Here is a 57,671-nt window from a genome sequence, read left to right on the forward strand (position 1 = left end):
TCGATAAGTCCATCAATCAGTTCAGCGGGTTGTCCTGCGGTGCCGAAGCCACCAATCATGATGGTTGCTCCATCCTTGATCTGTGACAGTGCCTCGGTCAATGAGAGCTTACTTTTATCAATCATAAGGCCAACCTTTGATACATGTTTTTAAATTTCTATACATGCCTGTTTTCATCAAAACTTTCATCACACGCGATGCATAGAAATTTAAAAACCGTGAGCTAATGAATAGCTCACAGTCATTTTTAGGGGATTAAGCACCAACGCGACGACGTTCAACTTCTGAACTCGGCGCACCTGCATGTTCTTTAACCAATTCGACATTAAAAGTAATGTGCTTGAATGGTTTGTTGAGACCACGACGAGCAATTTCTGCTTCATCTGTTACATCAACAGCAGTTGCGATAAGGCCTTCACGTGTTGCAAATGCGAAGTCATCCCAAAGGTATTGATCGCCTTCAATATTGAACTGTGTGGTTAATTTGCGATAGCCCGGCGCAGAGACAAAATAATGGACGTGAGAAGGGCGGTTACCATGACGACCTAATAGGTTCAGTACCGCTTGCGTAGTACCTTCTGGTGGGCAACCATAGCCTACAGGCATGGTGGTTTGTGCAACATAGTGACCATTTGCATCAGAAAGAATAGTACGGCGTAAATTGAAGTCTGACTGCGATTTATCAAAGAATGAATAGTTACCTAAGCTATTGGCATGCCACACTTCGACTTTAGCACCTTCGATAATATTGCCTTCAGGATCTGTCACTGTGCCTTCAATAAATAAGGTATCCACTTTGTCTGATTCAGAGCCATCATCCATACGGGCAAAACCAACGGATTCAGGTGCACCTGCGACATAAAGTGGGCCTTCAATGGTACGTGGTGTGCCACCCGTAATGCCTGCTTTGGCATCTGCTTCATCGGCACGTAAATCAAGATAATGCTCTAAACCTAAGCCAGCAGCCAGTAATCCAAGTTCATTGGCCTGACCTGCATCGGTAAAATACTCAAGACCTTTCCATAGTTCACTTTGCGAGATGTCCAGATCTTCAATCGCCTGAAAAAGATCACCGAGCAGACGAACTACAATTTGTTGTACACGTGGATTGACTTCACCTGTCGCGGTATCCACATTCATTTTTTTAACCAGTGCATCGATTTCTTGACGGTTCATACATATTCTCCTGAAGTATGATAATTTTTGGTGGCTAGCGAACTGGCTATTTTTGCTGGTTCCTTGGCTCGCCACATTCCTTGTTCAAATTCTGTTTTAACTTTGCCTGCTATGCGCGTTTAGCTGTCATCTTCACGAATGGCAGAGGGATGGCGATTTAAAGCCATCACTTCAATATTCATGTAGGGATATAAAGGCAGTCCCTGCAAAATAGTGTGTAATTCCTCATTACTTTCCACATCAAAAATACTGATGTTTGAGTATTGTCCCGTGATGCGCCAGATATGACGCCATTTACCTTGACGCTGTAAGTCTTGTGAATAAGCCTTTTCCACGGCTTTAATTTCATTGGCTTTTTCAGCTGGCATATCGAGGGGGATCTTTACATCCATTCGTACTTGGAAAAGCATGTCAACTCCTTGAATTATTGACGACGCAGGTTGTCGATTTTGTCTTGATCCAGTTCAATGCCGAGGCCAGGACCTGTTGGAATCTTGAGTTCAAAATTGCCATATTGAAGTGGTGTTTTTAAAATTTCTTCCGTGAGTAGCAGTGGGCCAAACAGTTCCGTGCCAGCGGCTAAATTGCTAAAGGTAGAGAATGCATGTGCAGAGGCAATGGTACCAACAGGCCCTTCAAGCATGGTGCCGCCATAGAGGTCAATCCCTGCCAGATTGGCGACTTTTGCAACGTCGCAGGCTTCGATCAGACCGCCAGATTGTGCAATTTTTACCGCAAACACTGAGGCTGCATTCGTCTTTGCCAGACAATAAGCACTTTGCGGCCCTGTTAACGATTCATCGGCCATAATGGCAATATCAAACTTACGGGTCAGACGTTGCATGGCATCAATATTATGAATTGCACACGGTTGCTCGATCAGATCAACACCGCCATCCTGAAGCATTTGAATCCCTTTAATCGCATTCAGTTCAGACCAGGCACGATTGACATCAACACGAATTGAAACATCCTTACCTAATGCCTTTTTAATGGCCAGAACATGTTCAACATCTTGTTCCACCGGACGTGAACCAATTTTTAATTTGAAAATATTATGGCGCTTTAGCTCAACCATTTTTTGTGCTTCAGCAATATCTTTTTCGGTATTGCCAGAAGCAAGTACCCAAAGTACAGGCACGCTATCACGTAAGCGTCCACCGAGGACTTCACTGAGTGGCAGCCCTAAACGTTGTGCCTGAATATCCAGCAAGGCTGTCTGGATGGCGCATTTGGCAAAACGGTTACCATTGATATTTTGTTGAATAATTTTTAGGGTTTGTGCCACATTAAAACCATCCAGCGTTTTTAACAATGGCGAAAAGTACTGCTCAATATTGGTTTTGACACTTTCAGGACTTTCTTCCCCATAACCCAAACCACCAATGGTCGTCGCTTCACCCCAACCAATAAAACCATCTGCTGTCGTGATTTTAATCAGTACTAAGGTTTGGGTTTGCATGGTTGCAACCGCCATCTTATGTGGACGGATGGTTGGAATCTCGACAAGTAAGGTTTCTATGGATTTATACATCTTTGGTATTTCTTCAATCTTTGCCTATTTACATACCCTAAATTAATGTAATATTTAGAACTAGGCTGAATTTGGTATTTTTAGATACTTAAAAGGTATATTAAATGGAATTAAGACATCTTCGTTATTTCGTGACGGTGGTAGAGGAACAGAGCATTACCAAAGCGGCGGAAAAGTTATGTATTGCGCAGCCACCTTTAAGTCGGCAGATTCAAAAACTGGAAGAAGAACTGGGTATTTTGTTATTTGAACGTGGTTCGCGACCTGTGAAAACGACAGAAGCAGGTCAGTTCTTTTATCAGCATGCGGTACAGATTTTGACGCATACCGCCCAAGCAGCCTCTATGGCAAAACGCATTAGTACGGTCAATAAGATCGTCCGTATTGGCTATGTCAGCTCATTGCTATATGCATTGTTGCCACAGGTGATTTATTTATTCCGCCAAAATCATTCCGAGATTCAGGTCGAGTTGATTGAACATGGCACTAAAGACCAGATTGAAGCATTAAAACTGGGCAAAATCGATTTGGGATTTGGGCGATTACGAATTAGTGATCCTGCAATTAAACGGATTTTATTGCGCAAAGAAAAACTCAAATTGGCCATTCATAAAAATCACCATTTAACCCGTTTCATCGATCAGGGCATTTATCTGTCCCAGATTATTGATGAGCCTATTTTTTCTTATCCAGCCACGCAAAAGCCAAACTTTTCAACTCTGATTCAGTCGATTTTCACGGATTTGGGACTGGTACCTAAAGATATGGTTGAGGTTCGTGAAATTCATATGGCTTTAGGTCTGGTCTCCTCTGGTGAAGGTATTTGTATTATTCCTGAGAGTGCCAGTGACATTGGCATGAAGAATCTGGTCTATATTCCTATTCTGGATTTGGAGGCATACACTCCAATTTCATTGGCGGTACGCAATATGGATCAAAGTCCCTATCTCCCTCAGATTCTGGAATGTATTAAACAGGTATTTGAAGAAGAAGGAATTCCGATACAACTTGATGGTGATTGATGCAATCTCAAAAAAACAATTATTCAGGAGCGGTCATAAGGACCGCTTTTTTGATGCAATATGATGATGAGCACAATAAAACCAGACTTAAAAGGTATAACTATATACTTCACTATGCATAGAAAAATCACATTAATTATTCAAATAATAAAATTAAGTCAACTACTCGTATTTTAATATTTCAAACAAGTCATTTGTATTTGATATACAGAACAATAGCTTTGGGTTGGTAGCGCTCTATTTAACTTAGAAAATGATGTTGCTCTTATATTAATCATAAAAATGAATGAGTTGTGAAGTTTAACCAGCCACAATTAAATGATGACGATGTTTTTGAATAGATCAATTGAATAGAAATAAGAATGAAATATTTTCTATTCTTTAATCCATATTTAAATTTCAAGTAACTAATTTTAAAAACATTTTTTTAATGTGTCTGCAAACCAACCAATGATAACCGTTTTATAGGAAGATCACGGACGACAATGTTGTGGCGAATGGTTGAGTCAATTAACTAAAAATCTACTAAGGGAAAATGGAGATGAAAATCGCAAAAATTAGTTTACTGTTGGGCGGTATGATCGCCAGCAGTATCACATGTGCGGAATATAGTTGTCAGCAGCTTGGACTAAAAGATTGTCCTACGACAGTCGATCAGGAATTACCTAACCCACATGAAATGCTCACATGGACACAAAAACAGCGGGTGATTGGTTTCCGAAATACCTTCCGCATTTATGATGGCAGTGTTTTTCATCCAGATCAGAAAAATGTACTGGCGTTACCAAAGTTAAAGAGTGGAATAACAAATAACGATATCCATTATTCTGTCGACGGTAAAAATTACCGTTTAAATGATTATCTAAAAAATCAAAATGTTGCAGGTTTAATTATTTTAAAAGATGGCAAGATTGCCTATGAATATTATGCACATGGCAATGATGAGACAACGCTATGGACTTCACGTTCAGTCGCGAAATCTATAGTCGCAACATTGATTGGCGTTGCCATTCAACAAGGAAAAATCAAATCAGTAAATGATCCAATCATTCAATATTTACCTGATTTAAAAGGAACGGCATGGGAAAAAGTGACACTGAAACAATTAATGCAACATACCTCCGGCGTTGAATGGAATGAAAACTATAAAGATCCAAATTCAGATTTTGCAAAGATGACCTATTGTGAGGCTGTAAAAGATCCTGAAGCATGCGTATATAAAAATGTGAAACATCTGAAAGCTAAATATAAGCCGGGAACGGTTTGGTCATATAATACGGGGGGCGCATATCTTGTTGGTAAAGTATTAGAAGCTGCAACTCATGAAAATATTGCTAAATATCTAGAAAATAATGTCTGGAAGCGTGTCGGTATGGAGCGAGAAGGCGTATGGCAATCTTATGAACGCAATAAGATTGATATGGGCGGGCATGGTTTTAATGCAACTTTGCGTGATTATGCACGTTTTGGGCAATTTATCTTAAATGAAGGTCGTGTTTCTAATGGAGATAAAATGTTGCCTGAAAATTGGACGGCAATAGCGACTCAATGGAATCAGGCCAAAGGTTCAGTTACTAAAAATTATCCAAAGGGAACGTATGGTTTTCAGTGGTGGAATTCACAAGCCAAGCGAGGTTCACCTTTGACGACTCCGCATGCTGACTCAACATTCTGGGGCCTTGGAATCTTTGGACAAATGTTAGGAATTAACCCGAAAGACAAGATTGTCATGATACAATGGAGCACATGGGAAACAGCACTACCATCAGCCCAATTAGATAATGAAAAAAGTTTATTCTTCAATGCCGTAAGCAAGCATCTGACAGAGAAAAAATAACAGAGAATAAAGGCTATTCTTTATTGGGATAGTCTTTTAATTTCTATTGTTTCAAAGACTAAGCATTGTTGCAGTATTTAAATACCTTGTATGCATGACGTGGAGTCGATATGACTTAAAAGGTATAACTATATACTTCATTATCTATGGAAAATTACATTAATTATTCAAATAATAAATGCAGCTTAGACTTTTCTTTAAATATATTTTATTGGATTTTGGATATTTAAAGGAAATGGGAGTTTGGTTTAAATAACAAGGCAAGTAGCAAGACTTTACTTGCAGTAACAAGAATTTTAAATACTCAGGAAAGGATTTCCCATGTTAAAACTGAATACGCTGTATAAAGCACAGCGCGTTGCTTTATATACTCTTTTTGGCTGTCTCAATGTCAATGCCGCTTATGCTGATTTCTTGGAAGATAGTGAAAAGAGTATTTATTTACGTAATTTCTATGTCGAGCGTGATTTTAAAGGTACCAATCAAGACTTGGGCAGCTGGTCACAAGGTGTGTCAGGACGTTTCGTATCAGGTTATACCGACACACCGATACAAGTCGGTTTGGATTTAGGCTTTCAATATGCGCTGCGTTTAAATGACCGTTATGATGAACGGTTAGATACGGTGTTTAAATATGATCAGCATGAGCGACGCCAAGAACGTGATTACTTAAAGCTCGGTGCGACCTTAAAACTAAAATATCAAAATACAGAGCTGAAAGTGGGGGAGCTTTTTCCTAAAACATCTGTTTTATTTATTGATGACTCACGACAACTGGTTACGACCTATGCGGGGGCAATGTTAGAAAATAAAGATGTGAAGAATCTAAAAATATCTGCGGGACGTTTTACTCATGTCAATGCACGCGATGATGATGAGTATAGAAAATTCACATTAGGTAACTCGACAGATCCAGCGAAAAGAAGCGATGGACTCAATTTTCTAGGGCTAGACTATAATTTTACGCCGAATTTATCTGGGGCTTACTGGTTTGGCCAGCTCGAGGATATTTACCAACAACATTATGTCAATGCTGCCTATACAGAGCAGGTTAAAAACAGCAAGTTAAAAGTTGATGCGCGCTATTTTAATTATAAAGAGGACGGCGACGCTTACTTTGGTGATATTGATACTCAATCAATTGGCTTGCAAGCCAGTGTCCAGAATGGGCCACATACCATTGTGACAGGTCTGCAAAAGCATATGGGAGAGGACAATATTCCACTGTTAAATGGTTACGTTCCTCAAGCCTATTTACAGAGTTGGTCTACTATTGCTTTTTACAAAGCAAAAGAATTGACGTGGCATATCTTATATAGTTATGACTTTAAGGATCATGGCGTACCTGGGCTAAAACTGACCTTACGTTATCTGAATGGTAGTGAAATTTATCGGGAAGGTTTTGAGGACAATAAAGAAACCGAGAAAAATGTCATTATCAATTACACCGTACCTGAAGGAAAATTCAAAGGTCTTGGTTTCGAATGGCGACATATTCGTGCTGATATTAAATATGGTGCAGGAAATAATCCGGGAACTGATTTTGTAGAAAATCGAATTTTGTCGACTTATACCTTTAAGTTTTAATTGAAATGATATTCTGCTTTATTGAGGGATATTATTTTATTCACTATTATTCTAATGGTTAAATAGAGAGCTAATATTTTAGTCATATAACTGTTAAATTAATTTCTAGTTGAAGAATCTCTTTTCATTTGCGCTGATCTGAGAAAGTTTAACAATTAATCTTCAACTAGAAATTTGAATAGTGAATCATGTTTTCACTATATTCTCTAAGGAATTCTCAAGCGTTATTGGTCTCTCCTTTTTAATTTCTAGTTAAAAAACGAAGCTCAATATAACATTAAAAAAACAGGGGTATTTTTGAAATAAATTCACTTAATTGTTTCCCATATGGAATCAATAATGAGAATTTATCTTATTTTGTAGTGTTTTTAAGACTGTTTGTTGAGTAAATGTAAACATAAGGTGGTTTCTATTTATCTGGATGAGCTTATTAAACATTAAAGTTTAGTTTTTTCATCACTTTAAATTTTTAATTAAAAAATTCAACCAATCATGAGTTAATAATAAAACCCTATTTTTTTAATTGTTGTTCCATATAATTCACAAAATTTAATTTGTGGTTTTTTTATGATCAGTGCAAGAGAGTTGGAAATTTTTGTTTATTCCGCTGAAAATTTAAACCTTAAAATCGTTGCTGAGAATCTCGGAGTAAGTCAGTCAGTCATTTCTAAAAATATTAGCAGACTCGAGGAAAAAATTGGATTTATGCTATTTGATAGAAAAGCAAGACCTTTACAGCTGACACCATTAGGACATAAATTTTATTTTAAAGCATTTCATGTATTGGCTGAATTGAAACAGCTCAGTAATTTTCAGTTTTTGAATGAAAATATACAGGAAGTAAAAACAGATTTTGACTTAAGAGTGGGCATTCCACATACATTAAATAGTAGTTTATCTCCATACATTGTCGATGCTTTTGAGCAAGTTGAAATTGTGAATGGATGGGGGAAAAGCTTAATTCTATTATTGAATGACCATGAAATTGATACAGTAGTCATTTTATTGCCTACGAGCCAGATACCAGACAGTAAAGAGAACTGGTCTTTGTTGGGAACCGTGCCGCTGGTGATTATTGGGCGTAAAGAAATGGTGCGAGAGTATAAGAGTCTAGATGACTGTAATCGTACGGGCTGGGTGTTAAATCCAGAAGGATGTGGTTTCAGAGTAGATTTAAATAATCGACTGATGAGCCAAGGGAAAAAGCTACATATCAGACATGAAATTTTTGGCACCAAATCACAGTTAGATTTTGTAGAGAAATATGAAGGCATTGGCTTGGTTCCACAGCCGTTTTTTGAATATTACAATGAACTGAATAACACCTTGGCGGTACTGGATATTCAGGATTTCAGGTCGGAAATGTATGTGTTTTTAGTGGCTAGGCCAAATGTACCGCAAGATAAGTTAAGCAAAGTGATGGAAATCATTAAGCATCGATTTAAGTTTGATTGAGGGAAGGCCATTCATGAATAGATGTATGGATGAGCTCTTCAATTGTTAACTGACAGAATAAGTTCCTTTTGATCCATGTAGTAAATAAAATTTTATACGGTTCACTCCATTTTATTAATTAAAACAAATAACTATATATTTAAAAAATAGTTTTTAGACAATTTTTTCTCACTGTTCAAAGCTTAAACATCAGCATTTTTATAAAATAATGATAATTATTATCATTATTGTTCTTTTTGTTGATTTTGTGTATTATTCGTTGAATTTTTTAAGGATAAATTAAGATTGATCTAAATTTATTCTCATTTTTACCTGAGAAAAGGATGTGCAGGCAATTGCCTACCTTAAGTTACGAAAGGTAGAAATTTAGAATGAGATGAGCGGTGACACAACATTGGCATTGTCCATGCGTGGATCTGTGATTTCTCAAATGATTTAAATCTTAATTTTTCTTATAGACCGCTCTCCTGAATATAGAAGTGTTGTTGATTTCAAACGATCAGCAGTTTTCTTGGTATCTCTTATGACTATTGAAGCCTCGATTCCTTTGGTTTCCACAAAACGGACGACTAAAAAACAAGTTGAACAATCATCATTGATTCAATATCGATTGATGATTTTTTCACGTTTTGTACTCGCAATTTTTGGGGGATATTACTTTGCCGCGATTGCAACGATGTTGAGTGGTTATTTATTTTCATCGGAACCCCTCAAAGCCAGTGCCGTATTTAGCGCGACCATGCTGGCTTTTGTGATCCATTGCGCCATATTCATCTGGGTGTTTATGGTCAATTCAACCCTGAAAGTGTGGTTGGGTGTGGTGATACCGAGCCTGGCGATGACAGTGTTGTATTGGTTTTTAAAAGGGTAAGGTCATGCGTGTAGATGGTAAAAATGAAGGTCCACGCCAATCAATGTCATGGTTACATACCTGGACCAGTCTTTTACTGGGATGGTTGCTCTATGCTGTTTTTCTTACGGGAACACTGAGTTTCTTCCAAAATGAAATTACAGTCTGGATGAAGCCAGAACTGCATCAATCCGTGAATACTACTTCACAGCAACAACAATTAACTTATGCACTGCAATATTTAAATCAAAAAGGACAAAGTGCCGAGAGCTGGAATATCCGTTTTGCCAATGAAAGACAGCCAGCCATTATGCTGAATGTCCGTCAGCCAGGTGAAGGGCGACGTCGTGGTGGTGAAATTTATCTGGATGCACAAACTGGTCATGAAATTAAAGCCAGAGAAACGCGTGGCGGTGGTTTCCTTTATCGCTTTCATTTTGAGCTTTATGGTATGCCGCGAATTTGGGGGCGCTGGATTGTGGGTATTGCGACACTGTTGATGTTTGTTGCGATTATCAGTGGCATTATTACCCATAAAAAAATCTTCAAGGATTTCTTTACTTTCCGTCCTGCCAAAGGCCAGCGTTCATGGCTGGATGCCCACAATGCAACGGCTGTGTTTGCCTTGCCATTTCATATCATGATTACCTTTAGTGGTTTGTTGCTCTTGATGCATTTATTTATGCCGTGGGCAATGAACACGCACTATGGCAATGTTCGAAATTTTTATCAGATTTTAAATGAACCCGTTGCCCAAACACCTGAACAAGCACGTTTACTGGCAGAGCAAAAGCAGAAAGAAGCAGCTGAAGAAGGACGTGGCAATCGAGGTGGTGGCCGTCGAGGTGAGGCCGAACAGGCAGCGCCAGTACTTGCCGCAGCACCGATGGTGAATTTGACAACATTGAGCCAAAGCGTGCAGCAGGGTTGGGGCGATAATCCGATTTCCTCTATTCGAGTGAATCAACCGAATACTATTGAAGCTGATGTGCAATTTAATGCCACGCGTACCACCACATTGCTGGATCGGGAAAGTGTTCCTTCACTCAAGTTTAATGCGGTAACTGGGCAACCAATTGATGAAGCCAAGCCCGTAAATTCAGCATCAAAAGCTATATACACGTTGGTGACATGGTTGCATATGGCACGTGGTGTGGATTCTGTCTTGCGCTGGTTATTATTTTTATCAGGTGTCTTAGGCACGATGATGATCGCTTCCGGTTTGATTTTGTGGGTTGTGAAGCGCATTCCAGATGTACAAAAGCTTGGTTATAAACCCTTTGGACATCGTGTGGTTGAAGTTCTGAATATTACAGCGATTACAGGTTTACCAATTGCCTGTGCAGCTTATTTCTTTGCTAATCGGGTTATACCTGCACAACTGGCAGAGCGCTCACCCTTAGAAATTAATGTGTTCTTTATTGTCTGGTTATTGTGCTTGGTTCATGCTGCTGTACGGGCACATCGTCCAGCTTGGCTAGAGCAACTGGCTTTGGCTGCTGCGATGTTCCTGTTTATCCCAATTCTGAATTTTGTTACAGGCGGGCAGGCCTTATGGATGAGTATCTATCATGGACAATGGATGATCGCCAGTTTTGATCTGGTCTGCATTATTTTAGGGCTGATCTTTATCTATTCTTATTACAAATTAAAGCGTTATCAAGGTCTACCGGTTAAGCAGAAAAAACAGCCTAAGGCTCAGTCGGCACAGGAGCAAGCATAATGGCAGCATGGATGTTGTGGTGCGTTGCCGTGGTGGCGCTATCGAGTCTGGCGTGCGGAATGAGTAAGCATCAACGCGATATTTTTACATCCCCAATCTCGGCTCAAAATAGCAGACGTTTTGAAATTGTAGGGTGGAGTGTTTTGTTGCTCTCTGCTGTCGCTGCAATATATTTAAAAGGTGCTTCGATCGGTTTGTCAGAATGGTTGGGTTGTATCAGCTTTGCTGCTTTGGCGGTAGGGCTGTTATTGACTTATCACCCTAAAAAATTATTACAGGCCAATGTGATCGCGGCTGCTTTATTCGGACTGCTGCTGATTGTGAGTTTGATTTAAGATTTGGCTGCATTGTAGTTAAATAAAAAGAGGAAACTAAAGTTTCCTCTTTTTATTTGTGCATGAGATATAGGGCTAGCTTGGCTTACCAGTCATATTTCAAGCCCACACGGAAATTGGTCGGTGCACCATAATAGCTATTGGTGGTCGCCAAGTGGTATTTTTCATTAAATAGGTTATTCAAATTGAAATTCACCACAAGCTGATCATTGACTTTATAACGTGCCATCAAATCAACTAAAGCATAGCTGTCTTGGGTAAAACGAGCACCATTTGGTCCACCAGTTTGATAAATTTCACTTTGCCAGCGCACACCACCGCCCACAGTGATTGCTTCATCCAGATAAGGCAGGGTATAGGTGCTAAACAGTTTGGCAGTATTATTCGGAATAGTGGTATCTAGGTTATTGCCTTGATTATTTTTAGACAGGTTACGGGTAAAACTGGTTGAGATTTGCCAGACATCTGTGATCTTACCTGTGGCTTCAAGTTCAAAACCACGACTTTCGGTTCCCGATTCAGCTCTATAAGCTTGAGAACCATCAGGTGCTTTTGCACCCGTGATTTCTACAGCTTTATTATCTTCCTTAACCTGATAAATGGCTGCGCCAATATTTAACTGATTATCGAAGAATTCACCTTTAATTCCCAATTCGGTACTATTACCGATGACGGGTTCGATATAACTGCCAGTCATGGTTTTCTTATCTTGGGGTGAGAAAATATTGGTATAGCTGGCGTAACCTGTCCAATGCTCTGTGAAATCATAGGTTAGGCCAATATAAGGAATAACTTTTCCTTTTTCTTCCTGCTTGGTGTATTCCGTAGAATTCTTTTCATTATTATGATCACCCGTAACACGTTCCCAGTCTTCAACACGTGTCCCCAAAATGACTGCCAGATCATCACTTGCTTTTAAACGTACTGCACCAAAAATGGATTTGCTACGATCATCTCCGCTATACCAACCATCGATTTGAGTGGGTGGACGGCTTGGAGTATGACCATCCCATGTAAAAATATTATCAAGCTTGCCTTCCCATGACATGCCATTGTTCCAGCCAGAATAGGTTGGGCGTTTGTTTTTACTTTGAGTATAGGTTGTACCAAGAACCACATCGTGAGTTTGATTTAACAAATCAAATGAACCATTCAAGGTTAAATTAAACAAATCCTGAGTCGGTCGATAGTCCCAGCGGGTTGCATAGAGCATGGCACCACTACCTGTCGCTTTATCAATTCCTGTATTTGAAAAGGTATAGCCAACAATTTCATCTGAATCGGTAATGGTGCGTGATACCACGCCTTTTAATTTCCAGCGGTCATTCAGTTGATGCTCTAAATCTGCAAAGAAAGCAGTTGTAGTGCGGTCAGAACCTGTCCAGCTTGCTGCTGCTGAATCTGAGCGCGACCAGTCAATCAGAGAACCATCGGTATAAAAACTTGGTAAACCCCCACGTGCCACACCAGAAAGGTTCATTTGTTGGTAACTAACACCAAGGCTACCTTTGGTTTTTTCACTGAGGTCTGCTTCTACGACAGCATAAGCAACTTTGCGCTCTTCATTATAGCGGTCAATATAAGAGTCTGAATTTTGGTAGGCAAATAGGGTACGTCCACGGACACTACCAGAAGCATTTAAAGGGCTGGATACATCAATATCGGTACGGTAATAATCCCAAGAACCTAAATCTACACTGACAGAGGCTTTAAAATCCTGCAAAGGCTTTTTACGAACCATGTTAATACTGGCACTTGCGGTACCTGAGCCTGTCATCAAGCCGTTGGCACCACGAACTACTTCAACCCGATCAAACAGCGCCATATCCTGACTCTGGAAAATAGCCTGATAAGAACTCATGAGTTTGACACCATCCAGAAGATAGTTATCCACTTGTTGACCGCGCGCATAAATCGGGGAGTTATCACTGCCGATACTTCCACCTTGTTTAATCGAAAGGCCTGCTGCCTGACTGACCACATCCGTCAGCTGGGTCAGGTTCTGATCTTTCATTTGTTGGTTGGTAATCACACTAACCAATTGGGGTGTTTCTTTGAGTGTCAGAGCCAAACCCGTCGAGGCTGTTGTTGCCTTGGCTGTATATGACCCAGAACCTTCAGTGGTGAGATTCTGACCTTTATCCGCACTCAAGTGAATCGTTGCTAATTGCACCGCACCAGTTTCGCCCCTAGTTTGATTCATATCATTCGCATTTGCTTTGGTACGAATTGCTTCTAATTGAACGACTTTAGGTTCAACCGCTGCTACAGTTGTTTTGGGTTGAATGCTATATCCCGCATTGGCAACTTTGACTGCTTCAAATGCATGTGGTTTGAGCAAAACGTCTAAAGCTGTTTCTACTGAATAATTTCCTTTGAGTGAAGCGTTTTTTATTTTAGAGAGTGTGGTCGAATCATAGCTGATGGTGGTACCTGTTTGAATCGCGAGCTGTTTAAGTGCTTGATCGAGTGTAGTTGAGCTAATTGAAATCTGATAAACATTTGCAGCATAAGCAGAGGTTGTTGCCATACTGACAACGCTAAGCGGCATGCCCCATAATATTGCGCGTACAGCCAATGCCAAGGTATTTTTCGCCTGATAATCCTTCATGTGGTCTTCTCGACTGGGAGTGTATTTCTCTATAAGTCGGATCAGATCAAAAAAAGTGTCAAATTTTTATCTTTTTTTTATTTTTAATAAGTACGGACTGTAATAGCTGAGCTCTAGTTGATGGGTGTAGGCTAGTGTATCGAGACTCTGTTGAGGATTTTGCAATGAAAATACCCCAGAAATCGGGATCTTTTTCAATTCAGTATCGATAAGATATGTCCCTTTTTTATAACGATACAATTCATCCAGTACTTTTTGTAAAGGCCATTGGTCTACCACCAACAATTGTTGTGTCCAATAAGGTCGATCATTTTCTAATGCAAGTGGTTTTGAGATCTGTTGGGTATCGAAATATGCACGTTGACCTTGCTTTAAAATCTGACGTTGCCCAGAATCTTGAGGCTGTAGTGCGACCGCATGTTGATAGACTTTGACTCGAGTTTGATCATGATGTTCTTGTCGTACCGTAAACTGCGTACCTAAGGCTTCAATTGCACCATCTTTGGTCTTCACCATAAATGGACGATGCTGTGGATCTTTTGCCGTCTGGATATATATTTCACCTTCGATCAGTTTAATTTGTCGGGTCTGTTCAGAAAAATCCACGCTGATATAACTATCACTGGCCAATATCAAGCTTGAACCATCTTTCAGCGAAACGGTTTTAATTTCACCCACCTGAGTATGATAATCCGATTGCCATTTTGCCCAAGGCATTAAATAAGTCGCACAGCTGAGAACCAGCAATCCTGAAAGGCTGAACAGCATATTTCGTTTTGCTGTCAGATTAAATTTTTGCTTGGACTGGACTAAAGATTCTGAAGGGAAGTGGTTGGATAATCCTGTTAAGCCGTGTGTAAATTTATTGATGTGTTGAATAGCTAAGGCATGTTCTTTTTTTTCTGCCTGCCAATGTTCAAATTGCTGCTGTTGTAGCTCAGTCATTTCACCTGAATGTAATAGCACGAGCCAATCGGTGGCTTCGTCTAATACATGATCAGGGATTTTAGAGACTTGAGACATGGCAGAAACGCAAATTCAGCAAATTAATCGGTCTGATTATAAAGACTAATACAGGCCAAGAAAGCCTGTTTCATATCTCTTTTGACCGTTGCTTCAGAAATATCCAGTTTTTCACTAATGGCACGATAAGTTAGTCCATCCAATTGCGATAATAAAAATACCTGTGCAGTACGTTGGGGCAGTTTTTCTAACATTAAATGGACTTGATAGAGCGTTTCTCGAATACAGACTTCGTATTCGGCCGATGGATAGTATTCTTCAGGAAGCTGTGCAAGTGCGTCTAAATACAGGTGTTCCACATGTTGGCGACGCCAATGATCAATAATCACATGTTTGGCAATGCCCATTAACCATGCTTGAGGTTCTTTAATCTTTTCAAAGCAATAGTCACTTTTTAAAGCACGGTAGAACACTTCCTGACTTAAATCTTCCGATTGATGGTGATGCTGTAGTTTGTGCTTGAACCATGACAACAGTGTGCTTTGTTGCGATTGGTAAACGTGGCTAAACCATAACTGTTTTTCTACATTCAGGTTCATAGCAAGGAGTCCACAAATGTGCGGGGAGATGCGCATTAAAGAAGGGTTAAAAATATTTTTAAATAGTAATGATAATAGTTCTTAATATCAATAAAATTGTATACATACTTTTACAGAAAAAATTGAGCTGATTTTGAATTTCGTTCGACTAAACCAATGCAGGGGAACATTTTTCGTTTTCTTCTTCTCCCATATTTTTAATGAATTTTATTTGAATAAGTAGAGTATGTCATGAGTGAACAACAGATTGATTTAAAACCACAACAGTATTCTCGATCAAATAAAATCAAATGGTTGATTGGCTTTATTGTACTTTTGCTATTGGGGATATGGGGCTGGAACTATTGGAAAAAGTCCCAAGCCAATAAACAAGAGTCGTTTAGCCAATGGAGCAAACCCGTGCCTGTTCGTGTGGTGGGGGTACAACGGGGAGACTTGCAATTACAAATTAAGGCGATTGGTACGGTGGTGCCAGCCAATACCGTGAATGTTCAAAGTCAGGTGTCTGGTGTGCTGCAAAAGCTGTATTTCCAAGAGGGGCAATACATCAAGAAAGGACAATTGTTAGCACAAATTGATCCGACACCATTTCAAGTCGCATTGGCACAGGCACAAGGCACACAGCAACAAAATTTAGCGCAGTTGCAAAATGCACAAACTGAATTGAATCGCTATCAGTTGCTGTATAAGCAAGACTCGATTGCCAAGCAACAGGTCGATCAGCAGCAGGCCTTAGTCAATCAACTCAAGGGACAGATGCAAGCCAATCAAGCACAGGTGGATGCGGCAAAGTTACAACTGTCTTATACCAAAATATATGCACCGATTGATGGACGTGTTGGTTTTCGCCTCAAAGATGCGGGCAATTTAATTCAGGCCAATGAAGAAACAGGTCTATTGAGTATTACCCAAATCCATCCTGTGTATATTCAGTTTGCCGTTGCGGAAAACTATTTAGACATCGTACGCCAAGCCACTAAAAATAAACAAAGCATTCAAGTGAGTGTTTGGGATCGTGCAGAACAAAAACAATTGGCAACAGGCTCAGTTCAGGCACTGGATAACCAGATTGATCTGAATACAGGCACACTTAAAGTTAAAGCTGTTTTTGCCAATCTGGATGATGCTTTATTTCCGAATCAATTTGTCAATGTTCGTTTAAATGCCAAGACCTTGCAAAATGCAGTGCATCTACCGAGTGACGCCATCCAACATGGCGCCAAAGGAACTTATGTTTATATTGTCAATAAAGAACGTAAAGCCGAAGTACGTCTGTTAAAACTGGGTGCTGTTTCACAAGGACAGACCGAAATTGTTGAAGGTCTTCAGGGCAATGAACGTGTTGTTTTAGAGGGGATTGATCGACTTTCAGAAGGGCAAGAAGTACAAGTCATTCAAGATGATGTTTCTAAGCCAATACCCGCAAAAACTGTAGCTGGGTAAGCGCATGAATATTTCCAGATTCTTTATTGTACGACCCGTCGCCACTACTTTGTTGATGTTGGCGCTATTTTTTAGCGGCCTGTTGGTGTGGCGTTTATTACCTGTATCAGCATTACCGCAGGTTGATTATCCGATTATTCAGATTTACACCTTTCAGCCGGGTGCAAATCCAGATACGGTGCAGCGAACCATCAGCTCACCTTTAGAGCGGGAGATGGGAAAGATTGCTGGTTTGAAGCAAATGTCTTCGAATAGTTCGGTCGGTGCTTCGGTGATCACCCTGCAATTTGAGTTATCTGCTGAACTGGGCATTGTCGAGCAAGAAGTACAATCGGCCTTGAGTACTGCAAGCAGTAAATTGCCCAATGATTTACCGACGCCACCGATTTATCGCAAAGTGAATCCTGCAGATGTACCGGTGATTACGCTTGCGATCAGTTCTGACAGTTTGCCATTGACCACGGTCTACGACATGGTTGATACCCGCGTGGCACAAAAACTATCGCAACTTTCTGGTGTTGGAATGGTGAGTCTGGCAGGGGGACAACGTCCCGCCATTCGTGTACAGATGAACCCAGCTGCCTTGGCAGCGTTTAAGCTCAGTGCTGAAGATGTGCGCGCGGCTATTGCTGCGGCCAATGCCAATCAACCGAAAGGGAGCTTTGATGGGCCTTTTCGATCAACCATGCTCGATGCCAACGATCAGATGCGTTCGATTTCTGATTATGAAAACCTGATTTTACGTTGGAACAATGGTGCACCGATTCGTCTAAAAGATGTCGCACAAGTGCTTGAGGGCAGTGAAGATCGTTATATGGCAGCGTGGGCGGATAGCCAATCTGCTATTTTGGTGAATATTCAGCGACAACCCAATGCCAATGTGATTGAGGTGGCAGATCAAATCAAAAGAATCCTACCTGAGTTACAACAGAATCTACCTGAAAATGTTCACATTCGCGTATTAACTGATCGAACCGAAAGTATTCGGAGCTCGATTAAAGATGTGCAAAAAGAATTGGTCTTCGCCGTGTGTCTGGTGGTGTTGGTGACATTCTTATTTCTCCGTAATTTTGCTGCGACTCTGATTCCTAGTATTGCCGTTCCGCTGTCGATTATCGGCACTTTTGTATTGATGTATTTCCTTGGTTTCTCGGTCAATAATCTGACTTTAATGGCATTAACCATTGCCACAGGCTTCGTCGTAGATGATGCCATCGTGATGCTTGAAAATATTGCACGACACCGCGAGTCAGGTGAAAGTATGTTGCAAGCAGCCCTGAAAGGATCAAAAGAAATTGGTTTTACCCTCATTTCTTTGACGATTTCCCTGATTGCAGTTTTGATTCCTTTACTGTTCATGGGGGATGTCGTTGGGCGGCTGTTCCATGAGTTTGCCGTGACACTGGCAGCAGCCATTGCACTGTCTTTGGTGGTGTCTCTGACCTTGACCCCAATGATGTGTGCCTATTTGCTAAAAGATGCACCGAAGCATGCAGAGCAACCAAGTCGTTGGAGTCTGGATCGAGTGATTCAGCATTATGCGACCTTACTGCAATGGGTACTTCGGCACCAAGTACTGACTTTGATGGTGATGTTGGCAACAGTCGTATTGGCGGGACTTTTGTATTGGTCGATTCCGAAAGGCTTTTTCCCTGTACAGGACAATGGTGTCTTTCAGGTGGTCACTGAAGCCCCTGACCAGATTTCATTTCAGGCCATGAGCGAACGTCAACAAGCTTTGGCAGCAGTGATTGCAAAAGATCCAGCGGTTGCCAGCTTGTCTTCTTTTATTGGTGTGGATGCCAATAATCCAAAGTTAAGCAATGGGCGTATTCTGGTCAATTTAAAACCCCATGCTCAACGTGAATCTGCCGTGGAAGTCATGGCGCGACTAAATGAAAATTTTGCACAGGTACATGGGATTAAAGGCTGGATGCAACCCGTGCAAGAGTTGAGTATTGAGGACAAAATTAGCCGTACTCAATACCAACTGAGTGTGACTGCACCGAAAAATCAATTGGTAGAACAGTGGACACCTCAACTGGTTCAGGCATTGCGTCAGCAGCCTGCATTTGCGGCAGTAACCAGTGAAGATGCAGGACAGGGTTTACAGGCCTATATCGATGTCAATCGTGATGCGGCAGCACGTTTAGGTCTGAGTGTTGAAGACATTAGTTTGGCTTTGCAGAATCTATTTGCGCAGCGGCAAATTGCAACTTTATATACTCAATCCAATCAGTACCGCATTGTTTTAGAGCTAGATCCCAAACTGACGCAGGGTATTGAGGCTTTAAACCAAACCTATATTCATAATCATCAGGGACAGCCGATTTTATTGAGTTCCGTCGCCACCATTGTCGAAAAACATGCACCGATTCTTTTACAGCAACAGTCGCAATTTCCTGCAGTTGGGATTTCCTTTAATTTAGCCAAGGATGTGTCTTTAGGCGAAGCCATTGCTGCGATTGAGCAGGTTAAGCAGAGCCTCGATTTACCGCCAGAGCTACAGGTCCAATTGCAAGGGGCTGCGGCCGCTTTTGAAAATTCACAGCAACATACCTTTTGGTTAGTGATTGCTGCGATTGTGACCATGTATATTGTGCTGGGCATGCTGTACGAGAATTTTATTCATCCAGTTACTATTCTTTCAACCTTACCTTCTGCTGCAATTGGGGCTTTATTGGCCTTGTTTATGGTGGGGAGGCCGTTGGACATGATTGCGCTGATCGGGATTATTTTACTGATCGGTTTGGTCAAGAAAAACGGCATCATGATGGTCGATTTTGCACTTGCAGCGCAACGTCATCAGGGCTTATCGGCTGAGCAAGCCATTTATCAGGCGGCTTTATTACGCTTCCGCCCGATTCTGATGACCACACTGGCTGCGGTGGTCGGTGCTATTCCCCTCATGCTGGCCTCTGGTTCTGGAGCCGAATTACGACAACCTTTAGGTTTGGTGATGGTGGGTGGTTTATTAGTCAGTCAGATACTCACCTTATTCACCACACCTGTGGTGTATTTATTTTTTGATCGACTTCAATCAAAGCCAAGTACGCAGTTGACACTCTCTGAACAAACAGGGGCAACTGAATGACGTTGTTGTCTGTGTTTGTGCAAAGGCCTGTTGCCAGCGTGCTGTTGGGTGTAGCCATCGTTCTGCTCGGTATATTGGCCTATTTACGCCTACCTGTTGCCGCATTACCGCAAGCGGATATTCCTACCATTGTCGTCAGGGCGAATTTGCCTGGTGCCAGTCCAGAAAGTATGTCTGCAACTGTAGCAACACCTTTAGAACGCGCCATGATGGGTGTATCGGGTGTTAAAGCGATTAACTCGTCCAGTAATCAAAGTTCAACGCAGGTGGTTTTACACTTTGATTTGAACACTGATATCAATGAAGCTGCGCGTGAGGTTCAGGCTGCCATCAATGCTGCGATGTCACAGTTACCCGCAGGTATGCCGAGTCCACCCGAATATTTCAAAATCAACCCAAGCCAAAGTCCGATTTTCTATTTGGCGCTCAGCTCTAAACAGCTTTCTGCTGCAAAGTTATACGAAATAGCATCTCAACAATTACAACCCAATTTGGCCCAGATCAGCGGGGTAGGTGAAGTTGCGATTGATGGTGCTTCTATGCCAGCTGTACGTATCACCATCAATCCAAGTGCTTTAGTTTCAACAGGGATGTCTCTAGAGCAAGTGCGGCAGGCGGTCGCGAAAAGTAATGTGGTACAGGCATTGGGTGTGGTTGAGCAACAGCAATTACGTTGGCAAGTGACCTTATCAACAGAACTAAAAACTGCCCAAGATTTTGCGGATCTGATTATTAGACACACTGATCAAGGGGTGATTCGCTTAAAAGATATTGCCACGGTCAGTGATTCGGTTGAAAACCGTTATGTCAGTGGTTTTCATAACGGGCAACCTGCGGTGATATTAAAGATTAGCCGACAGCCCAATGCCAATACCGTAGCGACCATTGATCTGATCAAAGCAAAATTGCCTGCTTTGCGTGAGCTAATGCCACGTGATGCACAGTTAACTGTGGTGATGGATGGTTCAAATATTGTCCGTAACAGTTTAGAGGAAGCACGGGATACCTTGTTTTTATCCATGTTACTGGTGGTGATTGTGGTGGTGCTGATGTTGGGGCGCTTACAGAGTGCGGTGATTCCCGCAATGGCACTGCTGGTCACTTTAATTGGTGTATGTAGTCTGATTTATTTGGCTGGTTTTTCGCTGAATAACCTGTCAATTATGGCGATCATTGTTGCGATTGGCTTAGTGGTTGATGATGCCATCGTCGTACTGGAAAATATTGAGCGTTATATTGAACAAGGCGATTCACCTGCGCAAGCGGCTGTGAAAGGGATTCAGGAAGTTGGTTTTACCTTGATTGCCATGAATCTGGCTTTAATCGTGATTTTTCTCTCGGTTCTGTTTATGGGTGGGGTAATTGAACGCTTGTTTAGAGAGTTTTCGCTCACGCTGGTTTTTGTGGTGCTGTTATCGGTTTTTGTTTCATTAATCTTAACGCCAAGTTTATCGGCACGTTGTTTAAAACCTTTATCCTTGACCCAACCTCCGCGGTTGTATCGTTATAGTCATCGTTTGATTCAGGAGCTGACCCAGTCTTATATTCGGTCTCTCCATTGGGTATTAAAACATGCTTATTTGATTGTGGTAGTTTGGCTGGCTGCAATAATCGCTTCTGTCTATATCTACAATTTATTGCCCAAACGCGTTTTACCTGAACAAGACACAGGACGGGTTGGTGCTTTTATCCGTGGCGATGATGGTTTTTCTTTTCAAATCATGCAACCAAAGATTGCCGCGTTTAATCAAGCCTTACTCAAGGATCCTGCGGTACAAGATGTGGTCGGTACTTCTGGTGGTGGTGGTGGCATGACCAACTCATTTTTGATGGTGAGTTTAAAGCCAAAGGCTGAACGTGACGGTTTAACTTCCAAAGAGGTGGTCGAGCGATTAAAGAAAAATGCACCTTGGCAGGCGGGGACCGTGTTCTCAGCCGATGTCGAACAAGATTTGGAATTGGACGATCCTTTTTCCAGTGGTAATGCCCAAGAATATTTATTGTTATTGCAATCTGACAATGTGAGTCTGTTACGTGAATGGGCACCCAAAGTTGCCGAGGCCATGCGCAAACTGCCTGAGTTTGAAGAGGTAGAAACGCAAGGAGATGAAGGCGCTCAACACGTCACTTTAGATATTGACCGCGAAGCAGCAAAGCGTTTAGGTGTTGATATTGAAAATATTTCCAGTGTTTTAAATAACTCATTTTCACAACGCCAGATTTCAACAATTCATGATCGAAATGACCAATTCTATGTGGTGATGGAGGTTGATCAACGCTTTACCGAGCATCCTGAAGCTTTGGCAGATGTCAAAATACCGAATCAACAAGGGGCCTATGTGCCTTTAAGCAATTTCGCCACATGGACCTATGGGATCAGCAATGATCGGGTGCATCGCCGTAATCAATATGCAGCGATGGGTGTGGGCTACGTGGTCAAGAAAGGTTATAGCTATGAACAAGCGGATGCTGCTATTCGTCAGGTTTTGCCAGAGATCATGCTGCCAAAAGAAATCTTTGTCATGACAGATCGCGATGTTGAAAGTGAAAGTTTACAGGCGGGAATCAGCACACCCGCTTTGATTGCAGCGGTGATTGTGCTGATTTTTATTGTATTGGGAATTACATATGAAAGTATTGTGCATCCGTTTACCATTTTATCCACTATTCCGACGGCAGCTTTGGGGGCTTTACTCAGTTTGTGGCTGTTTCAGATTCCCTTTAGTTTGATTGCACTATTAGGCATATTTTTGCTGATTGGGATTGTGGTGAAAAATGCCATCTTGCTAATTGATTTTACCTTACAGCAACGGCGTCAAGGTCACACCGCTTTAGCGTCGGTTATTACCGCAGCGACATTGCGTTTTAGACCGATTTTAATGACCAATACTGCCGCTTTATTGGGTGCGATTCCACTGGCACTGAGTTGGGGGGAAGGGGCGGAAATGCGTCAACCTTTGGGGATTGCCATCGTGGGTGGATTGGCTTTAGGTCAATTATTAACCTTATATACTACGCCTGTGATGTATCTCATGTTTGAAAAAATCGCTCAAGGCTTAAATAAATTTAGGTTGCAGTTGAATGTGCTCCGTTGGAATAAATAGGAAGTCGCTATGAAAAAAACAGTCTTCACACTTTCTATCAGTGTTGCTGGTGCAATGTCTTTGATGGCTTGCCAATCTACTACGTTCAAGCCTGCAAGCTATCAGCAACCTGAGATTCAGAGTCCTGCACAGTATAAGTATGCAGGTATAGCATGGATTGAAACCTCTCAAATCAGTACCAAACCACAGCAATGGTGGGAGATTTATCATGATCCGATTTTGTCCACACTGATTCAGCAACTGGATCAGGACAATTTGAGCATTCAACAAGCACAAGCCAAGTATCGTCAGGCGATTGCTTTATTGGCCCAACAACGTACCAATTACGCACCAAGCTTGAATATGGGAGCAAGTGCTCATCATAACGAGGCAAAAAATCTTGCAACAAGCCGTCAATTGAGTGCCAATTTAACTGCCAGCTGGATTCCAGATTTATGGGGTAGAGTTGCAAAAGCGGTTGAGGGCCAACAGGCCAATGTACAGGCTTCTGTGGCAGATATTGCTGCAATTAAACTCAGTCAACAATTGATGGCGGCAGAGGCATATTGGAGCATTCGTTTATTTGATGCCAAACTGGACGTTCTTCAGCAAACGCAACACAGTTATCAACGCTCAGTGGGTATTTTACAACAGCAGTATCAAGCGGGGATGATTGCCCGTGCAGATGTGATTCAGGCTGAAACCCAACTGAAACAAGTCGCTGTGCAATTGTTAGAACTGCAACGCAGCCGAGATTTACAGGAAAATATTTTAGCGCTCTTAGTCGGGCAGAATGTTGCTGACTTTAATTTAAACAAAAGTCCTTATCAATTTAGTACCCCCCAGATTCCGACCCAAATTCCAAGCCGCCTTTTAGCACAACGCCCTGATGTGATTCGTCGTGAGCGAGAACTTGCAACCACGCATGCACAACTGGGTTTAGCGCAAACCGCATGGCTGCCGGATCTTACCATTAGCGTGGAGAGCAGTGTGAATAGCCCAGTGTTCCATACGCTATTGCAATCTCCGAATACAGCATGGTCAGTTGGGGCAAAAGTCCTAGGCACAGTATTTGATGGTGGAAAGCGGCGTGCTGATATTCAACAGGCGCAGGCCAATTATGATGAAAAACTTGCTGCCTATAAGCATTCAGTTTTGACGGGTTGGAAAGAAGTTGAGGATGGTTTATTGCAAGCGTCACTGTTCCAAAAACAGATGATAGAGCAACAACAGCTTCTCAAGCTATCTACTGAAAATGAACGGGTTGCCACACAGCGTTATCAAGCGGGTTTGGTGAGCTATCTTGAGGTTGCCACAGCGCAAAATCTGCGTTTGGCTGCGGAAGAACGGTTGTTGGAATTACAACAATTACATCTCAAGAATTCAGCACAATTGGTAGCTGCCTTAGGTGGTGGGATGAATTCTTCATCTTAAATTGAGTGATGTTATCCGTCATTACAGCGATCCATCTTCAATTTAAATAGAATTGGGATCGCTGTACTTTCTGCATGCATGATAAACATATTGTTTGGATGATTATTTTTGCCTGATGGCGTTAAACAAGAATAAGAATTGATGATTTTATTTTTGGAGTTTTGAGGGCAAAGATTCCAATTTTTTAGAGCAGTATTTTATTTAGCCCATGATTTTCATTTTTCAGTGTCATCTGAATGCCTTTGTGTAAATTTTAGTAGTTAATCAAGCAAATAGCGCTTCAATATGTAGAATAAAAAATAGCCATTTGTTTATTAAAGAATGACTTTAAATCAAAAATTAATTTAGATCTTTCTCATTTCATCTTCATCCCAATCTGAGAGAACGGAGCAAATATGATTGTATTATTGATATTGCTTGGCCTATTGATTCAGTTAGTTGTGGTATGGGCTGTTTTTTATTTTGAAGCTACGCGAACTATTGGTTGTGTAGTGGCGATTGTCGCAGCCATTCTGTGTAGTGTGTTGATCACACCGTGGAGTCTGTTACTCGGTGTACCGATTATTCTCGCCAGTGTGGTTGTTTTGATTGCACCTCTACGTGATGCTTTGGTGAGTCGGCCTGCGTTTAATATTCTCTCAAAAGCAATGCCGAGTATGAGTATCACGGAAAGAGAAGCGCTAGAGGCGGGTACCAGTTGGTGGGAAAAAGAGCTGTTTATGGGGGCACCTGATTGGGAAAAATTTGATCAATATCCTTATCCAGTCTTATCAACAGAAGAACAGGCATTTTTAGATAATGAAGTACAACAACTCTGTTCAATGTTAGATGAATGGCAAATTCATCATCAAGAAAAAGATCTACCGCCTGAGGTTTGGCAATTTATTAAGGACAATGGTTTTCTCGGTTTGATTATTCCAAAATCATTTGGCGGTAAGCAATTTACTCCCTTTGCGCAAAGTCGAATTATGAGCAAGATTGCTTCCCGTTCACTGACTGCTGCGGTGAGCTGTATGGTCCCGAATTCGCTTGGGCCAGGTGAGTTGCTGCTGCACTATGGTACAGAAGAACAGAAACAACGTTATTTGCCCGGTCTTGCAAATGGTACAGAAGTCCCTTGTTTTGGTTTGACCAGTCCTGAAGCAGGTTCGGATGCAGGTGCGATTCCTGATACAGGTATAGTGTGTTATGGACAGTACCAAGGTCAAGAAGTACTCGGTTTAAAAATGAATTTCTCTAAGCGTTGGATTACGCTGGCACCGATTGCAACCGTGATTGGTTTGGCCTTTAAACTTTATGATCCAGAGGGTTTATTGGGTGATAAAAGTAAAGTGGAATATGGCATTACCTGTGCCTTGATTCCGGCTGAGCATGACGGTATTCAGATCGGTCCGCGACATAATCCAGGTGCACCATTTATGAATGGTACAGTCGAGGGGAGTAATGTGTTTATTCCTTTGGACTGGATCATCGGTGGGCAGCAAAATGCAGGTAAAGGCTGGCGTATGCTGATGGAATGTCTCGGTGTGGGACGTGGTATTTCGTTACCTGCTTTGGCAACCGCAGCTGGGGAAATGAGTTATCTACTGGTGGGTGCATTTGCCAGTGTGCGTCAACAATTCAAAATCTCGGTTGGACATTTTGAAGGGGTGCAAGAAGCGACCAGTGATATCGCCAGTGATGCCTATATGTTGGAGTCATTCCGTTATCTGGTAACTTGTGGTTTGAACCAAGGTGGAACGCCTGCGGTGATGACCGCGATGGCAAAATACTATGCGACTGAAACCATGCGCAAAGTGGTCAATCACGGTATGGATGTCGTCGGTGGTCGAGCGATTCAGCTAGGCCCACGTAACTTCCTTGCATTGACTTATCAATCGATTCCAGTGGCAATTACGGTTGAAGGAGCAAATATTCTGACCCGTTCCTTGATGATTTTTGGTCAAGGTTCAATGCGCTGCCATCCTTATTTATTTGAAGAATTACAGCTGTTGCAATCGGAAGATAAAGCCGCTGCTTTTAAGGAATTTTCGCCATTATTGTTTAAGCATTTAGCCTATACCTTCAATCGTGCAGCCAAAGCAGCAGCATTTTCGATTACGGGTGGTTCAGATGATGGTTCTAAACAAGCTGATGATTTTTCCAAAGGCTATTACAGCAAGATTAATCGTTTCAGTGCTGATTTTGCATTAACGTCGGATATGGCACTTGGGATTTTGGCGGGTGATTTAAAACGCAAAGAAATGCTGTCTGGGCGCTTGGCTGATATCCATGCGCATTTATTTATCGCTACTGCGATCTTGAAATACTATGAACAGGGTCAGAGAACTGAGGCAGAACAGAAGCATGCGGAATTAGCGTTGAATAAAGCCTTATATCAGGTGCAAGAAGCGTTCTTTAGCTTCTATGATAATTTCCCAATGAAACTTGCTGCCTGTATGGTGAAATTGCTTTGCTTCCCATTTGGTCGGCCAATTGCAGCGCCATCGGATCAATTGAAACAGGAAGTGGCGCAATTGATGATGCAAGAGCATGCGTTCCGAGATCAGCTCAAACAACATGTTTATTATACGACGGATGCAAATGATGTAATGGGACGGATGGAGTCCACTTTCCAAAGCCTGTTACAGTTGCAACCGTTGTGGAATAAATTTAAAAAAGCGGAGTCAAAAGACCAGTTTACAGGGCTAAGCTTTGAAGAACACATTGCCAATGCGATTGAAACAGGTTTTATCAGCACTGCTGAGGCAGAATCGCTTTTACAATACAATGCTAAACGCTATGACAGTATGCTGACGGATATTTTTGATGAGCATTTAGTCGATGATCTGCCGCTTGAAAATCCTCATCTTCGAACCTGATTACTGAGTCGCTTAATAACCGCGCTTGAAGCAGTCCTGAATGTATGAGAAAGACGTTTTTCATGTCTCCTATACATAATTCAGGGCTGTTTTTCATAACAATTCTCAAGTTTTATATCAATCTGTTATATTTTTTTTGCAAAATTCTGTGTCTTTTCTTGTTCTGTACCTTCCTGCACTATAACAACATGAATTGAGCAAAGCGAAAGGTGCCGATATGAGTTTTTTGAAAAAAAAGAATAATGCCAGTTTTGTGTTCTTCATTATTACGCTATATGCCTTTTTAGGCTTTGGCATTGGCTACGTGATCTGGGAATATCTTTTATAACAGAGTTGCCCATATGCTTAGGATCTATGTTCAAAAATCCTAAGCCTTTGCTGGGCCATGGGCTTAAATTTGATGCATCCTTAAGTGCAAGTCTATTTCTTCAATAACCATTGTACTGAGGCATCAAACAGTTTGAGACCATCTTCTGAAAGATTGGGAAAGGTCTCATTATTAAGAAAGAACATCAGCCTTTTTGCTGGGGCCAAAGATTCATAATCCATGGTTGCACCTTTTTCATAACCCCAGATGGCCACTTTTTCTGGTTGACCATAAATCGTCGCAATAATGGTGGCGCCTAATCCTGGCTTGCCCCAACTCATCGGTGACTGTGCTTTATAGACGTTGCGCGTTCCCGCAGGAAGATGCGCCGATAGGGGATGCGGTGCATTGACCAGCCACAAGTAACGTTCTTTCTCAACCTCACCAAAATCAGTATCGATCCGTTTACCTGTCATCGCCAGATCATCGAGATAATCATTTTCCCAAGTCATCAGCGGAATCGGGAGTTGACGCCAGCCTGATTTTAAATTTTTTGACGCAACCGTTGAAGAAAGAATGACTAGATCAGGATGGTTTAAGCTGCTTGGCGAAACAGATTGATCAAGGAGCTCAACTTGATAACCTTGAGCTTGTAAGTACTTTTGAATAGATGCATCGGCAAATGCAGAAGCGCCATTGAGCTGTGAAATGAGCGCAATTTTTGTTTGCGCATAAACAGAAGATGTTAATGTAAACAGTGCTGTGATCAGCGTGATAGAAAAAAGCTTTTTCATATTGATCTCAACAGAGCAGTGATTGAAGCACTGCTCTGATCCTCCATCCTAGAATTTAAAGGTTGCTCGCAACACCGCTTGGCGAGAGTCACCTTGTGATACCGCCAGATTATTAACGCTGGCGGTATAGTAGGTTTTATCGAAGATATTATTTAAATTAAACTGAAAGTTAACTGCCTGTTTGGCAATGGTGGTGTCATAACTGATAAAGGCATTGGCAAGCATATATTCAGGTAGGTCAAAGGTGTTTTCTGAATCACCTGCGCGCTTACCGACATAATTGCCACTGAGACCTAAACGTAAATTGCCATTATAAAGTTCGCCATAGTTATAGGCCAATGCAAGAGAAGCAGTATCTCGTGCCACATTATTTAAACGATTGCCTTGCAGACCCAGTTCATCTTCAGTGACTTTGGCATCGGTATAGGCATAGGTCAGGGTGGCGTCGAGTTGATCAGTTAGACGACCTGTTAGGTCGAGTTCAGCCCCTTTCGAGCGAACCGCACCTGTGGTGTGTAGTTCTACTTCTTTGGTTGATGAATTGGTTATTTTGGCAAGCACATTACGCTTTTTAATATCGTAGAGTGCAAAGTTGGCCTTAATACGATCATTAAACTCATATTTTGCACCGAGTTCATAAGATTTTGCCTGTTCAGGTCGGACATCCGAGTCAATAACAGCATTGCCACCTAAAGGAGCAATCGAGGAGTTCGGTTTGAGTGATTCGGTATAGCTCCCATACAATGAAAATTGGTCATTCCATTGATAGACTAAACCTGCATGTGGAAGCCAAGCATCATCATTGGTATTGGTATTTTCTTTAAATGGTCTGCCGCGCCCAGCAGTCTGTTGATAATGTAAGTAACGCCCACCAAGCACCGCAATCCATTGTTCATTTAAATGGATCGCATCTTGCAGATAAAAACCATAGGTATGCAATTTATCGGTTTGGTCACTATCCGACGCGATGATATTGCGGGAAGCTTCGACAGTGCCAAAATCTGGATTTAAATAGTCTAGGGTGGAAGTATCTCCACGAACCATATCGGGACGGAAATATTTACGGTATTCGATATCCGAACCGATCTGAATGTCATGCTTTAAACCGAGCAGATTGATCGAACCATTGAGATAGGCTTGAGCATTACTGTCTACACTTTCTGCATTTAAGGTCGCATCGGTACGACGCTTCACAGTATGATTCTTTGTATCTAACGAGGTGACGCGTAACTGGTTGGCATCATAGGTTTCGTAGTTATAGGTATAGCCGAAATGAGCTGACCAAGTGTCATTAATTTGATGATCAACCAGCAATTGTGCCAGATGATCTTCACCTTTCATTTGATTAAAAGCTTCATCCAGACGTTGGTATTTTGAGATCGGTAAAGCTTTTTTTGTGTTGGGATCAAAAATGGTTGAGCGATCAAAAGGGACATCAAAATGACGATATTGATAGCTGAGATTGACTTTGGTCTGACCATTGTCCCATGCCACAGACGGAGCGATTAAAGTCTGTTTGAGATTACCAAAATTACGCCAATAATCTGCGTCTGAATGATCGACAATAAAACGATAGGCAAAGTTACTATCATTAATTGCGCCTGTTGTATCCAGACTTGCTCCTAAACCATTTTTACCCGCCGCAAAGCTTGAACCATAGAAGGCAATTTCGGTTTTCTGGGTCATTTCAGGTTTTTTAGTCACTACATTGACCACACCGCCTGGGTCCATAATGCCATAAAGGAGAGAAGCTGGGCCTTTTAATACCTCAACCTGCTCAACTGCCGCATTCATGGTTCGACCTTGCACAATTGGCATGCCATTCACGGTAATTGAACCATCACGGTTGTCTCCAAAGCCGCGTTTCATGACCGTATCTTGAGTGCCGCCTAAGGTGTTGCCTTGGGTAATGCCGCTGACTTATGTGAGTGCATTATCCAGATTCGCGGGCACATAATCTTTCACATATTGTTTGGAAACGACATTGACCGTTTGAGAGCTCTCCAGATTTTTTTGATTACCTCTTAAGGTCGATGCTGTTTGCGTTCCGATATAGCCTGAGCTGGATTCAGCTTGTACTTTGATGGTGTCTAGCTGTGTGATTTCTGGTGCAGCAGTTTCTGCCCAAGTCAGCACAGGAATACAAGACAAAAGCAATGAACCGCTATATTTTAAAATTTCAATCGTGATGAGATTTTTACGCGGAGAGAATGCAGACATAGGAATACCTGAGCGATACCAGAAATCGGGTAGAGACTGAAGAAAAGAGGCTATCAATCTGATGACAATTTGGGTCAATGCAGCGATAAAAGCGTGCTCAGTATATTTAAATAGGAATCATTTACAAGAACTTGCTGGAAAGTAGGAAGCTTGAAAAAATAAGAGTTTGATAATACGTAAATTATTTTGAGTTTTTTTGTTTGTTCCTTGGGAATTAATTTATTTGAGATAAATGTATTTCAATTTATTGAAATTGTTGATGAATTTCTAATTTTAAAAAGATCAAAGTAAAAATAAATGAATCGTATTCATAATGTCATATTGAAATAAATCATTTTATTCATACTAACTTGTTCGGTAGGCTACAGTGATGAATTACGGTTAAAGTTAGATAAATTATCGCCATTTTAAAATAATTATATTGAGTTAACACATGGAAGAATTAGGCTTTTTGATCATTGATCCACATATTCATCAATGGGATCCTTATCACACACCGCATTCTGCTGCTGTATTGGTAAAAGCTTTAGGGAAATATCCCGCTGTTATGGATCGTGTTGTTCGTTTAGTCAAACCTAAGCCTTTACTAGAGACGTTAGGTACAACCCAATATGCATTGAATCCCTATTTACCAGCGAATTATCAAAAGGATAGCAGCTTATTTCCTGTAGAAAGCGTGGTGCATGTCGAAGCAAACTGGCATCATCACAAAGGCTTGGGTGTGGTGGAAGAAACCAACTGGATCAAGCAATTAGATTTTAATCGTCACGGTTTAAAGCTGGGTGCCATCGTTGCTGCGGCTGACCCAAGAGACCGAAAATTCAAAGACATTCTTAAAGCTCATCAGCAGGCGAGCCCACTATTTCGTGGCATTCGTAAAATGGCGGCCTGGCATGAGGATAGTGGCATTTATCGATGGTGTGATCGACCTCATCTTTATCGTGACAAGAAATTCTTAAAAGGTTTTGAACAACTTGCAAAAATGGATTTATCTTTTGATGCATGGGGGTATTCCACTCAGTTAGCAGAAATCACCAGCTTGGCGAAACAATTTCCTCAAACCCGTATCGTCGTTGATCATCTGGCGACACCCGCTGGCCTGTTTGGAGCTGTTGGTAAGAAAACGGGGATTACAGCATCGCAGCGTGAGTCTATTTTTAAACAATGGCAACAAGATATTGCAGTTCTGGCCGAACATAAAAATGTCTATGCCAAAATTTCAGGCTTGATGATGCCAGTATTAGGACATCGCTTTTATCAACAAAAACGAACAGCAACACCTGCTGAAATCGTGAATCTACTCAGCCCATTGCTTGAACATGCTGTTCAGGTCTTTGGCGTCAACCGCATTATGTATGCGTCTAATTTTCCGATGGATAAAGCCAATGCGACATTAAATGACCTTGTGCAGGCTTATATCCAGATGCTGCGCCCTTATGGTGAGCAGGCAATGCACGCCGTTTTTAGACAAAATGCAGCCCATTTTTATCAACTTCATCTAGAGTCTACCCATGAAAAATTTTAATCAGAAAGTCGCGGCAATTACTGGTGCAGGTTCAGGGATTGGTCGACAGCTTGCACTTTTACTGGCTCAGCAAGGTGCACATTTAGCTTTGAGCGATGTCAATGAACAGGGACTGGCGGAGACGAAGGCCTTATTACAGCAATATCCTGTCAATGTTACCCTGACACAGCTGGATGTTTCTGATCAGGAAGCAGTGCGTGAATGGGCAGAACAGAGTTTTAAAGCACATGGCAAGATTAACCTGATTTTTAATAATGCGGGTGTGGCGCTGGCAAGTACCGTCGAAGGGATGGATTATGAGGAATTGGACTGGATCTTAAAGATTAACTTTTGGGGCGTGGTCTATGGCACCAAAGAGTTTCTGCCTTATTTAAAACAAAGTGGCGAAGGGCATATTGTGAATATTTCCAGTCTGTTTGGCTTAACGGCTCAACCGACCCAAAGTGCCTATAATGCAACTAAATTTGCAGTTCGTGGTTTTACTGAATCATTGCGCCAAGAATTAAAGCTGCAACAGAATGGGGTGAGCTCAACCTGTGTACATCCTGGTGGGATTCGAACCAACATTGCTAATAGTGCACGTATGAGTGACAGCATTCGGGCTTTGGGAATGAATCCAGCTAAAGCCAGTCAGGCCTTTAACAAAGTGTTGAAAACGCCACCTGAACAAGCTGCCAAAATTATTCTTGAAGCTGTGAAAGCAGATAAAGCACGTGTTCTGATTGGAAATGATGCAAAAATCATTGATCTGATTCAGCGTATTACGCCGACCCATTATTCACATGCATTGAGTTTCTTTACCAAGAAATCTAAGAAAAAGCGGGCTTAAAAATTAGAATGATATGAATAAAGTTAGACTGATATCCAATTGGGATCAGGTGACTTTGGTGTTGGAAATGGCATAAAAGAAGGTTTAAAGAATACTCTTTTATGCCGCTCCAGCTTAATCCAGACTTTCTACAATACTGATCATCACATCAGCACAATCTTTACGAGCCAGTCGTGCTTTCAAATATTCTTCTGAATGGTAACAAGCCTGCGCTGTTTCTAAGTCAGAAAATTCAATAATGACATGGCGCTGATATGCTGTGCCTTCCAGACAAGTCGAGTTACCACCTCTTGCAAGAAACTTTGCTCCATATTTTTCAAAAGCATGCGGTGCCAAGGCCATATATTGTTTATATTGCTCCAGATCATGGATGGTCACGTGAGCAATCCAGTAAGCAGACATTCTTATATCCTTATGTAAGTTAAGGCTTCATCGGCCTTATGTTTCCGTTTTCGTGATTAACTATTCAAAATATTTTTTGCCACAGATGCTGCTTCTGCAATATGTTCCGCAACAGCTTGCTTGGCTTTGTCAGCATCTTTATGTAAGTAGATGGCTTCACACATATTTTTGATACGTTGGTAACCTGAAATTTCACGTTTGGTGGATTTCATGGTCATGGCACGCAGACGGCTAATACGACCATTCAAGCGTTGTACCACTTCCCAGGCAATATAATGTTTTGCTGTGGTAAAAATAGTTTCATAAAGCTTTGCAGAGGTGGCAATAATTAAATTGATATCATCCGCAGCAAATGCTTGTTCAAGCTCAGCTAATAAGTGCTGCAATTGCTGAGTGGTTTGATCAGTAAGATTTTGGGTGCAATCTGCAACGGCACTTTGCTCGAGTAAAAGACGAATCTCGTAGATTTGTGAGGCAATTTCCCAGTCCAGTAATGAAACAATTGGACCTTTATTGGGCAAGATTTCAACCAGACCTTCTGCTTCTAGATAACGAATCACTTCCCGTACCACAGAACGGCTTACACCTAGTTCTTCACAAAGTGTCCGTTCAACCAGTCTTTTTCCAGAGGGAAAATAACCTGTAATAATGGCATTACGCACTTTATCCAGACAGAGCTCACGCAAAGTCACAGGTGGATTTTCAATTTTAAGATTCATAGAAATTCATCTTTCCCGATTTTAATAATGCAGAATTTTGTTACATGTTCTTTGCTAAAAATTAGCATAGCAAACTCTTGCTTTTTTTTCATTATGTATTATGGTATACCATAATACGAATGACAAGATAAATTCACACGCAAGGAAGAACAATGAATCTAATCCGTAAAACTGTGCTCCATGTGGAAACCACCTATGTTGATGGTGGCAAAGAAGCACCAACACCTTTAAAAATGGTGGCAGCAGCAGCTGTGATCAAAAATCCTTGGGCAGGTCAGGGCTATGTTGAAAACCTTGCACCTGAAATCCGCCGTATTGCACCTATCCTGAGTGAACATTTAACCCAACTGATTCTTGACGAAGTTGGTTCTGGTGAAGCAGTACAAGCCTTTGGTAAAAGTGCTGTAGTCGGGCTGGAGGGTGAACTTGAACATGCCTCTGCACTGATTCATACCTTGCATTTTGGCAATACTTATCGCAGTGCAGTGGGAGCAAAATCATATCTGGCATTTAATAATACCCGTGGCCCAGCCAATGCGCCGATCTTAATTCCAATGATGGACAAGAATGATGAAGGACGTCGTTCCCATTATTTGACTTTACAATTTGCAATTCCAGATGCACCTGCTGCTGATGAGTTGGTGGTGGTGATTGGTGCTGCGACAGGTGGTCGACCACATCATCGTATTGGAGATCGTTATCAAGATTTGGAAGAGTTAGGTCATGATCTCAAAAACCCTGCAGCTGTCAAATAACCGCATTGCTCATTATTTTGAGCAGGGCGAAGGAGAACCGCTGGTTCTGATTCATGGTGTTGGGATGCAAGCAGCAGCATGGTATCCACAAATCGAATTCTTCTCGAAACACTATCGGGTGATTTCAGTGGATATGCCAGGCCACGGACAAAGTACAAAATTAGCGGATAATGCCCAGTTACAGGATTTTGTGGACTGGACCATCGAATTGATTATCGCTTTGGATGTTGGTGCTGTGAATTTGGCTGGACACTCTATGGGATCTTTAATCACCACAGGCGTCAGTGCAACCCGTCCTGATTTAGTCAAGCGTATGGCTGTGCTCAATGGGGTTTATAAGCGTTCAGCGGAAGCTAAAGATGCAGTGATTCAACGTGCCGAAGAGTTAAAAACCGGTCATATCGATATCGAGACGCCATTACAACGCTGGTTTGGTCAGAGTGATGTTGAACGTCAGGCTGCCTCAAAAGTGAAATCCTGGTTACAGGAAGTGGATATGTCGGGTTATGCCACTGCTTATGCTGCTTTTGCACGAGGTGATGCAGTTTATGCGGATCAATGGCCTAACATTGGATGTCCAGCCTTGATTTTAACAGGTACGGGTGATCCCAACTCTACTGCGGAAATGGCAATACAAATGGCCAGTCAGGCAAAAAAGGGTAAGGCGATCGTGATTGAGAATGAGCGTCACATGGTCAACCTGACGGCTCCAGATCAAGTCAATAGTGCAATGCAAGCGTGGTTGGAAACCAGCGTCTAAGTTGCTCAATGAAGGAATATGGCAATGAGTGAAATGGATACAATAAACAAGATACGTGAACTACGTGATGCCTTTGGCTCTTTTATGACGGGTGTTACCGTAGTGACGACCTGTAAAGATGATGGAATGCCATTAGGCTTTACCGCAAACTCTTTTGCTTCGGTGTCTTTGGACCCAGCTTTGCTGCTCGTCAGCATTGCCAAGACATCAAGCAATTATCAACACTTTGCAAATACAAAACACTTTGCCATCAATATCTTGGCAGAAGAACAAAAGGATGTGTCGAATACCTTTGCCCGTCCAAGTGATGACCGTTTTGCAAATCTTGCATGGACAAAAAGTGAATACCAAAACCCAGTTATTGATCATGTCAGCGCATGGTTTGACTGTACCACCTATCAAATCGTTGATGCAGGTGACCATGCCATTCTGATTGGTAAAGTTGAAAATTTTGCTTCGGCAGGTTTTGCAGGTCTTGGTTATTATCGTGGTGCCTATTTTACTCCAGCGAAATCATCGACCGATGTCATTTCAAGCATGAAAGTGATGATGATGGCTTTGATAGGCCATGAGAACCAGATTCTGTTGGAACAAACTGCTGACAATAAATGGACTCTGCCACATTTGGTAGTCGACAAAGATGGTGCGGAAAAAGCCTTAGAAAAAATCTTTGCAGCTTATCAACCTGATGCATCAGCAAGTTTTATTTATTCTGTGTATGACGATGTGACAACACAACAGCAATATATTGCTTTCTTGTGTAATACCCCAGTTGCAACCGCACATAAAGGTCAATTCATCGATTTGAATGATCTTGAGCAGCTCACTTTTGTAGATGGCGCTTTGCAAAGCATGTTGATGCGTTATCGCAAAGAAAATTATCTTAAAACTTATGGTGTTTATTACGGTAATCAAACCAGTGGTACGGTTCGTCAAATTGTTAAAGAGGAAGTTTAACTATGCGTTTTTCATTATTTGTACACATGGAACGTGTTTCTGATCAGCAAACGCAGAAACAGCTTTATGATGAGATGATTGAACTGTGCCAGATTGCGGATCAGGGAGGTATGCATGCGATCTGGACGGGTGAGCATCACGCCATGAATTTTACCATTGCACCGAATCCGTTTATTAATTTGGCTGATCTGGCCAATAAGACCAAAAATGTGCGCTTGGGTACAGGCACAGTGGTTGCTCCTTTCTGGCATCCGATCAAGTTGGCAGGCGAAGCGGCCATGACTGATATCATTACCAATGGTCGTTTAGATATCGGGATTGCACGAGGCGCTTACTCATTTGAATATGAGCGGATGGTCCCTGGGATGGACGCATGGAGTGCAGGGCAACGTCTGCGTGAAATGATTCCTGCCATCAAAAATCTCTGGAAAGGTGACTACGAACATAAGGGAGAATTTTGGCAGTTCCCAAAAACCACCTCCGCACCGCAGCCTTTACAACAGCCATTTCCTCCAATCTGGGTGGCGGCACGTGATCCAAATAGCCATGAATTTGCAGTACAGAATGGTTGTAATGTACAGGTCACACCGCTGCATTTTGGGGATGATGAAGTTGAGAAACTGATGGGGCATTTCAATGCCGCTTGTGAAAAGTTTGCTGATATTCCACGTCCGGAAATTATGTTACTCCGCCATACTTATGTGGCAGAAAGTGAGACTGATGCACAAGTTGCAGCAGAAGAAATTAATGCCTTCTATAATTATTTTGGTGCATGGTTTAAAAATGAGCGTGAAATTAATCAAGGTCTCATCGCACCCATCAGTAAAGAAGAAATGGCCCAACATCCTTTCTATACACCCGAAGCCATGCGTCAAAATAACGTGATTGGTGAAGCGCAGGAAGTGATCGACCGTTTAAAAGCCTATGAGGCGATGGGATATAACGAGTATTCATTCTGGATTGATACTGGAATGAGCTTTGAACGTAAAAAAGCCTCGTTACTCCGTATGATCAATGACGTGATGCCTGCATTTGCATAGGAGAGAAGAGCATGACTTCTCAATTCCAGTTATATATTAATGGTCAATTTGAAGACGGTGCTGCCCAGTTTGATAGTATTAATCCAGCAACAGGGCAAGTCTGGGCGAAAATGCCGGAAGCACGCCGTGATGAAGTGAACCGTGCTGTGGCAGCCGCCACCCATGCTTTACAGGAGAGTGCTTGGGCAGGTTTAACGGCTTCTCAACGAGGTAAACTGCTTTATAAACTGGCAGAGCTGATTGAACAAGCGGCGCCACAACTGGCTCAATATGAAACCAGCGATACAGGAAAAATCATTCGCGAAACTTCAAGTCAGATTGCCTATGTCGCCGAGTATTATCGCTATTACGCAGGAATTGCCGACAAGCTTGAAGGCAGTTATTTACCGATTGATAAGCAGGATATGCAGGCCTGGACAATCCGCGAACCTGTGGGTGTGATTGCAGCGATTGTACCGTGGAATAGTCAGTTGTTTCTCTCGGCAGTCAAACTGGGGCCCGCTTTGGCCGCTGGATGTACTGTTGTACTGAAAGCATCAGAAGAGGGTCCAGCACCTTTGCTTGCTTTTGCGCGTTTGGTGCATGAAGCCGGTTTTCCAGCAGGTGTCGTGAATGTCATTACCGGTTTTGGCCCTGAATGCGGTGCAGTGTTAAGTAGTCATCCAGATGTTGCGCATGTAGCATTTACCGGAGGCCCTGAAACAGCACGGCATATTGTCCGTAATTCTGCTGAAAATCTGGCAAAAGTATCGCTTGAGCTAGGTGGCAAATCTCCGTTTATTGTATTTGCTGATGCGGATCTGCAAAGCGCGGTCAATGCTCAAGTCGCTGCAATTTTTGCGGCAACAGGGCAGAGTTGTGTTGCAGGTTCACGGTTACTGGTTGAGGCAAGTATTAAAGATGAGTTTGTGCAGCGTCTGGTTGAGCGGGTACAAACCATCAATATTGGTTTACCCGAAGACATGGCAACGGAATACGGGCCCTTATGCACATTACGTCAACGTGAAAAAATTGAGCAGGTCGTGGCTAGCTCAATTCAGCAAGGCGCGAAATTATTAACAGGCGGAAAATCATTGCCAAGAGCAGGGTATTACTATCCCCCAACAATTCTGGATTGTAGTGATGTCCCGCAGGCAGATTGCGTCATGACTGAGTTATTTGGGCCAGTCCTGTCTGTGGTGAGTTTTAGTAGCGAAGCAGAAGCGGTTCAAAAAGCCAACAATACACCTTACGGACTTGCTGCGGGTGTATTTACCAACAATTTAAGCCGCGCGCATCGTATGACCAAAGCCATTCGTTCAGGCATTGTCTGGTTGAATACTTATCGCGCCGTTTCTCCACTGGCACCTTTTGGTGGTCATGGTTTATCAGGCCATGGTCGTGAAGGTGGCTCTGATGCCGTGCTGGATTACACCACTACAAAAACGGTCTGGTTGCGTACCTCGGATCAACCGATTGATGATCCTTTTGTGATGCGATAACGCTGCAAAAGGTCGAGTTCAGGATTTTTAATTTCAAGGATGAAAACATGAAAATGCAGAACGCTGAAATTCCATAAATCCCAAGCTGAGTAAGAAAAGCTAGTTTTTGTTGAGCATGCCTCATGCGTCGACCGAAGCTCTTTTATCTTTTTTCCTGAGCTTTCATGCATATCGCTCAACAATGAGCTGAAAAAAACAGAAATAAATGTCAGGTCATCAGGATATGGCACTGGCAAGGCAGGTTGTTAAACCTACGTTTACTCTCACGAATTGATATTGAGGAAATGAGTTCCTCAAAGAGAGATTAAGGATATGAGCCAAAATGAGAAAAATGCTTTCGCGATAGAAAGTCATTCAATTGATTATGTGGATCCTTCAGAACGTCATGGAAAAGTTCGGGATCTATTCACCTTGTGGTTTTGTACCAATATTGCACCTTTGGCTGTGATTACCGGTGCAATGTCCATGTTAACCTTTAAGTTAAGCCTGATCAGTGCATTGGTCGCGATTTGTTGTGGTCATTTTTTTGGTGCAGCTATTCTGGCACTGACCTCAGCGCAGGGACCACAGGTGGGTATTCCACAAATGATCCAGAGCCGTGCACAGTTTGGACGTTATGGTGCGTTACTGGTTGTATTATTTACCACGTTAATTTATCTCGGTTTTTTTATTTCCAATATTATTCTTTCTGGCAAGACACTGCATACTGTTGTGCCAGCGATCCCTGTTCCAACTGCGACGGTAATTGGTGCGATTGCTGCAACCACGATCGGTATTGTTGGCTATCACCTGATTCATAAGTTCAACAAGATTGGTACTTGGTTTATGGGCGGTTCATTGTTAATCGGCCTGATGATCATGATTCCGCATATTAATGCAGAGGTCTTGGCAAAAGGATCGTTTAACCTGAAAGGCTGGTTCGCCATGTTTGGCTTATGTGCGGTCTGGCAAATCAGTTTCTCACCTTATACCTCAGATTATTCAAGATATTTGCCTAAAAGTATCGGGATTTATAAACCCTTTATCTATACCTATTTAGGTGCGGCGCTTGGCACCATCTTTGCGATGAGCTTTGGAACGGTTGCAGTGAGTATTGGCTCAACCACTGATGCCATGGAAGCCGTTAAATCTGGAACAGGACTGTTTGGCTATGTGCTGATGATTTTATTCCTGTGTAATATTATCGGACACAATGCCATGAATTTATATGGTGCAGTGCTGTCTTGTATTACTTCGATTCAGACTTTTGCGGGGCAGTGGATGCCGAGTAAAAATGTTCGTATCAGTTTGTCCATTATTGTTTTAATTTTGGCGACTTTTACCGCACTTTGGGCTTCGAGCAACTTTATCAGCTTCTTCCTCAATGTCATTTTCGCCTTGTTATTTATTCTGGTTCCTTGGGTATCGATTAACTTGCTGGATTTCTATGTCGTCAATAAGAAATCTTATGATATTCCTTCTATTTTCGCTCAGGACGGTGGCATCTACGGTAAATTCAATGCCAAAGCCTTAATCGCCTATTTCTTAGGTATCGTGATTCAGATCCCTTTCCTCACCAATGCTTTCTTTACTGGGCCATTTGCCAATATTGTTCCTGATGTCGATATTTCATGGGTGATTGGTTTGGTGGTGAGCTTCGTGGTGTATTACGCCTTTAATCTCGGAAAGATTAAGTGTAATCGTCCTGCCTTTAATGCAAACGCATAAGCGGAACTGGATAAGAAAGGAATCTGGAAGATGAAAAAAATTGATTTTCAGTTCGCCCTAACCACGGTTTTGCTGGGCATGATCTCGTCAAGTTATGCTGGGATCAGTTTTGGAGATGCGACAGCCGATGCGGGCAAGTTGACAATATCGGGCTATGTCCGTGCCAATTATCAAGATAAGGATTTTGGTGAAGTGGCATCTGAACATAAAATACGTTTTGAGGCAGCACAGTTAAAACTGGACTATGAACGTGGGCAGTTATTTGGACATGCTGAATATCGTTGCTATCAGTACGATACCTTATGTGACTTTTCGAGTTTGATTGATGCTTATGTTGGCTATCATCTGAATCAGACTGATCAAGTTGTGGTGGGTATGCAACCGATTCCTTTTGGGCCTGCACGGTTCTGGGGAAATAGCTTATATGGCAGTATCAATACCACAGCAGGTTTAGAAGATGTGCATAACCTTGGTTTAAATTATCACTTTGAATTACCGAGCGCGACTCAATTTGATGTGGGTTATTTTGCTACAGATGCAGGTCATTACGAAGGAAGTACACGAGACTCTGGACGCTATACGGCCAATTATGTGAGCTCAAATGACAGTAGTAAAAGCGATCTACAGGAAAAAAATATGTGGGTGGGGCGTATAACGCAAGATATCTCTTTAGGGCTAACTGGCTTAAGCACCCAAGTTGGCGGCTCTTACTGGACTTCGGAAATTGAAAATAAAACTATGTCTAAAACAGGAAGACGTAACGCCTGGGCATTATTTAGCAAATTTAATTATGGCAATCTGGGACTCACATTAACGGGCGGAAAAAATGATGTCACGAATAAAGACTCAATGGACTCTGCAGCTTCATTAATGGGTTCATACGACAGTGAATATTATGTTGCCAACAAAGCAACGTATTATACGGCTGATATTGGCTATGCCTTTAAAGATGTCAAACAGATTGGCAATATTACGCCTTATTTCATGCATAGCCGTTACAACAAAGATCAGGCTGGTGCACAAGATTCGACCCGTAATATTTTGGGTGTCGCAATCGACCATAAACAGCTTTCTTTGGTTGCTGAATATATCATGAGTAAAAATGATCCCTTTATTGGTGGCACTCAAGACTCACTGGCGCGGGGGGATGATGGGAAGTGGAACAAATTATTAAACCTGACATTGTTCTATTATTTTTAGGATGAGTCATCAGATTTGGGCGACCGAAAATTTTTTTCAAGATTTATTTGGTATGCCATAATACAAGATGGAATAGTTTCCAGATTTTTCACCATCTGTTGAGCTATTCCAACGCCGATACAGGATAACGTGTATGCAACTTCAACAAATGCAATTATTCCACCAACAAGCGCTTATTGCTGGACAATGGTGTGATGCTGACAATCAGCAAACTTCAGAGATTTATAATCCTGCGACACAAGAAATGATTGGTACTGTGCCGAATATGGGGAAAGCTGAAGCGGATCGTGCAATTCAGGCTGCTGTGAAGCATTGGGCAACCTGGAAAAATAAGACAGCTAAAGATCGTTCTATTATTTTAAAGAAATGGTTTGATCTCATGGTCGCACATGCCGATGAGCTGGCATTTATTTTAACCAGTGAACAGGGCAAACCTTTAGCCGAGGCAAGAGGAGAAATCCTATACGCTGCCAGCTTTGTAGAATGGTTTGCAGAGGAAGCAAAGCGGGTCTATGGGGATACCATTCCAAGCCCATATCCTGATGCACGTATTATTGTAAGCAAACAGCCGATAGGTGTCATTGCCGCGATTACCCCGTGGAATTTTCCAGCAGCTATGATTACCCGTAAAGTTGCACCGGCTTTGGCAGCAGGATGTCCTTGTGTTGTAAAACCTGCTCCAGAAACACCTTTTACGGCTTTGGCTTTGGTTGATCTTGCTATTCAGGCTGGTATTCCAGCAGAAATTTTTAGTGTCATCACGGGTGATGCCGTGACCATTGGTGATGCGATTTTTGAAAGTGATGATGTACGCAAATTCACGTTCACTGGCTCCACGCCTGTGGGGAAATTACTTTACCAGCGTTCAGCTCAGACCTTGAAGAAAGTCTCTCTCGAGTTGGGTGGCAATGCACCGTTTATTGTGTTTGATGATGCTGATCTGGATGCTGCTATTGAAGGGGCATTGATTGCTAAATATCGCAATGCTGGGCAAACCTGTGTTTGTGTGAATCGTTTTCTGGTTCAGGATGGCATTTATGAACGCTTCATTACCGCATTAAATGCCAAAGTGAATGCTTTTGCAATTGGTAATGGACTTGAAGCTGGAAATGAAATTGGCCCTTTAATTAATACCAATGCCGTGAAAAAAGTTGAAGCACATGTTGCAGATGCTTTAGCCAAAGCAGGACGTTTAATTACGGGAGGCAAACGTCATGAGGCGGGAGAGCTTTTTTATGAACCGACGATTATTGCCGATGCGACAACGGAGATGGATGTTGCAACTCAGGAAACCTTTGGGCCTTTAGCTGCAGTTTTTAAATTTGAAACGGAACAGCAGGCGATAGATATGGCGAATGCGACGGAGTTTGGTCTAGCTGCTTATTGTTATACCAAGGATTTAGGACGAGCATGGCGCATGAGCGAGCAACTTGAATATGGTATGGTGGGAATTAATAAAGGCCTGATTTCCAATGAAGTTGCTCCTTTTGGGGGAATTAAACATTCAGGTTTAGGCCGAGAAGGCTCAAAATACGGCATCGAAGATTATCTTGAAATCAAATACACCTTATTTGGAGGATTGAATCCATGAGCAATGAAAAGTTTGAAAAAGGTTTAGCAATCCGTAAACAGGTGCTTGGAGAAAGTTACGTCAATAATTCAATCAACAATGCAGATGACTTTAATCTACCTTTACAGGAATTGGTAACCGAGTATTGTTGGGGTGCTGTTTGGGGACGTGAGGAGCTCAGCAAGCCAGAACGTAGCATGATCAATCTTGCCATGATCTCTGCGCTCAACCGTCCGCATGAACTTAAACTTCATGTCAAAGGTGCGCTACGAAATGGCGTGCCGAAAGAAAAGATCCGTGAAGTGCTACTACAGGTTGCAATCTATTGTGGCGTGCCTGCTGCGGTAGATAGTTTCCGTATCGCAAAAGAAGCGATTCAGGAATTTGAACAAGAAAATAACTAAAATTTTTGTTGAACCAGCAGGCCTCAGATCCTGATTGAAATGAGGTCTGCATAAAATATTTGTTTATAAATTATCTGTCCGTATAAAAAACCTACAAAATATCGCCACAGATGGACTACAAATGTGCATTATTAGCGAGTACTATTTATTTCCTAAATGTTGAATCACTTTACATACCGTCAGATTATTCGGTTTCGAGGGCGGATTAGTGTAAATTATTCACTTCGCCAGAATTCTTTTTTGCATAAGAATTTAAGCAACGAAATTTTATATATTTGACGGATAATCTCAAGAGTAAGGTATGCCTGCGACCCCTAGTAAAATCAAAAAACCTTTATATATTCCCTATGCTGGGAATGCTCTTTTAGAACTTCCGCTGTTAAATAAAGGCTCTGCTTTCTCTGAAGAAGAAAGAGAAAATTTTAATTTACATGGTCTCGTTCCATACAATATTGAAAACATCGAAGAGCAAACACAACGCTCTTATCAACAGTACCTTTCATTTGACAGTGACCTGAATAAGCATATTTATTTAAGAAATATCCAAGATACCAATGAAACCCTGTTCTATAGCCTATTGAGTCAGCATTTGGATGAAATGCTACCGATTATCTATACCCCGACGGTAGGCGAAGCCTGCCAGCGTTTCTCTGACATTTACCGTCGTCACCGTGGTATCTTCATTTCTTATCCAGAACGTAAGTACATTGACCAAATTATTCACAACGTGAATAAGAAAAATGTCAAAGTCATCGTGATTACAGACGGCGAACGTATCTTAGGTCTAGGTGATCAGGGGATTGGAGGGATGGGTATCCCGATCGGCAAATTATCTCTGTATACCGCCTGTGGTGGTATTAGTCCTGCCTATACTTTACCGATTACCATTGATGTCGGAACCAATAACGAAGAATTGCTGAATGATCCAATCTATATGGGTTGGAAACAACCGCGTATTCGTGGTGAGCAATATTATGAATTCGTTGAGCAAATTATTACTGCGGTGCGTCAGCGTTGGCCTGATGTACTGATCCAGTTTGAAGACTTTGCGCAAATGAATGCCATGCCATTATTAACCCAGTATCGAGACAAGATTTGCTGTTTTAATGATGATATTCAAGGCACGGCGGCTGTAACAGCGGCAACCCTGATTGCTGCATCTCGTTCACAAGGCAAGCAGCTTAAAGATCAAACCATTACTTTTGTTGGTGCGGGTTCAGCAGGTTGCGGTATCGCAGAGCAGATCGTTCGTCAAATGATGGATGAAGGGCTAAGTGATCATGAAGCACGTTCACGTATCTTTATGGTGGATCGTTTTGGTCTTATGACTGATCAACAGCCGAATTTACTCGATTTCCAGCAGAAGCTGGCGACACCAACCAGTGCCATCAGTGACTGGGAATATACGGGTGAATATGTCGGTTTACTGGATGTGGTGAAAAATGCCAAACCAAGTATCCTGATTGGTGTTTCTGGTCAGGCTGGCTTATTCAGCGAAGAAGTGATCAAAACTTTAGCGAAATATTATAAACATCCGATTGTTCTGCCACTGTCGAACCCGACTTCACAAGTGGAAGCACAACCTAAAGATATTATCGAATGGACAGATGGCGCGGCGATTGTTGCCACAGGTAGCCCATTTGCGCCAGTTTATTATCAGGGCAAGGCTTATAGCATTGCGCAGTGTAATAACTCATATATCTTCCCGGGAATTGGCCTTGGTGTCATCGCATGTGGCGCAACGCATATCAGTGATTCTATGCTAATGGCTGCAAGTACCGCATTGGCAGATTGTTCGCCACGCTTGAAAAATCCAGCAGCGGATTTATTGCCGAATATTAATGATATTCAGCAAGTGTCCAAGTTTATTGCTTTTAAAGTGGCAAAAGCGGCAATGGCCGATGGCTTGGCTGTTCCGATGAGTAATGATGTGTTGAAAACAGTGATTGATGATAATTTCTGGACACCAGAATATCGTAGTTACCGTCGTGTCACTGCTTAAGCGATAAGTGATGTTTTAAAGGGCGCATGATCATTCAGATCATGCGCCCTTATTTATGTCTGCAATCTTTGACTTTGGACCTGATCAGGTTTTATAGGTCGACAATAGAATACTGGTTTCACTATTGTAAATGCCTGAAATATTTCGGATTCGCTCCAAAGCCTTATCAAAATTTTCCAGACTGTCTGATTGTAGCTCGACCAGAATATCCCATTTTCCATTGGTGGTATGCAGACGCTCTACCGCAGATTCGAGACGCAATTCGCGGATGACGGCTTGGGCTTTGGTGCCCTCAACCATAATATTCATCCATGCCCGAATGATATTTTTCTCTGCACTGGGGCGGAAGCGCACTGTATAACCTGTAATAACACCAGTCGATTCCATATATTCAATTCGCTTCTGTACCGTTGCGCGAGAAACACGCGTTTTGGCCGCCAGATCGGTAATGGACATCCGTGCATTGTCTTTGAGTAATCCTAATATAATATGATCGATATTGTTCATTTTGATATTTACTATTAGCAAATTGATAAAAAATAATTCATTTTAATCATTATAACGAATTTTGTGAATCAATTTGATTCTTAATAATAATCTTATACAAAACCCCAAGCATTTTTGATTCAGTGAAAAGAAACACAGTGCGTATTAGGGAGGATGGGGTAGGACGCCCTGAAAAAAAGGGAATCTGTGAATAACAGGGACAATTGATTAATTAAGGAATAGATGATGTCTTTATCATATGCGGCTCAAAACGGTAGTGCTTGGCAAACTTTTCTTACTCAAGTTGATCGGGTAGCACCTTATCTGGATGCCGACCTCAGCAACTTTGTCAACACATTGAAAACCCCAAAACGTACCTTGATTGTTGATGTTCCAATCGTGATGGACGATGGTTCAATCCGTCATTTTGAAGGCTATCGTGTACAACACAACTTATCACGTGGCCCAGGTAAAGGCGGTATTCGTTATCACCAAGATGTTGAATTAAATGAAGTCATGGCATTGTCTGCATGGATGACCATTAAGACGGCTGTATTGAATCTGCCGTTCGGTGGCGCTAAGGGCGGTATCCGTGTAAATCCAAAAGAACTTTCACCGCGTGAATTAGAGCGTTTAACCCGCCGTTTTACCAGTGAAATCAGCCCAATTATCGGCCCTCAAATTGACATTCCTGCGCCAGATGTCGGCACCAATGCCAATATTATGGGTTGGATGATGGACACCTACTCAAGCATCAAAGGCCATACGGTCACAGGTGTGGTAACGGGTAAACCAGTTCATTTAGGTGGTTCATTGGGCCGTGTTCGTGCCACAGGTCGCGGTGTATTCGTAACCGGTATGCAGGTTGCAGAACGTATCAAGTTACCAGTTGAAGGCAGTAAAGTGGCTGTACAGGGCTTTGGTAACGTGGGTAATGAAGCTGCCTATCTGTTCAGCCATGCAGGCGCTAAAATTGTTACGGTACAAGATCACACGGGCACGATTTTCAATGCAGAAGGCTTGGATGTTAAAGCACTGCAAAAACATGTCGTTGAAACTGGCGGCGTGAAGGGCTTTGCCGATTCAACTGTGATTTCAGATGAAGAGTTCTGGACGGTTGATATGGATATTCTGATTCCAGCAGCACTGGAAGGTCAGATCACGGTTGAACGTGCGCAAAAATTAAAAGCCAAAATCGTGCTTGAAGGTGCAAATGGTCCAACTTATCCAGAAGCGGATGATGTCTTTGTTAGTCGTGATATTACCGTTGTTCCAGATGTGATCTGTAATGCGGGTGGTGTAACCGTCAGTTATTTTGAATGGGTTCAAGATATGGCGAGTTACTTCTGGAGCGAAGACGAGATCAATGAACGTCTGGATAAATTAATGATTCAAGCGATTGGTGATGTCTGGAATACCGCAGCACAGAAAGAATGTAGTTTGCGTACTGCTGCTTATATTTTGGCGTGTGAACGTATCCTGAAAGCGCGTAAAGAACGCGGGATTTTCCCAGGCTAATCCATCCCTTAAAAATTAGAGTAAAGGGCTTGTTGTGCATTCAACAGGCCTGAAGATTAAAAACAGGAAGTGAGTAAATAAAATGAGCGAAGTCGCAATTACACGTAGCAATTTTAATGATTGGATGGTTCCAGTTTTTGCCCCGGCAAATTTCATTTTAGTACGTGGTGAAGGTTCTCGTCTGTGGGATCAAAACGATAAAGAATATATTGATTTCGCTGGTGGGATCGCGGTAAACGCTTTAGGTCATGCACATCCTGTGGCAGTAAAAGCCTTAACTGAACAAGCTCAAAAGCTGTGGCATATTGGTAATGGTTATACCAACGAGCCAGTATTACGCCTTGCAAAACAACTGGTCGACAGCACTTTTGCCGACAAAGTCTTTTTCTGTAACTCAGGTGCAGAAGCCAATGAAGCGGCGTTGAAACTGGCACGTAAAGTTGGGTTGCTCAGCGGCAATGCAAACAAGAACCAGATTGTTGCTTTTAAAAATGCCTTCCACGGTCGTACTTTATTTACCGTAACGGCGGGTGGTCAGCCTAAGTATTCTCAAGACTTTGCACCATTACCAGGTGGCATTGAACATACTGCATTTAATGACCTTGAAGCAGCAAAAGCCGCGATCACTGAAAATACTTGTGCGGTAATTGTAGAACCAATCCAAGGTGAAGGTGGTGTTCTGCCAGCAGATATTGAATTCCTGAAAGGCTTACGCGCACTCTGTGATGAAAAAGGTGCGGTACTGATTTTTGATGAAGTACAAACTGGTGTCGGCCGTACAGGTTCATTGTATGCCTATATGAATACGGGCGTAACGCCTGACATTCTCACCACTGCAAAAGCATTGGGCGGTGGCTTCCCGATTGGTGCAATGATCACCACAGATCATTATGCCAACATGTATGCAGTGGGTGATCACGGTACAACCTATGGTGGTAACCCATTGGCTTGTGCGGTTGCTGGCGCGGTATTTGAATTTATTAATACACCTGAAGTGTTAGATGGCGTAAAACAGCGTCATCAATATTTTATTGATGCTTTAAACAAGATCAACGCTGAATATGGCTTATTCAAAGAAATTCGCGGTCAAGGTTTATTAATCGGCTGTGTACTTAAAGATGAATATGCAGGTAAAGCCAAAAATATTGTGACTTTAGCGGGTGAAGAAGGGTTATTGGCTTTGGTTGCGGGTACAGATGTGGTTCGTTTTACCCCTTCATTGATCATTCCTCAACAGGATATTGATGAAGGTCTAAATCGTTTTGTTCGTGCATTAGCACGCCTCTAAGTCTGCTGTGAGCATCTAACCATGATGATTGTTAGACATGCAGCGCATCGGGACTTAGATGATATTTATCGTTTAGCGCAACGAGCGGGGGAGTCTGGCATTGGCCTGACTTCCTTACCACAAAATAGAGACATTCTGGCTGAACGTATTACACGCACCACACGCACTTTAGCGGGTCTAACCGAAAAGTGTGAGGCAAGTTATCTGTTTGTACTGGAAGACACTAGCACGCACAAGATTGTGGGTGTGAGTGCAATTGAAGTTGCAGTCGGACTGAATGAACCGTTCTACAACTTTCGGGTGGCAAAACAGGTGCACGCCTCTAAAGCCTTAAATGTGTATAAGACTTTAGACACTTTGTTTTTAAGTAATGATCATACCGGTTGCAGTGAACTCTGCACCTTATTCCTCGATCCTGAATATCGTAAAAACCAGAACGGCAAATTTTTATCCAAAGTCCGTTTCCTGTTTATTGCTGCCTTCCGTTCTTTTTTTGAAGAACGACTGATTGCAGAAATGCGTGGTTTCTCTGACCAGAATGGACGGTCACCCTTTTGGGATTCACTCGGTTATCTGTTTTTCAATATGGATTTTGCCGCAGCGGATTATCTCAGTGGTGTCGGGCAAAAAGCTTTTATCGCAGAGTTGATGCCAAGATTTCCAGTCTATGTTGACTTGCTGTCTTCCGAGGCGCGTGAAGTGATTGCAGAAGTGCATCCACATACGCTGCCAGCGGCAAAAGTGTTGATGTCTGAAGGTCTTAAATATCAGGGTCATGTCGATATTTTTGATGCGGGACCAACACTGGAAGCCAATACTGCCGAATTACGGGCGGTGACGGAGAGCCGTTTGCTCAAAGTCAAACTTACTGAGAAGGTTGAAAGTACCGAGACGCATTTTTTGGTTGCCAATGACCAATATAAAGATTACGCCGTGTTGCTGATCAATAACAAAGTCGATGAAAGCGAGACTTTACATTTAACAGCAGCACAAGCACAGGCACTGAATATTGCTGAACACGATGAAGTACGGGTTTTAGCATTAGAAAAAATGGAGAAGAACTAATGTCACAAGGTGCATTATTAATTGATGGTGCTTGGATTCAAGGACAAGGGACTGCATTCGCTAAAACAAATCCAGTGAGCAATGCACAAATTTGGGCAGGGCATGAAGCAAGCCAAGCTGATGTTGAACAGGCATGTCAGGCAGCACGTCAGGCATTTCCAGCTTGGGCACGCTTAGCTTTAGAAGAGCGTATTACAATTATTGAGCGTTTTGCGGGTTTATTGGAACAAAATAAAACCCAATTGGCTGAAGTGATTAGTCAGGAAACCAGTAAACCGCTTTGGGAAACTTTAACCGAAGTACAGTCGATGATCGGTAAAGTGGCGATTTCAATTCGTGCTTATCATCAACGTACAGGGTTCAGCGAAACTGAAATGCCAGATGGGGTGGCTTCACTACGTCATCGTCCACATGGCGTTCTCGCTGTATTTGGCCCCTATAACTTCCCTGGTCATTTACCGAATGGTCATATTGTTCCTGCACTTATCGCAGGCAATACCGTGGTATTTAAACCAAGTGAACTTACCCCTTGGACAGCGGAAGAAACTGCAAAATTATGGCAACAGGCGGGTCTACCAAAGGGTGTGCTGAATATCGTACAAGGAGGACGCAGCACAGGTGAAGCACTCGCTGCGGCTGAGCAGATTGACGGTTTGCTGTTCACGGGCAGTGCCAATACGGGTTATCACTTGCATAAACAAATGGCAGGCGCGCCTGAAAAAATCCTTGCTTTGGAAATGGGTGGCAATAATGCCCTGATCATTGATGAAGCAAACGATATTGATGCAGTGGTGAATTTAGCTGTCCAGTCGGCCTTTGTTTCTGCGGGACAACGTTGTACTTGTGCACGCCGTATTATTGTTAAACACGGTGCCAATGGTGATGCTTTCATTCAACGTTTTGTTGAAGTCGCGAAGAACTTAGTCGTAGGAAGCTGGAATGCTGAACCGCAACCGTTTATGGGTGGTGTCATCTCGGCACATGCCGCGGAACAGATGTTGGCAGCACAAAGCAAGCTCATCGCTTTAGGTGCAAAACGATTGTTGGAAATGACGCGTCCACAAGCGGATAGTTCATTGCTTACTGCGGGTATTTTAGATATCACTCAGGTGACCGATATTCCTGATGATGAATACTTTGGTCCATTGACCACGATTTATCGCTATAACAGCTTCGATGAAGCTTTAAACATTGCCAATAACACCCGCTTTGGTTTGGCGGTGGGTCTGGTGTCTCCTGACCGTGATTTATTTGATCGTGTGTTGATTGAAGCGCGAGCAGGCATTGTGAACTGGAATAAACCATTAACAGGTGCATCAAGTGCGGCACCATTTGGTGGGGTTGGGGCATCAGGTAATCACCGTGCCAGTGCCTTCTATGCAGCAGACTATAGCGCATGGCCAATGGCGTCACTGGAAAGTGACAGCGTTACTTTACCTTCAAAATTATCACCGGGCATTGTGCTGTAAGTCGGCTCGTATAGGGACACAGGGAGAGAAAAATGTCAGGTTATGAAATTAATTTTGATGGTTTAGTGGGGCCGACCCATCATTATGCAGGCTTATCGTATGGTAATGTCGCATCGACCAAAAACCGTAATAATGCGTCAAATCCTAAATTAGCTGCAAAGCAGGGATTAAAGAAAATGAAAGCGCTTGCGGATTTAGGACTCAAGCAAGGTGTCTTTGCACCACAAGAACGTCCGCATGTGCCAACACTGCGCCGTTTGGGTTTTACGGGCAGTGATATTGATGTCATTACCCAAGCCATGCGTACTGCACCAGCACTATTATCATCATTGAGTTCAGCATCATCAATGTGGACTGCGAACTCATGTACGGTGTCGCCATCGGCAGATAGCGCGGATGGTCGCATGCATTTTACTGCAGCAAATCTGAATAATAAGTTCCATCGATCAATTGAGCATCATACGACCACACGTATTCTTCAAGCAATGTTCAAGAATGATGTATATTTCGCGCATCATGAAGCATTGCCAGAAGCGGCACTGTTCGGTGATGAAGGTGCAGCCAATCATAACCGACTTGGTGGTGCTTATGATCAGGCTGGTGTACAGGTCTTTGTTTATGGTCAGCAACAGCTCGGTGGAACTGTCGCACCGCAAAAATTCCCTGCACGTCAAACCCGTGAAGCGAGTGAAGCGATTGCACGTTTACATCGTCTAGATGCGAAACGCACGGTGTTCATTCAGCAAAATCCAGATGTGATTGATCAGGGCGTATTCCATAACGATGTGATTGCTGTGAGTAATCAACAGGTCTTGTTCCATCATCAACAGGCTTTTTTAAATCAGGCCGATGCATTGCATGAAATCCGTCAAAAAATGACAGGGATCGGGCAAGAGTTTGTATCGATTGAAGTGCCTGAAAGTCGTGTCAGTGTAGATGATGCGGTATCGACTTACTTGTTTAATAGCCAGATTCTGACCCGTGCGGATGGGGGCATGAGCATTGTGGTACCAGAAGAATCACGTCAGAACAAAGCGGTATGGGACTATTTGAGTGACATGATTCAAATGGGCACGCCAATTGATGACATCAAGGTATTTGATCTGCGTGAAAGCATGCGTAATGGCGGTGGCCCTGCATGTTTACGTTTACGTGTGGCGGTGAATGACGCTGAACTGGCTGCGGTCAATCAAAACCTGTTTATGAATGATGCATTGTTCAAAACCTTAAATCAGTGGGTGGATCAGCATTATCGTGATGAGTTAACGCAGGACGATTTGGCCGATCCAAACTTATTGATCGAGAGTCGTACCGCGCTGGATGAACTCACGAAGATTTTGGGCTTAGGTTCGGTTTATCACTTTCAGAGATAAACATTCAATAACGGCTTTTAAGGATGAAAGTACATGGTTGATCTACTCGCATTGACATTGGCGCAACAGACACCTGAGCAAACGCAAGGTGAAACAACTGGATTTACATGGCAGTGGCTAGGTGAAGGGCTATTGCAATGTACGCCAAAAACGGCTTATAGAAAAACCATCGTGCTTTCTGCGGGTATTCATGGCAATGAAACTGCGCCCATCGAATTGTTGGCCCATCTCATTCAGGATTTGTTTGCTGGACAGCTGGGTTTAGCAGTCCGTGTACTTTTCGTATTGGGAAATCCCGCTGCGATTCGACAAGGGGTTCGTTATCTTGAAAATGATATGAATCGCATGTTCTGCGGTGCTTATCAGAATTTAACTCAGGATCAGGAAACCGAGCGGGCTGCACAATTAGAGCAGGTGATTGCGGATTTCTTTGAACAAGATCATGTTGATGCGCAACGTTATCACTATGATTTACATACGGCCATTCGTGCTTCGCTATTGCCTGTCTTTGCCTTATTTCCGTATCAGACACGACCTTATGATGATTTCCTGATTCAAAGTTTAAATGCTGCCAATCTGGATGCTTTGGTTTATCACAATGCGGCTGGAAAAACCTTTACCCATTTCACCACTGAACGTCTTCAGGTAGCGAGCAGTACGCTGGAATTAGGCAAGGCCAAACCTTTTGGTGAAAATGACTTAGCCGAGTTCGCCAGTACTGACCAGATGCTGCGTGCCGTACTTTCAGATCAGGCTTTACCTTGCAGACAGAAATCTGACATTCGCCAGTTTAAGGTGGTGGATTCTATTTTAAAGCAAAGTGACGATTTTCAACTCAATCTGAGTGCTGATGCACCTAATTTTTCTACCTTTGAGCAAGGCGAAGAAATTGCGACGCAGCAAGCAGGAAATTATGTCGCGCATGATCAGCAAGTCTGGATTTTATTCCCGAATCCCAATGTAAAAACAGGGCTTCGAGCTGGATTGATATTAAAAGAAATGAAATAAGACATCGCCAATGAAGCGGCGAGATGTCGTTATGGAATGGTAATACATGGAGTTTGAATATGGATGTTCAGTAGAACAAAACGCGTCAAGGAATATCGTCTAGATATCCGTTTTTATGAATCAAATACAGCAAGGACAGGTTGTCATAAGAATACAGTTGGAGTGACCGTGTATGAGTAACAATAACGAAAAGACATTTCCATCAGGCCAAGCCCTGAGTGGACAATATGTACCACAACAGGATGTCACCAGTTTATCGGGTACTTCAAGCGCAGAGATTGAAGTGGGTAAACCTTTGAAACGTGCCATGACCAAGCGTCATCTGGTGATGATTTCATTGGGTGGTGCAATTGGAACAGGGCTGTTTTTGGGCTCGGGTGATGTCATTTCTCAGGCTGGTCCAGTTGGTGCGATTCTCTCTTACCTGCTGGGTGGCGTGATTGCTTACATGGTGATGCTGTGTTTGGGTGAACTTGCAGTACAAATGCCAGTGTCGGGTTCTTTTGGTGAATATGCCAGAACTTATATTGGCCCGGGTACGGGTTATATGATCACATGGCTGTACTGGCTCACATGGACGGCAACTTTAGGCACCGAATTTACCGCTGCCGCTTTATTGATGCAGGAATGGTTTCCTTCTATTTCAATGTGGACGTGGACATTATTATTTGCAGGGCTGGTTTTTACCCTGAATGTCAGTTCTACGCGGCTCTTTGCAGAGTCTGAATTCTGGTTGTCTTTGGTCAAGGTCTTGACCATTATCTGTTTTATTGGATTGGGTTTGGCCGCCATTTTTGGCCTGATTTCCTATCATGGGCATGAGTCAGCGCCATTGTTTAGTAAATTGACAGAACATGGCTGGTTCCCAAATGGTATTTTCCCGATTTTTGCGACCATGTTGATTGTAAACTTTGCATTCTCTGGGACAGAGTTGATTGGTGTTGCGGCTGGTGAGGCAGAAGAGCCTGCTAAAACCGTACCCAAAGCCATCAATGCGGCCATCTGGCGCTTGTTGATTTTCTTTGTGGGTACCATTGTGGTGATCTGTGCATTACTGCCTTATGAAATGGCAGGTTTAAATGCCAACAGTGTCAGTAATAGCCCATTCGTTACGGTATTTAACTATATTGGCATTCCATACGCCGAAGACATTATTCGCTTTGTGATCATTACTGCGCTTTTATCTGCTGCAAACTCAGGTTTATTTGCCGCTTCACGCATGATGTGGTCATTGTCTGCCAAGAACCAGTTACCGAAAGTATTTTCAAAACTGACTCGTTCAGGTACACCGATTATTGCCATTATTGTCACCATGTTTGGTGCAATTCCGGGTTTATTGTCAGAACATTTTGCTCCTGAAACGATTTTTAAGAACTTACTGGGGGTTGCTGCCTTTACTATGGTGGTGGTGTGGATTTCGATTTGTGTTTGCCAATTTAACTTCCGCAGACAATGGATCAAATCAGGTAAAACAGTCAAAGATCTTAAATTTGCTGCGCCGTTATTTCCGTTAACCCCAATTTTAGGTGGCTTATTCTGTGTGATTACCTGTATCAGTATGGTGACGGATCCTTCAATGCAGGTCGGTTTTGTCTGCTGTATCCTGTTCATTATTGCCTGTTATGCGAGCTACAACATTTTCTATAAAAACAAAGTAAATTAAGTCATAAATTTCATATAAAAATCATATAATCGGCGAATAGGTTACAGATATTTTCTGTAGCCTATTCGCCTTTTTTATGGGATAACTTTTTAACAGATATTATCAGTAACACTTCGATAAGCTGCTTTTATTCAATCAACAATTTAACCCTCGATGTGTTTACATATTGTGTAAGAATGATAGCCTGTGATTGTGAATGCAAAAATAAAAGGTATAACTGGGACAAGTCATTTTTAAATATGAAAGAATCTAAGTAATGGGCAGGGCTTTATGGCGAATAAAAATAATCAGCCCTTAGCAATCGGTCAGCAAGTCAGACTCACTGAACTGGCAGGTTGTGAAGAATGTGATGCGATTTACCGTAGGGTAGAGCTTGTATCGGGTGAACGGGCTTACTGTACCTGTTGCGGTGCAGAGTTGTATCGTCGAGGTCATTCCTTTTCGTCCTTGCTTGCTTTAGTCATTACTGCATTAATTGTGTTTGTGATTGCCAATAGTTTTCCAATCGTGATCGTTGAACTCCAGGGAAATACCTCACAAACCACTTTGATTGGTGCTGCATGGACCATGTTTCATATTGATCGGGCACTGGTCGGAGTATTGATCCTGATTACGACATTTATTGTGCCTTTGGTTGAGTTGTTATTACTCAGTTATGTGCTGTCTTGTATCAGTCTATTTAAGCGTCGACCAAAATATTTAACCCCAGCGCTCCGAATGCTGTTTTTATTCCGTACTTGGGGCATGGTTGAAGTCTTTCTCATCGGAGTGTTGGTGACTTTGGTCAAACTAGTCGGGATGGTGACTGTGATTCCTGGTGTAGCGCTCTGGGCATTTACCTTATTAAGTGTACTGTTGGTCTATATTGCTTCGGTAAAGATCAAGGATCTCTGGGACGAAGTTGATCGGAGTCTTGGATGAATAACAACAAAGAAGACGAAATCGGAATAATAGCGCCTCATCTTCCTGCCGCTGATTTAAAGGTTAAAAACTATCTCAGGGCAAAAGATGTCGGTTTAATCCAGTGCCATTGCTGTGGATTACTCAATGCTGTCGCGAATAAAAACGCGGAAGAAGAACATCTGCAATGTTCCAGATGCAAGAGCGGTTTGCATGTACGTAAACCTCAAAGTTTAAATCGTACCTTCGCTTTAGTGGTTGCGGCTGCTATTTTATATATTCCAGCCAATGTATTACCGATGACAGTTACAGATTCATTATTGGGACGTCAGCAAGATACGATTATTAGTGGAGTCATTTATTTCTGGCAAAATGGGGATTATCTGGTGTCTGTGGTCATTTTTATGGCCAGTATCTTTATCCCGATTTTAAAATTACTGATTCTGGTATTTTTACTCGTTGCCGTCTCCATGCAGTCTTCTTCAAAATTGCATTTTTCACCTGAACATTGTGCCTTGCTGTATCGGATTGTTGAGTTTATTGGACGCTGGTCAATGATTGACGTCTTCGTCGTGGCATTATTGACCGCATTGATTCAGATCCAGTCGCTTGCCACAATTCT

The 57,671-nt window shown here is 42.3% G+C and carries 45 protein-coding genes and 1 pseudogene (1 of these 46 running past the window's edge); 34 read left to right on the plus strand and 12 right to left on the minus strand.

Going from position 1 to position 57,671, the window contains the following annotated elements; translation table 11 throughout:
- The 4 genes from IEV36_RS11065 to IEV36_RS11080 all read right to left on the minus strand — a co-directional run.
- Positions 1-125, minus strand: a 125-nt coding sequence (locus IEV36_RS11065; protein WP_276530047.1) for a CoA-transferase, incomplete at its 3' end; no start/stop codon positions are given.
- 130 nt (positions 126-255) lie between these two features.
- A complete protein-coding gene (gene catA, locus IEV36_RS11070; protein WP_004771120.1) occupies positions 256-1,176 on the minus strand; it encodes a catechol 1,2-dioxygenase in 921 nt (306 codons plus the stop codon).
- Positions 1,177-1,295: 119 nt separating this feature from the next.
- A complete protein-coding gene (gene catC, locus IEV36_RS11075; protein ID WP_004771121.1) occupies positions 1,296-1,586 on the minus strand; it encodes a muconolactone Delta-isomerase in 291 nt (96 codons plus the stop codon).
- Between the two features lie 14 nt (positions 1,587-1,600).
- Entirely contained in the window at positions 1,601-2,710 is a 1,110-nt protein-coding gene (locus tag IEV36_RS11080) for a muconate/chloromuconate family cycloisomerase (RefSeq protein ID WP_004771122.1), read from the minus strand.
- Between the two features lie 104 nt (positions 2,711-2,814).
- Here IEV36_RS11080 and catM point away from each other — a divergent pair, with 104 nt between their 5' ends.
- From catM to IEV36_RS11115, 7 genes are all read left to right on the plus strand, one after another.
- A complete protein-coding gene (gene catM, locus IEV36_RS11085; protein ID WP_005256535.1) occupies positions 2,815-3,732 on the plus strand; it encodes a cis,cis-muconate-binding transcription regulator CatM in 918 nt (305 codons plus the stop codon).
- A gap of 541 nt (positions 3,733-4,273) precedes the next feature.
- On the plus strand, positions 4,274-5,569 hold the full coding sequence (locus tag IEV36_RS11090; protein ID WP_005256536.1) for a serine hydrolase domain-containing protein: 1,296 nt from the start codon (positions 4,274-4,276) through the stop codon (positions 5,567-5,569).
- 321 nt (positions 5,570-5,890) lie between these two features.
- Entirely contained in the window at positions 5,891-7,156 is a 1,266-nt protein-coding gene (locus IEV36_RS11095; protein ID WP_005256538.1) for an OprD family outer membrane porin, read from the plus strand.
- A 567-nt stretch (positions 7,157-7,723) separates the two neighbouring features.
- Positions 7,724-8,611: a LysR family transcriptional regulator gene (locus IEV36_RS11100; protein ID WP_005256540.1), complete on the plus strand. Its 888-nt coding sequence runs from the start codon at positions 7,724-7,726 to the stop codon at positions 8,609-8,611.
- A 523-nt stretch (positions 8,612-9,134) separates the two neighbouring features.
- Positions 9,135-9,482: a DUF3649 domain-containing protein gene (locus IEV36_RS11105; RefSeq protein WP_005256541.1), complete on the plus strand. Its 348-nt coding sequence runs from the start codon at positions 9,135-9,137 to the stop codon at positions 9,480-9,482.
- Between the two features lie 4 nt (positions 9,483-9,486).
- Complete coding sequence (locus tag IEV36_RS11110; RefSeq protein ID WP_005256542.1) at positions 9,487-11,184, plus strand: PepSY-associated TM helix domain-containing protein; 1,698 nt, start codon at positions 9,487-9,489, stop codon at positions 11,182-11,184.
- Positions 11,184-11,519 (plus strand): DUF3325 domain-containing protein, encoded by a 336-nt coding sequence (locus tag IEV36_RS11115; protein ID WP_005256543.1) that lies wholly within the window; start codon positions 11,184-11,186, stop codon positions 11,517-11,519. Before IEV36_RS11110 ends, IEV36_RS11115 begins: the two co-directional genes overlap by 1 nt.
- Positions 11,520-11,604: 85 nt before the next feature.
- On the opposite strand, the gene IEV36_RS11120 is transcribed toward IEV36_RS11115, so the two are convergent.
- From IEV36_RS11120 to IEV36_RS11130, 3 genes are all read right to left on the minus strand, one after another.
- Positions 11,605-14,130, minus strand: a complete 2,526-nt coding sequence (locus IEV36_RS11120) for a TonB-dependent siderophore receptor (RefSeq protein ID WP_005256544.1) — start codon at positions 14,128-14,130, stop codon at positions 11,605-11,607.
- 66 nt (positions 14,131-14,196) lie between these two features.
- Entirely contained in the window at positions 14,197-15,153 is a 957-nt protein-coding gene (locus tag IEV36_RS11125) for a FecR family protein (RefSeq protein WP_005256545.1), read from the minus strand.
- A 23-nt stretch (positions 15,154-15,176) separates the two neighbouring features.
- The gene (locus IEV36_RS11130) at positions 15,177-15,692 is read right to left on the minus strand and encodes a sigma-70 family RNA polymerase sigma factor (protein ID WP_005256546.1); all 516 of its coding nucleotides are present in this window, start codon (positions 15,690-15,692) and stop codon (positions 15,177-15,179) included.
- 231 nt (positions 15,693-15,923) lie between these two features.
- Between IEV36_RS11130 and IEV36_RS11135 the strand changes: the two genes are divergently transcribed.
- The 6 genes from IEV36_RS11135 to IEV36_RS11160 all read left to right on the plus strand — a co-directional run bounded on the left by IEV36_RS11135 (position 15,924) and on the right by IEV36_RS11160 (position 27,935).
- Complete coding sequence (locus IEV36_RS11135) at positions 15,924-17,135, plus strand: efflux RND transporter periplasmic adaptor subunit (protein WP_005256547.1); 1,212 nt, start codon at positions 15,924-15,926, stop codon at positions 17,133-17,135.
- Between the two features lie 4 nt (positions 17,136-17,139).
- Positions 17,140-20,229, plus strand: coding sequence for a multidrug efflux RND transporter permease subunit (locus tag IEV36_RS11140; protein ID WP_005256550.1), 3,090 nt, complete (start codon positions 17,140-17,142; stop codon positions 20,227-20,229).
- Positions 20,226-23,333, plus strand: coding sequence for an efflux RND transporter permease subunit (locus IEV36_RS11145; protein WP_005256551.1), 3,108 nt, complete (start codon positions 20,226-20,228; stop codon positions 23,331-23,333). The genes IEV36_RS11140 and IEV36_RS11145 overlap by 4 nt, the downstream gene beginning before the upstream one ends.
- A 9-nt stretch (positions 23,334-23,342) precedes the next feature.
- Positions 23,343-24,746 carry an efflux transporter outer membrane subunit gene (locus IEV36_RS11150; protein WP_005256553.1) on the plus strand — a complete coding sequence of 468 codons (1,404 nt, stop codon included), beginning with the start codon at positions 23,343-23,345 and terminating at the stop codon, positions 24,744-24,746.
- Between the two features lie 395 nt (positions 24,747-25,141).
- Positions 25,142-27,607 carry an acyl-CoA dehydrogenase gene (locus IEV36_RS11155; RefSeq protein WP_005256554.1) on the plus strand — a complete coding sequence of 822 codons (2,466 nt, stop codon included), beginning with the start codon at positions 25,142-25,144 and terminating at the stop codon, positions 27,605-27,607.
- 217 nt (positions 27,608-27,824) lie between these two features.
- The gene (locus IEV36_RS11160; protein WP_005229212.1) at positions 27,825-27,935 is read left to right on the plus strand and encodes a hypothetical protein; all 111 of its coding nucleotides are present in this window, start codon (positions 27,825-27,827) and stop codon (positions 27,933-27,935) included.
- A gap of 92 nt (positions 27,936-28,027) precedes the next feature.
- On the opposite strand, the gene IEV36_RS11165 is transcribed toward IEV36_RS11160, so the two are convergent.
- A complete protein-coding gene (locus tag IEV36_RS11165) occupies positions 28,028-28,708 on the minus strand; it encodes an OmpH/Skp family outer membrane protein (protein ID WP_005256555.1) in 681 nt (226 codons plus the stop codon).
- Between the two features lie 48 nt (positions 28,709-28,756).
- A pseudogene (locus IEV36_RS11170) lies at positions 28,757-30,928 on the minus strand (TonB-dependent siderophore receptor).
- A 433-nt stretch (positions 30,929-31,361) separates the two neighbouring features.
- Here IEV36_RS11170 and IEV36_RS11175 point away from each other — a divergent pair.
- On the plus strand, positions 31,362-32,453 hold the full coding sequence (locus tag IEV36_RS11175; protein ID WP_005256558.1) for an amidohydrolase family protein: 1,092 nt from the start codon (positions 31,362-31,364) through the stop codon (positions 32,451-32,453).
- A complete protein-coding gene (locus tag IEV36_RS11180) occupies positions 32,440-33,282 on the plus strand; it encodes an SDR family NAD(P)-dependent oxidoreductase (RefSeq protein ID WP_004771147.1) in 843 nt (280 codons plus the stop codon). Before IEV36_RS11175 ends, IEV36_RS11180 begins: the two co-directional genes overlap by 14 nt.
- A gap of 114 nt (positions 33,283-33,396) precedes the next feature.
- Here IEV36_RS11180 and IEV36_RS11185 read toward each other — a convergent pair whose 3' ends face one another.
- Both IEV36_RS11185 and IEV36_RS11190 read right to left on the minus strand, forming a co-directional pair.
- Positions 33,397-33,684 carry a DUF1330 domain-containing protein gene (locus IEV36_RS11185; RefSeq protein ID WP_004771148.1) on the minus strand — a complete coding sequence of 96 codons (288 nt, stop codon included), beginning with the start codon at positions 33,682-33,684 and terminating at the stop codon, positions 33,397-33,399.
- Between the two features lie 56 nt (positions 33,685-33,740).
- Positions 33,741-34,403, minus strand: coding sequence for a GntR family transcriptional regulator (locus IEV36_RS11190; RefSeq protein WP_005256559.1), 663 nt, complete (start codon positions 34,401-34,403; stop codon positions 33,741-33,743).
- A 152-nt stretch (positions 34,404-34,555) separates the two neighbouring features.
- Here IEV36_RS11190 and IEV36_RS11195 point away from each other — a divergent pair, with 152 nt between their 5' ends.
- From IEV36_RS11195 to IEV36_RS11240, 10 genes are all read left to right on the plus strand, one after another.
- Positions 34,556-35,158 (plus strand): amino acid synthesis family protein, encoded by a 603-nt coding sequence (locus IEV36_RS11195; RefSeq protein WP_005256560.1) that lies wholly within the window; start codon positions 34,556-34,558, stop codon positions 35,156-35,158.
- Positions 35,127-35,918 carry an alpha/beta fold hydrolase gene (locus IEV36_RS11200; RefSeq protein ID WP_005256561.1) on the plus strand — a complete coding sequence of 264 codons (792 nt, stop codon included), beginning with the start codon at positions 35,127-35,129 and terminating at the stop codon, positions 35,916-35,918. The genes IEV36_RS11195 and IEV36_RS11200 overlap by 32 nt, the downstream gene beginning before the upstream one ends.
- Before the next feature lie 24 nt (positions 35,919-35,942).
- Positions 35,943-36,875 (plus strand): flavin-dependent trigonelline monooxygenase reductase component, encoded by a 933-nt coding sequence (gene tgnA / locus IEV36_RS11205; protein WP_005256562.1) that lies wholly within the window; start codon positions 35,943-35,945, stop codon positions 36,873-36,875.
- A gap of 2 nt (positions 36,876-36,877) precedes the next feature.
- A complete protein-coding gene (gene tgnB, locus IEV36_RS11210) occupies positions 36,878-37,915 on the plus strand; it encodes a flavin-dependent trigonelline monooxygenase oxygenase component (RefSeq protein ID WP_004771155.1) in 1,038 nt (345 codons plus the stop codon).
- 11 nt (positions 37,916-37,926) lie between these two features.
- Entirely contained in the window at positions 37,927-39,396 is a 1,470-nt protein-coding gene (gene tgnC / locus IEV36_RS11215; RefSeq protein WP_005256571.1) for a (Z)-2-((N-methylformamido)methylene)-5-hydroxybutyrolactone dehydrogenase, read from the plus strand.
- Positions 39,397-39,708: 312 nt separating this feature from the next.
- Positions 39,709-41,103 (plus strand): purine-cytosine permease family protein, encoded by a 1,395-nt coding sequence (locus IEV36_RS11220; RefSeq protein ID WP_004771158.1) that lies wholly within the window; start codon positions 39,709-39,711, stop codon positions 41,101-41,103.
- Between the two features lie 30 nt (positions 41,104-41,133).
- Entirely contained in the window at positions 41,134-42,303 is a 1,170-nt protein-coding gene (locus IEV36_RS11225; protein WP_005256573.1) for a hypothetical protein, read from the plus strand.
- Positions 42,304-42,436: 133 nt separating this feature from the next.
- Positions 42,437-43,894: an NAD-dependent succinate-semialdehyde dehydrogenase gene (locus IEV36_RS11230; RefSeq protein WP_005256576.1), complete on the plus strand. Its 1,458-nt coding sequence runs from the start codon at positions 42,437-42,439 to the stop codon at positions 43,892-43,894.
- The gene (locus tag IEV36_RS11235; RefSeq protein WP_004771163.1) at positions 43,891-44,277 is read left to right on the plus strand and encodes a carboxymuconolactone decarboxylase family protein; all 387 of its coding nucleotides are present in this window, start codon (positions 43,891-43,893) and stop codon (positions 44,275-44,277) included. Before IEV36_RS11230 ends, IEV36_RS11235 begins: the two co-directional genes overlap by 4 nt.
- A 301-nt stretch (positions 44,278-44,578) precedes the next feature.
- Positions 44,579-46,279, plus strand: a complete 1,701-nt coding sequence (locus tag IEV36_RS11240) for an NAD-dependent malic enzyme (protein WP_005256577.1) — start codon at positions 44,579-44,581, stop codon at positions 46,277-46,279.
- An 84-nt stretch (positions 46,280-46,363) separates the two neighbouring features.
- Here IEV36_RS11240 and IEV36_RS11245 read toward each other — a convergent pair whose 3' ends face one another.
- Positions 46,364-46,786 carry an Lrp/AsnC family transcriptional regulator gene (locus tag IEV36_RS11245; RefSeq protein WP_004771166.1) on the minus strand — a complete coding sequence of 141 codons (423 nt, stop codon included), beginning with the start codon at positions 46,784-46,786 and terminating at the stop codon, positions 46,364-46,366.
- A 222-nt stretch (positions 46,787-47,008) separates the two neighbouring features.
- Between IEV36_RS11245 and IEV36_RS11250 the strand changes: the two genes are divergently transcribed.
- The 9 genes from IEV36_RS11250 to IEV36_RS11290 form a co-directional block, all read left to right on the plus strand.
- Positions 47,009-48,283 (plus strand): Glu/Leu/Phe/Val family dehydrogenase, encoded by a 1,275-nt coding sequence (locus IEV36_RS11250; RefSeq protein WP_123775033.1) that lies wholly within the window; start codon positions 47,009-47,011, stop codon positions 48,281-48,283.
- A gap of 82 nt (positions 48,284-48,365) precedes the next feature.
- Positions 48,366-49,571, plus strand: a complete 1,206-nt coding sequence (locus tag IEV36_RS11255) for an aspartate aminotransferase family protein (protein WP_005256580.1) — start codon at positions 48,366-48,368, stop codon at positions 49,569-49,571.
- 21 nt (positions 49,572-49,592) lie between these two features.
- On the plus strand, positions 49,593-50,636 hold the full coding sequence (gene astA, locus IEV36_RS11260; protein ID WP_005256582.1) for an arginine N-succinyltransferase: 1,044 nt from the start codon (positions 49,593-49,595) through the stop codon (positions 50,634-50,636).
- Entirely contained in the window at positions 50,636-52,105 is a 1,470-nt protein-coding gene (gene astD, locus IEV36_RS11265) for a succinylglutamate-semialdehyde dehydrogenase (protein ID WP_005256588.1), read from the plus strand. The genes astA and astD overlap by 1 nt, the downstream gene beginning before the upstream one ends.
- Before the next feature lie 32 nt (positions 52,106-52,137).
- Positions 52,138-53,478, plus strand: coding sequence for an N-succinylarginine dihydrolase (gene astB, locus IEV36_RS11270; RefSeq protein ID WP_005256589.1), 1,341 nt, complete (start codon positions 52,138-52,140; stop codon positions 53,476-53,478).
- Between the two features lie 33 nt (positions 53,479-53,511).
- Positions 53,512-54,486 (plus strand): succinylglutamate desuccinylase, encoded by a 975-nt coding sequence (gene astE, locus IEV36_RS11275; RefSeq protein WP_005256590.1) that lies wholly within the window; start codon positions 53,512-53,514, stop codon positions 54,484-54,486.
- A gap of 172 nt (positions 54,487-54,658) precedes the next feature.
- Positions 54,659-56,149 carry an amino acid permease gene (locus IEV36_RS11280; protein WP_005256591.1) on the plus strand — a complete coding sequence of 497 codons (1,491 nt, stop codon included), beginning with the start codon at positions 54,659-54,661 and terminating at the stop codon, positions 56,147-56,149.
- Positions 56,150-56,419: 270 nt separating this feature from the next.
- Positions 56,420-57,070: a paraquat-inducible protein A gene (locus IEV36_RS11285; protein WP_005256592.1), complete on the plus strand. Its 651-nt coding sequence runs from the start codon at positions 56,420-56,422 to the stop codon at positions 57,068-57,070.
- Positions 57,067-57,671, plus strand: partial view of a paraquat-inducible protein A gene (locus IEV36_RS11290; RefSeq protein ID WP_005256593.1) — the 5' portion only. It continues 169 nt past the right edge of the window; only the first 605 of its 774 coding nucleotides appear in the window; its start codon is at positions 57,067-57,069; its stop codon lies beyond the right edge, outside the window. The genes IEV36_RS11285 and IEV36_RS11290 overlap by 4 nt, the downstream gene beginning before the upstream one ends.

The organism is Acinetobacter vivianii (assembly GCF_014635885.1).
GTDB lineage: Bacteria > Pseudomonadota > Gammaproteobacteria > Pseudomonadales > Moraxellaceae > Acinetobacter > Acinetobacter vivianii.

Bases quoted from the DNA above. Each gene is read 5' to 3' on its own strand.
- catA (WP_004771120.1), bottom strand. From the start codon at position 1,176: ATGAACCGTCAAGAAATCGATGCACTGGTTAAAAAAATGAATGTGGAT.
- catC (WP_004771121.1), bottom strand. From the start codon at position 1,586: ATGCTTTTCCAAGTACGAATGGATGTAAAGATCCCCCTCGATATGCCA.
- IEV36_RS11080 (WP_004771122.1), bottom strand. From the start codon at position 2,710: ATGTATAAATCCATAGAAACCTTACTTGTCGAGATTCCAACCATCCGT.
- catM (WP_005256535.1), top strand. From the start codon at position 2,815: ATGGAATTAAGACATCTTCGTTATTTCGTGACGGTGGTAGAGGAACAG.
- IEV36_RS11090 (WP_005256536.1), top strand. From the start codon at position 4,274: ATGAAAATCGCAAAAATTAGTTTACTGTTGGGCGGTATGATCGCCAGC.
- IEV36_RS11095 (WP_005256538.1), top strand. From the start codon at position 5,891: ATGTTAAAACTGAATACGCTGTATAAAGCACAGCGCGTTGCTTTATAT.
- IEV36_RS11100 (WP_005256540.1), top strand. From the start codon at position 7,724: ATGATCAGTGCAAGAGAGTTGGAAATTTTTGTTTATTCCGCTGAAAAT.
- IEV36_RS11105 (WP_005256541.1), top strand. From the start codon at position 9,135: ATGACTATTGAAGCCTCGATTCCTTTGGTTTCCACAAAACGGACGACT.
- IEV36_RS11110 (WP_005256542.1), top strand. From the start codon at position 9,487: ATGCGTGTAGATGGTAAAAATGAAGGTCCACGCCAATCAATGTCATGG.
- IEV36_RS11115 (WP_005256543.1), top strand. From the start codon at position 11,184: ATGGCAGCATGGATGTTGTGGTGCGTTGCCGTGGTGGCGCTATCGAGT.
- IEV36_RS11120 (WP_005256544.1), bottom strand. From the start codon at position 14,130: ATGAAGGATTATCAGGCGAAAAATACCTTGGCATTGGCTGTACGCGCA.
- IEV36_RS11125 (WP_005256545.1), bottom strand. From the start codon at position 15,153: ATGTCTCAAGTCTCTAAAATCCCTGATCATGTATTAGACGAAGCCACC.
- IEV36_RS11130 (WP_005256546.1), bottom strand. From the start codon at position 15,692: ATGAACCTGAATGTAGAAAAACAGTTATGGTTTAGCCACGTTTACCAA.
- IEV36_RS11135 (WP_005256547.1), top strand. From the start codon at position 15,924: ATGAGTGAACAACAGATTGATTTAAAACCACAACAGTATTCTCGATCA.
- IEV36_RS11140 (WP_005256550.1), top strand. From the start codon at position 17,140: ATGAATATTTCCAGATTCTTTATTGTACGACCCGTCGCCACTACTTTG.
- IEV36_RS11145 (WP_005256551.1), top strand. From the start codon at position 20,226: ATGACGTTGTTGTCTGTGTTTGTGCAAAGGCCTGTTGCCAGCGTGCTG.
- IEV36_RS11150 (WP_005256553.1), top strand. From the start codon at position 23,343: ATGAAAAAAACAGTCTTCACACTTTCTATCAGTGTTGCTGGTGCAATG.
- IEV36_RS11155 (WP_005256554.1), top strand. From the start codon at position 25,142: ATGATTGTATTATTGATATTGCTTGGCCTATTGATTCAGTTAGTTGTG.
- IEV36_RS11160 (WP_005229212.1), top strand. From the start codon at position 27,825: ATGAGTTTTTTGAAAAAAAAGAATAATGCCAGTTTTGTGTTCTTCATT.
- IEV36_RS11165 (WP_005256555.1), bottom strand. From the start codon at position 28,708: ATGAAAAAGCTTTTTTCTATCACGCTGATCACAGCACTGTTTACATTA.
- IEV36_RS11175 (WP_005256558.1), top strand. From the start codon at position 31,362: ATGGAAGAATTAGGCTTTTTGATCATTGATCCACATATTCATCAATGG.
- IEV36_RS11180 (WP_004771147.1), top strand. From the start codon at position 32,440: ATGAAAAATTTTAATCAGAAAGTCGCGGCAATTACTGGTGCAGGTTCA.
- IEV36_RS11185 (WP_004771148.1), bottom strand. From the start codon at position 33,684: ATGTCTGCTTACTGGATTGCTCACGTGACCATCCATGATCTGGAGCAA.
- IEV36_RS11190 (WP_005256559.1), bottom strand. From the start codon at position 34,403: ATGAATCTTAAAATTGAAAATCCACCTGTGACTTTGCGTGAGCTCTGT.
- IEV36_RS11195 (WP_005256560.1), top strand. From the start codon at position 34,556: ATGAATCTAATCCGTAAAACTGTGCTCCATGTGGAAACCACCTATGTT.
- IEV36_RS11200 (WP_005256561.1), top strand. From the start codon at position 35,127: ATGATCTCAAAAACCCTGCAGCTGTCAAATAACCGCATTGCTCATTAT.
- tgnA (WP_005256562.1), top strand. From the start codon at position 35,943: ATGAGTGAAATGGATACAATAAACAAGATACGTGAACTACGTGATGCC.
- tgnB (WP_004771155.1), top strand. From the start codon at position 36,878: ATGCGTTTTTCATTATTTGTACACATGGAACGTGTTTCTGATCAGCAA.
- tgnC (WP_005256571.1), top strand. From the start codon at position 37,927: ATGACTTCTCAATTCCAGTTATATATTAATGGTCAATTTGAAGACGGT.
- IEV36_RS11220 (WP_004771158.1), top strand. From the start codon at position 39,709: ATGAGCCAAAATGAGAAAAATGCTTTCGCGATAGAAAGTCATTCAATT.
- IEV36_RS11225 (WP_005256573.1), top strand. From the start codon at position 41,134: ATGAAAAAAATTGATTTTCAGTTCGCCCTAACCACGGTTTTGCTGGGC.
- IEV36_RS11230 (WP_005256576.1), top strand. From the start codon at position 42,437: ATGCAACTTCAACAAATGCAATTATTCCACCAACAAGCGCTTATTGCT.
- IEV36_RS11235 (WP_004771163.1), top strand. From the start codon at position 43,891: ATGAGCAATGAAAAGTTTGAAAAAGGTTTAGCAATCCGTAAACAGGTG.
- IEV36_RS11240 (WP_005256577.1), top strand. From the start codon at position 44,579: ATGCCTGCGACCCCTAGTAAAATCAAAAAACCTTTATATATTCCCTAT.
- IEV36_RS11245 (WP_004771166.1), bottom strand. From the start codon at position 46,786: ATGAACAATATCGATCATATTATATTAGGATTACTCAAAGACAATGCA.
- IEV36_RS11250 (WP_123775033.1), top strand. From the start codon at position 47,009: ATGATGTCTTTATCATATGCGGCTCAAAACGGTAGTGCTTGGCAAACT.
- IEV36_RS11255 (WP_005256580.1), top strand. From the start codon at position 48,366: ATGAGCGAAGTCGCAATTACACGTAGCAATTTTAATGATTGGATGGTT.
- astA (WP_005256582.1), top strand. From the start codon at position 49,593: ATGATGATTGTTAGACATGCAGCGCATCGGGACTTAGATGATATTTAT.
- astD (WP_005256588.1), top strand. From the start codon at position 50,636: ATGTCACAAGGTGCATTATTAATTGATGGTGCTTGGATTCAAGGACAA.
- astB (WP_005256589.1), top strand. From the start codon at position 52,138: ATGTCAGGTTATGAAATTAATTTTGATGGTTTAGTGGGGCCGACCCAT.
- astE (WP_005256590.1), top strand. From the start codon at position 53,512: ATGGTTGATCTACTCGCATTGACATTGGCGCAACAGACACCTGAGCAA.
- IEV36_RS11280 (WP_005256591.1), top strand. From the start codon at position 54,659: ATGAGTAACAATAACGAAAAGACATTTCCATCAGGCCAAGCCCTGAGT.
- IEV36_RS11285 (WP_005256592.1), top strand. From the start codon at position 56,420: ATGGCGAATAAAAATAATCAGCCCTTAGCAATCGGTCAGCAAGTCAGA.